Consider the following 57,671-nt stretch of genomic DNA (forward strand, 5'->3'; position numbering starts at 1 on the left):
TGCCCTTGAGTACACCTCCGAGTTTTTCAAACCTGCCACCAGCATCTTCGGCACTTTTACCGGAATCATCCAATTCATCGCCGAGATTATCTGCCTCCACTGCTGACTGCTCAAGTTCACGTTCCATGCCATTAAGTTCCGCTTGTGCCTTGTTCAGCTGAATCTGCCAGTTTTGAGTGCGGCGGTCATTTTCACCAAAAGAGGAGGAGGCATTGTCAAGAGCAGCCTTGAGTGTGGAAATCTTCTCTTTCTGTGCGTCGATTTCTTTATTCAGAACTGCATTTCGAGCGGTAACTGATTGTATGGATTTATCGTTTTTATCAAACTGACTGGTTACAAGGGTCATTTCACTGCCCAGTACCTTAAAGGACTGATTGATTTCGGAAAGAGCTTTCTTAAATTCACGCTCGCCCTCAACACCTATTTTTAAACCAAAATTGTCTGCCATGCCTTCACCTCCTCCTAAATACCTGGCGGGATAATATCGTCAATAGTCCGGGTTTTCTTCGGCTTTTCAATTCCATGCCATTGTTTATGGCAGGCCCATAAATCAAAAAACAGTCCGATAGGCATAAGCCAGAAATCCTCTGCATCCATGCCCATCTGAACTGTTCCATAGTAAAAAAGCCGGGTAAAGACTTCTGAGTCCGTTACCCGACTTCCACGTTTTTTGGAGTTTCTTCCTCACTTTCAACGTCGCGCTTTGTACCTTTAAACATTGCTTCGGTAATTGCATTTTTATATGCAGCCAAGTCAAGAGGTGAAGTGAGAAGTTCTACCTCTTCCTCGGTAAGCAATTCCTCAGGTGCGTTCTTATTCTTAAGGTTGCGAATCAAAATGGATTGATTTGCAAGTAGCGTGATTAGCCAAACAATCTCGTCCAGTGCCATCTCGAAGTTCTCTGACTTCATCAGTTTTTCTCCAAGGTTTTCAAGACCACCATATCGACCGGCAATCGCTTTTGTCGCACGTGTGGTTAGAACAAGTTCATACTCTTTGCCGCCAATGTTGATAGCGGAGCTTCTCTCATTATCCATCTTTATTCCTCCTATGGTTCCGGTGTGTAAACCGGTTCGTAAACTTCAGTAAACCAACCGGTGATGGTGGTCGATGAAACACCGGGATCGCCTTCTGTGACCTCTGCTTTCCAAGGGTGTTTACCCATGCCATCCAGCTTATTTCTGCGCATAACGGTTCCTTCAATAGTAGGTGTTGAAAAGGTAATAGAATCAGCTTTTGTCTGTAGGTTCGTTGCGGGTAGTCCGAATTTTACGCGGTACAGCCAAAAATATCGGTATGTCCCGTTTGCCTTCTGCGCACGAAAGCCTACCGCTACAGGTGTACCCACATTCTCGCTTGCAGAGATCAGCACACCGTTGTCATCGGTTGATGCACCTGTTAAATCTGCAGCGACTGTTGGGCCAATGTCATCCACACCGAGGGTTAGTGTGCCGCTGTTAAAATCCTTCACAACTTCTGCAGCACCGTCATCCGCGTACAGAATTGCTTCCACCAGCTCTACTGAGAGCTCGGCGGTGATGGCTTTTGCGAGCACCGAAGGCACGGCGTATGTTTCTTCACCGTTAACATCTTCAGTTATTTTTGAGTAGTACAGTCTATCTAGACCAATAGTTGCCATGTGTTATTCCTCCAATCTATAGTTTTTCGCCACATCAATGGCGTAATGATGATATCCGGTATCGTCCTCGTGACCGATATACCTACGCTCAGTCACTGTAAAATCTGCATTCAATAAAGTCTGTGTGAGCTGCCTTTTCCGCTCCAAGTAATTATTCTTTGAAAACAGCGATATCCGTGCCTCTTGTACTTCAAACCCAGGGCGATTATCTGCATGGACTTCAAAGATATCTGAAAGTGGGATTATCACGGCATACTCATCCGGTGCCAAATCGGAAAAAACTCCGGTTTCCACGGGGAGCGATATAGCGGTTATGAGGGTATTCAGTTCTTCTAAAATATTCATATCTTACTGATCTCCTCCTCCAGCTTGGCTATCATTGCATTGGTACAAGATTTCCTAGATGCAGTTCTCGCCGGTTTCAAGAAAGGTTTTGCAGGCTGGCCATGCTTTCCATATTCAATGATGCCGGCAATTTTAGCATTGCTCTCTCCATCAGACCGTGGCTCCGCAAAGCCGACTTTCACATTGAAGTTACCGTCTCTATCCTGCTTTGCGTCTGAGAGTCCTAATGAAGATATAAGCTCACCAGTACTTCTGGATGGGTATTTCGTATCCTTACCGACCACATCGTTCAGGTTTCCTTTGACTTTATCCAACACAACCTCACCACCGGCTTCCAATACCTTAGGAAGAATTACATCCGTCTGGTCAGCTAATCGGGATACCTTTAAAAGAAATTCCTCTGGCATCTTTATATTAACTTTTGCCACATCCATCACCTCACAGTTGATGATTCCAGTTTTTCTGCCAAAACCTCAATATACATTCCACGGCCTCTTACATCTTCAACACTTAAAATCTGGTATCTTCCATCTTCGCATACTATGACCATTTCGGTTGTAACCTTAAGTCCGGAGATTTTCCTAAACCGAAACAGTGATGTTGCAGTGGAAAATGAGGCCATATTCGTCCATCGTTCACTGCCGTGTCTATCTTCCTTGTAGGCTCTTAAGCTTGCGAGTATGTTATCACCTTTTTTAGCAAACCCTTCCGCATCCTTGACAGGTACTGTGCTGATGATATCGATGAAAGTATTCATTTTTCCAAAACTCATGTCACACCTTCCAATCCCGGTCAAGCCGTAGAAGTAGGTTCACCGTGTTCCATACCTGCTGACCAGCCTGAACACTATCAGCAAAGAAACCAGCCGTCGAGCCATCTCTAGACTCAAAGAAATGACTCGACAGCATGATTACTGCCTGTTCCGTGGTGGGTGGCATAGTGTTTTCAGTATAATATCCCTCAGTGACGTGTTGGTAACTCTCCGCATAGGAGACAGCCGCTTTGATGTAATGTAACAGAAGGCCGTCATCTGCATCATGCGACATAATTAAGTTTGCTTTTACTTTAGGCAGAAGATTATCCGTTGTCATACTGACTGCCTCCTTCCGATGATTATTCGTCGGCCGCCATCAAACCAGCCGCTTTTAGCTTGGTAAGCAGATCATTGAAATCTGTGACAAGACCTGCTACATCTGTAGCAGTGCTATCTGCTTGATTCTCTGCAATAGGAAGCCCCGTTACCGAGGCCTCCTGTTTAATTTCTAAAATACCGCCGATGACGGTTTTATCGCCGCCCTGTTCGGTGTAATTCTTTGTGTTATAGCTCATAATGCACCTCCGTTATGCTTTCTGCTGAAGTACCTTAATGGCTTCAGGCAGAATCAGTTTTCCGTCTACACGCTGAGTAGCAACAAAGCCTACCTGGCCAGTAACAGCAAAGAGTTCATTTAGTCTTTTAAATACTCTACCTTGACGGTCGGCTACCCAGTAATAACTGAAATCACCGAATGCTATTGTCTTCGCTCCAGCTGCAATAGCAGGCACATAGGAAGATGTAAAAAGCGGACGGTTAAGAATAGTATCCGGAGTTCCAGCCTGGATAGATGGCTGCCATAGGTACTGACCTTGACCGTCTTTTAGCTTACGAATTGCCTTTACTGTAGAATCGTTCATGATAAATACAGACTTATTACGATAAGGTGCTTTTAGTGAATAGAAAAGGTCAAGCACTTCATCGAGAGTGATAGCTGTTGCACCCGCAGTAGTTACACCGAGTTGTGCACCTCCTGTGGCTGCCAGGATACCGGTCGGTTTACCAGAGCCATCGCCAATGAAGAAAGCTTCCTCTTCCTTGTTACCGATACGTCTTGCAAATTCCCTTGAAATATAAGGTTCAAGCTGAAATACACTATCGTTTAGAAGTTCCTCAGAAACCTTAATCATCGTACCCAGCTTATAGGCTCCAATAGATACTTGACCAAAACTGTCATCACTTTCTGGGATTACACCTTCTTCATCAATCCATGAGGCTGTGCCCTTAGATGCAACCACCGGAATTTTTCTATCGCCGGAAGCGGTAGTAATAACATTAGCCAATCTACGGAAGATGTTCTCTTCCTCCAAAGCCTCTACGAGGGTTCTCTCAAACTCATCTGGGACTAAGTATCCACCTTCTGAATCAGTTCCGACCTGAAGAGCATTCTTTATTATAGGATCGAGGCCTTCACCAGCACGTGTACGCATAGCATTCCAAAATGCTTTTCTATATTCGTCAGTTGCTCTTCCAGTCTTGCCTTCCAGTTTTGAAGTGGCAGGCTTTCCTGTCAAAGGGTTAGCCATAGGAGCGTTAAGTTCCGCGTCCAATATGGCCTGTTTTTCCAAACGGTCAATTTCCTTACCAAGGGCAATGACATCGGCTTCCATTTTGTTGTAAGTTGCCTCATCCTCAGCAGAAATTAAACCATCTGTGCCACGCTTGGTATCCAAGAACGCTTTGGTAGCGTCCCATGCTTTGGCGCGTTTCTCGCGCAGTTCTAAAATCTTGTTCATAATCTTTTCCTCCTATTAATGAATGATGTTGTTGAGCCGCTTTTCCAGTGAATCAGCGGGTGTACCTTTTGGGGCAGGTGTTTTCTTGGGGCATACTTTATCAAGTAACGAATTTGTGACTGCTCTTCGGCTAAACGCATAGGTGAAGTCATCTTGTTGAATGTGCTTTTTCTCATCCTCCAAAATTTCATCTGCAAAGCCGAGTTCAATTGCCTTATTAGCGTTTAGCCAGGTTTCCGCATCCATGAGATGAGAAAGCTTGGTTCTTGATAAGCCGGTCTTAATTTCATAAGCATTGATGATACTTTCCTTTACCTCTGAAAGCATGGCTATGGCTTTTTGCATTTCTTCGCTGTCACCGATTGCTACGGTCAAGGGGTTATGCACCATCATCAGTGCAGTAGGTGCCATAAAAACAGTTGTTCCTGCCATAGCGATTACAGAGGCGGCAGATGCTGCGATGCCGTCAATTTTGATGGTCACTTTTCCTTTATAGTCCATGAGCATGGTGTAAATCTGGCTGGCTGCGATGCAATCACCGCCCGGTGAATTCAGCCAAATAACAATGTCACCCTCACCGGCAAACAAATCTGCTTTGAAAGCCTTAGGGGTGACATCATCATCAAACCATGATTCCTCGGCAATCACGCCGTCGAGGTAGAGCGTTCGAGTGTCGGATTTTTCATCCTTGACCCAGTTCCAAAATTTCTTCATTGGGTTTCCTCCAATCTTCTTGTATTTGCGAACGCACCAGCGTCCTGTAATTTGGTCATAGCTCCATTAATGAGGTAAAGATCACCTCCAAGTTCCACTGGTATACGGTCAAGGTTCTCAAGCTCTCTGATGTCATTCGCACTCATCCAGCCATTTTGTCTAGCTGTTGCGTAGCCACTCATACGGCTTACATAATCTCCTCGAAGCAGACCGTCCACATTAAATTTGATGAAGACCGTAGGTTTTTCACTTGCCATGAGAAGAGAGCGGTACATATTTTGTTCCCAACGAACTACCCATGGGTCAAGTGTATATTTCACAAACTCTAAAGACTGCTGCTCAATATTTGAAAAGCTACTTTTCTCAAGGTCAGCCAACATATGTGGTGGCACTCTAAAAATACGGGCAATTTCATTAATTTGAAATTTCCGTGTTTCAAGAAACTGCGCTTGCTCGGGAGGTATACCTATTTGCTGATATTTCATGCCCTCTTCCAGCACTGCCACCCTATGGGAGTTTGTTGAACCTTGATAGGCAGCATTCCAGCTGTCTTTTACCTTTTGTGGGTCCTTGATTGTACCAGGATGTTCCAACACACCACCGGGTGCCGCACCATTAGCGAAGAACTTAGCACCGTATTCTTCAGTAGCCATCGCAAGTCCAATAGCATTTTTGGCCATTGCAATCGGTGAATATCCCACCAATCCATCAAAACCCAAGCCGGGGATATGGAGCACATCAGATGGATCGAGATAGACCAGGCTGTCTTTGCCAAGGGTGGGTGCGTCCTCTACACTTCGCTGATATAAATAAAAAAGCCGTCCGCTTTTGTCACGGTCGACTGTCATTTTATTTGGCATGAGCGGATAAAGAGCAATAACCTCACCACGTGCATTTCTTATAATCTGTGCGTAAGCATTGCCCCATAATAAAAGATGACTCATCAGCGTTTCTCGGAACGTGAAGGAAGTCATCTCTGGATTTGGCTCATCGTGGAGCAATCTATATAACGGATGTTGTAAATGTTTCTCTTTGCCACCACTATCGTTGTATTTATAAACATGAAGCGGTAGTCCGGCTAATGTTTCAGCCAGTATTCTCACGCATGAGTAGACCGCCGTCATCTGCATTGCCGTATTTTCATTGACAGGTTTTCCAGCAGTAGTTCCTCCGAAAAAGAAACTGTACCGACTACCGCTCAGACTATCCTTAGGCTTATCACGAGCCTTAAATATTCCTTGTAATATTCCCATTGACATCACTCTCCTTAAAAATGGGCATGAAAAAAGCACCTATTCAGCAATAGATGCTCTTATGTGTCTTATTAATTAAGATTAGGCAGCTTTAGTTCTCCCGTCTTAATTTTTGCTACTGTTTCTTTTGCTTTAGCAACTGCTTCCGGTAGAACTCTTGGGTCCGACCCGTCTATTTGCTCCAAAGCGTATAATACTTTTTCTGATTTTATAATTCGGATAGCTGAATTCACCCTTGTTCTTGTGCCACCTGTGTCTTTATCGTAATACCCGTGTTGGTTTGAATGGTATTCATCTATTAACTTGCTTTTTAGTATCTTATCATCAAGTTCTTTAATCCTTGCTAACAAATCAGCCATGTTTAATCCTAAAAAGGACTGACCCGCAGATTTTATATCATCATTAATTTTTTCAATGCTCCTATGTTCTTTTTCCATCTTTTACACCTCCACCTTTCCTTAATTATAGCATGGAAAAGTGCAGCCGGCGTATGATTTTAAAGAATCAAAGGATGGCTGCAAATCAAAATATTAATAAACCCCTTTCATCATAAACAGAAGAACTCGTACCTCCGCCACAACGAATTGCACGGTCGAGTGCCATAATAGTTGCTACGGCACCGTCAATTTTCTCAGTTGACTTTTCCTTGTCTGCCTTGATATTTCCAGCAGGATCAGTCCGTATATAGATGTTATCCATCATCCAACGAAGAATTGGATGGCCACCATGGGCAATCTTTTGTTCCAAGGTCAGTTTCATCAGTTCTTTGGTCGGTGGAGACATATCTTTAAAGCCTTGACCGAACGGAACAACCGTAAATCCAAGGTTTTCAAGGTTCTGCGTCATTTGCACAGCACCCCATCGGTCGAATGCTATTTCTCTAATGTTATATTTTGTTCCCAGCTCCTCAATAAAAGCTTCAATGAAGCCGTAATGCACCACATTGCCTTCCGTGGTTTTAAGAAACTCTTGCTTTTCCCATACATCATAATTTACATGGTCACGCCGTACACGCAAATCTATGTTGTCCTCCGGTATCCAAAAAAACGGCATAACAGAGTATTTATCATCCTCATCCAATGGGGGAAAGACCAGCACGAAAGCCGTGATATCCGTACTGCTCGATAGGTCAAGACCTCCATAGCAGACTCGCCCATGCAGTGATTCCGGGTTAACAGCAAATGCACAGGCATCCCATTTTTCCATAGGCATCCACCGCACTGCCTGTTTAACCCATTGATTGAGCCTAAGTTGTCTAAAACTATTCTCTTCAGCAGGATTCTGTCTTGCTGATTCAAAGGCCGCTTTAACTTTATCCATGCTGACCGTGATTCCCAGTGAGGGATTCGCCTTCTTCCACACCTTTGGATCAGTCCAATCATCTTCTAATGCAGCACCATATATGACAGGGTAGAAGGTCGGGTCGTTTTTTCTTCCATCTATGATATCCAAAGCCTTCTGATGTACTTCCCAGCAGATACTATTCTGATTGTCCCCAGCAGTGGTTATAAGAAAATACAGCGGCTGCATTCTGGCATCACCGCTACCTTTAGTCATAACATCGAAGAGCTTTCTATTCGGTTGGGTGTGAAGTTCGTCAAACACCACACCGTGTGTATTGAAACCATGCTTGTTGCTGACATCGGCTGACAGCACTTGATAAATACTGCCCGTCGGCTGATAGATGAGTCGCTTTGTTGAGTCAAGGATTTTCACTCGTTTTGCTAAAGCAGGACACATCCGCACCATATCTGCCGCAACATTAAAAACGATAGATGCCTGGTTTCGGTCGGCAGCACAGCCATAAACCTCCGCACGTTCCTCGTTATCTCCGCAAGTGAGCAACAGGGCAACAGCCGCCGCAAGCTCACTTTTTCCCATCTTTTTGGGTATTTCCACATAGGCAGTATTGAACTGCCGATAGCCGTTCGGCTTTAAAATTCCAAACACATCACGTATAATCCGCTCTTGCCAGTCGATAAGTTCAAATGGCTTACCTGCCCATGTGCCTTTGGTATGGGAGAGAGCCTCTATAAAGGCTACTGCATAATCAGCGGTGGACTTATCATAGACAGAATCAGCCGCTTTAAATATTGTTGGTGTGTATTTCTTAAGTTTTCGTATATCCGCCGCCTCCTTTGCACATAAAAATAGACCTTCATCATGCAAGCCTTCAAATCTTTCTGTACGAGAAACAGAGCCATTTTGAGCACTGTTCTCTGGTTGGTATTTAGTTATTTATTCTTCTTTTCCGGTCAGAATGAAACGGGCATAGGCACCGGTGTTATCCGAAAGGTAAGCAAGCAACTCGTCATACCCTTCTCGCAGAGCAATTTCCTGCACTTTCCGTACATCAAACATATTCGTTTCACCTGTATCACGTATGGCAAGTATCTGTTCCTTTATCCTCTTATCCATTTTCGACCTCCTTTGAATCCTCTACAGCTTGCTTTAGAATGCCGATATCGAAATCCGCACTCTTGTAACCCTCTAAGATGACGCTGTAATAATAGCAACTGGGAGTGCCAAGTGGTCTGCCATCGTTCATGATGTACACCATTGTTTCCACGTTCTTTTTCCCAAGTCTCACTTTGACTGTTTCCTTTCGGTAAAGGAATGGGAAACCCTCGTAGCGGTCAAGTGCCACTTCGTCTGCCGGGGTAATCTCCCACAAAAGGCATGGTACCGTCTTGCCCTTAAAAGGCTCCACCGTTGCCACAGAGCCGCCGTGTCCGCCTCGAAACAATAACTGGTAGTCCTTTAAAACAACCGGCCCAATCGGCTTTGCTGTGGGGCAACGGTGCGCCATTTGCTCAAGGTTAAGGTTCGAGCCATAGGCGAGATAAAATGTTTTATTCATAGTCTTTGCCCTCCTTATTTTTGCAAGACAACCGTTCAGGCTGCCCGAAATCGCCACGCTGCCGAGCCTTCCAAGTGGGTAGTCAAGTGTTCACGGCAGTTTGCGAATTCCTCGCCGATAAAACCGATGCGGTTGAGGTAGGTCCGCATTGCGAACTTTTCATTCTCGACCTGCGGTTTCTTTGCCGAAGCACATTTCTGTGTCAGTGCTTGGCGGTTTAATGCGAGGGAGAGAACAATATAGCTTCTTATCTTACCTGCGTGAAGTTCGCTGTTAAATCCTCTGAGTTCAACCGTATGGTTTCCGTTGAAAAAGCTATGCAGGTTAAGAAAATGGTATCGGCTTGAATGGTAATGCCTGGTTGTGCTTTCACTGTAACCCTCATACCAAAGACTCTCTATCTGTGCCAGCGTTTTTGGTTTCTTGCGGTTGATTTTTTCAACAAGAATCTCATCCATCTTTTTGCAGTAACCCATTCGTGTAGGTTCTATTTGCAATGCCTTGTAGAAAAGGTCGTTCTTGCTTGCAATGATGTTTACAAAGTTTCGTATACTCCTTGCTGTGTGGTCTGCACCGTCCAAGTGGATGTGTATTCCGCAGGAGTTGTTGGTGAAAGCTCCTGCCTTGCGTAAATTGCGTACCAGTTCCTGCAATGTTTCAATATCTCCTTCGTAGGTTAAGATAGGACTTACCAGTTCTACGCTGTATTCTTTGGTTGCTGCAACCTTCTGCCGTCCTTGCTTTTTCTGGCAGGAGATGCTACCGTCGCTCATAATCTTCCAAACCCGTCCGTCAGCGGTTATAATCTTCTTGGTATCGTAATAGTCGCCTGTACTCACAACCGTTCCATTTAGATATTCGGCTGCAACCTTGGCAGCTTCGTTTCTTGTTATTCCTGTGAACTCAATTTCAATTCCAAAATTCTTGTTTAGCATTGTTTCTTGCTCCTTTTAAAGTGTATTTGTCCTTTCGGCATATACATATATCACTCAAAAAGGCTTATATATCAAGACAATTATTCAATATAAACACACAAATTTTCTCCCATTAATGGCTTAGAATGTGTGTGCATATTACTCTTCGATTCTCCTGCACAAATCCTCTCCATAAACCACATTTAAAGAGGAACCTCCCAGCGAACCATGATACTGCCTGTGTCATCTACTCCGATGACGATGCCTTTTGTTCCCATGGGAGGTGCTTGGATATCGTCCATGCGAACAAGTTCTACCCGGCATCCCACCGGATATTGCTTGCGGATACGTTCCACAGTTTCTCTTGAAGGAAAGTTATTCATCAGCCATTACCTCCTCAGCTTTAGTCGGAGCACCATTTTTAAAGGCACTGTTGCCGGATAAGTTTTTCAGTAGGATTTTGCGGTCTGCTTTGTATTCTGAACCAACGAAACCGAGACGGATTAGGAAACAGCGAAAAGCGTACTTTTCATTTTCTACTTGTTTTTCGGTAGCATTGACTCTCTGCTGAGTTTTTGCAGCCTCACATAATGCTGTTACAAAATGAGTGTAGGCTTTGACCTCATCCGAAGTAAGCTCTCCTTGAAACCAAGGGAAACTGATAGTTTCTTCGGTTGTCATTATAGGGATGCAATCAGTTCCTATAGCCTTTTTTATTAAAGACGCTTTGCTTTCTACCAACCGCTTGAGGTTTTCGAGAGCCACATCGTTAAAATCTGTCTTTGGCAGTTCGATGGTCAATCGGTTAGTTTCAACCTCGTCACTTTGCTCAGATTCTGCATATGCTGGTGGCTCCTCATAATCGCAGTAAGGGCTGACCTCACCCCCAAGAGCCGCCTCATAAGGAATTTGAGCATCCTCTGGGATAGGCTCGACTCCGGGGATTGGGGTGTCATATTCTTCTGTAATTGCTTTGAAATCATGTAATCCCTGAAGGTCAGCAACCAAACCGTGATTGTCCTCACCCTCGAGCATTCCATTCTTGTCGATGTGGTAGCCACCTACCTCATATGCAAAGGTAGGCGCACCGAGGTATACTGTCGGAGCATTTAGTTCCAGGCTGATTGCTCCGACCAGTGCTTTTCGTTTTGGACCGGTAACATTGTAATTTATCTTCATCTTTTATACCGCCTTTCATTTTTCGGTACTACATATATCACTCTGAACGCTGTAAATAGCAAGTCATTTCGAGCGTTTATGTAGAAAAAATAATGTTCTTTATTCGGCGGTATCTTGTATGGAAAACACAATGCCCGATAAAACAAAATATACACATGGAAGTGCCACTCCGTTGCCCCACATCTTATATTCCGCAGAATCGGAATGTGGATTTTTAAGCCACTTGGATATCTGTTTTAAAGTTTTAGACTTAGTTGACCTTCCCGTAACCTTGCGATGCGTTTCGAATATTTCATACCATGTGCGTAAGTCATCCATGGTTGGATTTCCTGTTGCAAGATCACTGCACCACCAGTCCGGGAAACCTTGAAGCCTTGCACATTCGGTCGGAGTTAATCTTCTGACCGTGTATAGGGTGCCGTCTGTATCATTTATAAGCGGAGGGTCTTTGTAGTCAGTAGCAACCAGTGTATTGGCAAGTTCTTCTTCAGCGGCAGTGAAAAAGGATGCCTTACTTGAAGAGTAGGTAGGAGTTGCCACAGCACTTGGCCCCTGTGCATTTAGTGTCGATGATATTCCATCATCTGTAATTCCAAGATTTCTGGCATAATTTTGACCGCAGTTGAAAGATTCTCTATCAATAGCGAAAACAACAGCGTGCTTATCTACAGTATTTAATGTAAAACTTATATTTTCATTAACCCCGTCACCCTGTGGCCCGTTCTTATCCTTTCTTCCAATCATGGAGCCTTGCAGAGCATAACTTTCTACAATAGCAATACCACCTTGATTGCAGGTAGGGTTTCCTCCATTTCCATCAATGGTTCGTGAAGTATCTGCCTCGTATACACCGCTATGAGGATTGGATGATTTCATAGCATTGCTTTCTTTAGAACAAATACCATAGGCCTTCGGGACAAATAGCGTCTGGTCATTATTGCAAGATAGCGTTGCTGATTTATTATTCTGGATAAGAGCACCTTTGCCACCGCCTTCACAGCCAGATCGGATTTTGAGAGTTTTCGGTGTATCACCGACTACAAAAGGCTGATTATTACCGCCTGTTCCATAAGTGGCTGATATTGTTGGTGCAACATCAATCGGCCCCGTAAAGCGAGTATCTCTCCCGTGATTATCAAAAACGGCTGCATCCATAACACAAGGTGGATGATGTGCCTCAGCTCGAAGTGTACAGGTGACATCTTCTGTGATATCCATCCGATTGCCACCCTGGTCATTTAGAATCAAACTGCTTGTGCCTGTTTCTCTAATGCCGTTTTCAAAACAATCGGCAGTTCCTTGCCACGCGCGGAAGCTCTCCTTAGAATACCCAGACAAGCCTTCTGACTTAAATAGTACTTCTCCGGCACTCCCACCTGCAAAATCTGCGACAAGGAAGATGCGTTTTCTTCGTTGGGGTACTCCCCAGTATTGAGCGTCAAGCACTCGCCAGGCAATGGAGAAATTATCTCCCATGACAGTTCCTGCTTGCCTCCATTTATCAGCTTTAGGAACTGATAAGGTTTCATCTTTGATGTGACAGATGCTTTCAAGGACACATCTGAAGTCCTCTCCTTTGTTTGAGGAGAAAGCACCCGGCACGTTTTCCCAGACGATGTATCTTGGATATTTGCCATCTGTAGCACACCTCATTTCTTTTACAATTCGAATGGCATCATAAAAAAGACTTGAACGTTCTCCGTCCAAGCCATCACGCTTACCCGCCACTGACATATCCTGACAAGGTGAGCCAAATGTAATTATATCAACCGGTTCAATCTTGCCACCATCCAAGCAAGAGACATCACCGTAGTGTTTCATAAAAGGCAGCCTTTTTGTTGTAACCCGTAAAGGAAACGGCTCAATTTCGGATGCCCATAACGGCTTGATACCACAGAGCAGACCACCCAAAGGAAAACCACCGCTGCCGTCAAACAGTGAGCCGAGGGTAAGTTTATGCATCATCGGCACTCACCTCCAGCAGATCACTATATCGGATTTCAGAGCCTTCTCTCAAAAGAAATACACCATCTGCGCTTCCGACTTGCTCAATATATCTCTTTACAATGACATCACAGTATTTTTCATCCAGTTCGATGGTATAGCATATCCTGTCCGTTTGCTCACAGGCGATAAGGGTAGAACCACTTCCGCCAAAGGGATCGAGTACAATACAATTTGACAAACTGCTATTTAAAATTGGATAGGCTACCAATGCTACCGGTTTCATTGTCGGATGGTCAGCATTTTTCTTTGGCTTTTCAAATTCCCATATAGTAGTTTGTTTTCTATCGGCATACCAGTTGTGCTTGCCGGACTTCTTCCAACCAAAAAGAACAGGCTCATGCTGCCATTGATAAGGGGAGCGACCGAGAACAAGGGACTGCTTTTTCCAAATGCAAGTGCCTGAGAGATAGAAGCCGGCATCTGAAAATGCCTTTCTGAAATTCAAACCTTCAGTATCTGCATGGAACACATAAATAGAAGCATCCTTCGCCATTGCTACTTCAGTGTTTTGAAAAGCCGAGAGCAAGAATGTATAAAACGCTTCATTGTCCATGTTATCGTTTTTGATTTTGCCCGCTGATCCTTCATAGTTGACGTTGTACGGAGGGTCGGTTACCACAAGGTTTGCGAGTTTCCCGTCCATCAGTAGTGTGAAAGTGTCAGCCTTGGTGGAATCACCGCAGACAAGCCTGTGCTGTCCAAGCTTCCATACATCTCCTTGCTTGGTGAGTGCAGGCTTTTGCAGTTCTGCATCTACATCGAAGTCATCTTCATGAATACCATCCTTAAGTGAATCCTTAAACAATGCATCCAGTTCAGCAGGCTCAAATCCGGTGAGGGATACGTCAAAGTCAGCTCCTTGCAGATCAGCAATTAAAAGCATCAATTTGTCTTTATCCCAGTCACCGCTTATTTTATTAAGGGCGATATTGAGTGCCTTTTCTTTTTCCTCGTTCATTTCAATAACCACACACTCAACTTCCGTGATACCCATATCAAGTAGCACCTTCAAACGCTGATGTCCACCAACAACATGAGCTGTGGTTTTATTCCATATAACGGGTTCAACATAACCGAACTGCTCGATGGAGCGTTTTAGCTTTTCGTATTCCGGGTCACCTGGTTTCAAGTCTTTACGAGGATTATAGTCGGCTGGAATCAATAACTCAGTTTTCAATTTTTCTATCTGCATATAATTCAGCCGCCTTTCTCAAATTTGTGTACATATTGACATTCTCCCATGGAAACAAACTTGAATTAAAATGCCCGTAAACTGCCGTATCGGAATAGATGGCATTTCTTAAGTGTAGTTTTTCAATGATTGCGGCAGGTCTGAGGTTAAACACTTCCTGCACAATATTGGAAAGCTGATCGTCGGTGATCTTACCTGTACCAAAGGAGGTCACATCAACAGCCACAGGATTTGCCTTTCCTATGGCATAAGAAAGAGCGACCTCACATTTTTCTGCAAGACCGCTCCAAACAATATTCTTCGCAATATACCGTGCCATGTAGGCACCACTTCGATCAACCTTAGTCGGGTCCTTGCCACAAAGGGCACCTCCGCCGTGGGATGCAAGGCCACCATAGGTATCGACCATGATTTTTCTGCCAGTCAATCCTGTGTCGGCAGCAGGACCACCCTCGACAAATCTTCCAGAGGGGTTAATAAGAATTTCGGTACCATCATCAAATGGAAAATCCTCAAAGCACTGCCAAAGTACATTATTTCGAATATCCGAACTCAGTTCTTCCTGGGTTTTGTCTTTATCATGCTGGACTGAAACTACAATCGTTTTTACACGTCTTGGTTTACCGTCCTCATATTCCACTGTTACCTGTGCTTTACCATCTGGTAAAATTCCTTTGATAAGTTTTCCTTTACGGCAATCATCAATACGCTTTACAATACGATGAGAAAGCACAAGTGGGAGGGGAAGGTTCTTACTGGTTTCGTTTGTTGCATAACCGTAAACCGTACCTTGATCACCTGCTCCTATTGAAGCATATGGGTCAGTAATACCATTTCGCACTTCAAGTGCGGTATCTACACCTGCCGCAATGTCCGCACTTTGCTGATGTACGAATACAAATACTACGAACTTCCAGGGATTATATCCGACCTCTCGAAGTACATTTTTTACGATGAAACGGATATCCACTTTACCGCTGCAGGTGATTTCGCCCGCCACGATAATTTTTCCTTTAGTAGCCATAACCTCACAGGCCACACGAGAAGCTTTATCCTTACGCATGCAAGCATCCAGAATATTATCAGCAATGAGATCACAAAGCTTATCCGGATGCCCAGCACAAACACTTTCTGCTGTTTTATAAGTAATCATATTTTTCTCCTATCTTATTTATTTTCCCCGCCTTGCTGTGAGCAGACGTTCCATTGCATCGTCCTGCGGGTTAGCACCACTGTACTCGCCAGTGCAGTTTTCTTTGACGATCTGGAATATCTCCATCCACAACCGGTTGGTTTGATTCATGTAATTCTGACCCATTGCCACATATGGACTTTGAATGGCATTACCCGTAGTTGGGTGTTTTGCTAAAAAGCCATATTCAGTTACCGCTTCCTCACATTGAATCCAACGAGCCACGCTCATGGCATATCGCTCCAATAGCTGTGGTGATACGAGAACGGCACACCCGCGTTCATTCAGCCACTGCCATGTGTTTCTGTAGATTTCCCCTGCAACCAGTGCTTTGCCGTCTTTTTGTATAGCCTCGAGCATTTTATTTGGTTCGGGCATCTCAAGGCCTTTAAGGTCTGCAGTATCATTAAATTCCATCACGGTCAGTTTCCTGCCTCCCGGATTGCCTTCGGCGATTTTGTCAGCCAGTGGTTTCTTTTTTGCACCTGCACCAACACGAGCGCCACCTCGATTTGTACCGTCTTTTGCCATATAATCACCTCACTTTGCATGCCCAGGCTATTCCCTCGTTTGAAACCGCATTTTTTCACACGAAGCCCCACGCCGCTGTCCACTTTAAAAAGTTTTAGAGATTTTACCGCCCCCACCGGTCACCGCTCTCGGCAGTGATTCTGGAGTGACAGGATTTACAAAGAGCCATGAGATTGCTCTTCTCGTTGCCTCCGCCTTTGGAGAGCGGGAGGATGTGGTGTACCTCTTCAGCTGGAGTGAGACTGCCTTGTTTCTCGCACTCCTCACAAAGAGGATGCGACTTGATGTAGCGGTCACGAATGCGTTTCCAAGCACGGCCGTATCGTTTGTTGGAGAAAGGGTCACGTTCATACTGGTTGTAATGTTTGTCCATTGCCTTTTGATGCTCAGCACAGTATTGCTCACGTTCAGCAAGCCGACCGCAGCCGGGATAAGCACAGGGACGCTTTGGTTTGTAAGGCATCGTTTCACCTCGCTTTTGGGCATAGAAAAAGCCCTGCAGGGCGAACCCACAAGGCTTGGAATCTATTTTGCTGATTATATAATAACATAACTGCGATAGTGGTATCTTGTTGCAAAGTGTTGCAGAATGTGCAAACTATATTTTAATAGGATTTTCGGGAAGAGTCACATGATTAAGTGCTGCATTATGCCACCTATAAACTGTTGTCCTGTCGGCATTAAGTTCATCACCGATTTGTTCCCAAGTGAAGTTATGAACGTACCGATAGCGTAAGACCATGCGTTCGTCCGTGTCTTCAACCTCGTTTATGACACACCTTATCTGTTCTTTGAGTGCTACAAGATTATCGACTTCGGCATTTATCTTTCTTTCCAAATCCATAATTCGCTCTAAACACCTTACAAACTTGGCATCAGTACTTCGTGATGTTTGCACCTTCTCATCCCAGCTTGGCGATGATACACTCGCCGCCATTTCTCTGAGGCACTCCATTTCCTCGATGTCAGATTGTATTCTTTTATCAAGCCGATACGCTTGGTGTAAGTATTCCTTTACTTTCATTTTTCTCTTACCTCCAATCTTAAATTTTTGATTAGGAAATTCCCATCAACAGAGGTAAGTTCTCTATACCAATCAGAATGGAAGAACCTCTCCACCTCGGATATCATGTCCTTCGCAGGATCATAGCGGGGACGTTTTTTCAGTTTCTTTAGTGCATCCCTATAATCCTTGACAGCTTGCAGGATAATGGCATTTGCAAGTTGCTCATAAGGGTCGGTCATCGCACCACCTCCAATTTTGCTTTTACAGCATCAATTAAAGAGGTTTGTGTTTTTTCTTTTCTTGTAAGTGCAGTCATCACATCATCATCTATGGTATCTTTAGCAATAATGTGGTGTATCACAACCGTTTCATTTTGACCTTGCCTGTAAAGGCGGGCATTGGTTTGCTGATACAACTCCAAAGACCAGGTAAGCCCAAACCATATTAGTGTTGAACCACCACTTTGAAGATTAAGGCCGTGCCCTGCACTTGCTGGATGAATAGCGGCGATTGGAATACTGCCCTCATTCCAATCTTCTATATCTTTCGATGACTTTATCTGCCTAACGGGAAACCTCTTCTGGATACGCTCCAGGTCATGCTTATACCAGTAGGCAACAAGCACCGGTTTTCCGTTTGCTCCTTCAATTAGGTCCTCCAGTGCATCAAGTTTTCTGTCATGAATAAGATGAGCTTTATTTTTATCATCATAAACAGCACCATTGGCCATCTGCAGGAGTTTGCCGGAAAGAACTGCCGCATTTACTGCATCAATTTCCTCATCACCTAAATTTGCTACCATCTCATCTCGAAAATCTGAATAAATGATCCATTCCTTTTCACTCAGATACACAGGTACTTCATTTGTGATGCATTTAGGCATTTTGAGATAATCTGCAGACTTCATAGAAATCGTAATATCAGATATTTGGTTGTATATCTTTTCTTCAGCACCTGGCAACGGCTTATATGAAAAGATAATCTCAGCATTTCGCTTATCTGGTACAAAGTAGGCGCTACGATAGTGGGTTATGTACCTTCCAAGCCTCTGACCTAAATCAAGGACACGAAACTCTGCCCATAAATCCATAAGTCCGTTACTTGAAGGTGTTCCCGTCAAACCTACAATCCTTCTTACAGATGGTCTTACTTTCAGAAGGCTTTTGAATCGCTTTGCACCATAGGACTTAAAAGAAGATAATTCATCGATGACAACCATATCGAAGTCAAAGGGGATGCCGCTCTTGTTTACAAGCCAGTCTACATTTTCACGGTTAATAATATAAATGGTGGCTCTTTTCATAAGGGCATTGATTCTATCTTTCTCCGTTCCTACAGCCACAGAGTAGGATAAGTCTTTGAGGTGATCCCACTTTTTTATTTCTGCAGGCCATGTTTGAGATGCAACTCTTAATGGCGCAATCACAAGAACCTTTCTTATTTCAAATTTATCAAGACATAAGTCAAACAATGAAGTAAGAGTGATAACCGTTTTTCCTAACCTAAGCCCATATCAAGGAATATTGCAGATATTGGCTTGCTCTTGATAAAATCAATCGCATACTGCTGATAATCATGTGGTATGAACTTCATTCGGCATCACCTCCCATCGTTCGTAACACTTCGTCAATCTGTTCTACGTCATCAATGCAGTAAACCGAAAACCCTAACTCTTCCAGTTGTCTTTTTCGCCTTACTTGTAGGGGACGCATCATTTTGCCCGGTGCTTTTAATTCAACAAATGCGATTCTACCCATAGGAAGTAGTACAAGGCGGTCCGGCATACCATTAAATCCTGGACTTACAAACTTCGGAGCAATGCCTCCCATGTTTTTAACTGCTGCTACCAGTTTTTGCTCTATATATTTTTCACTCACTTTTAACCTCCCATCTGACACAAGGACACAAAGTACACAACCTTTCCCTATATATACTTACGCGGGTGTGCGCTCACAGGATTTAACTCCCTTATTTATAAAAAACCATTTTGAATATAAGGGAAAAAGTTGTGTTGTGTGTGTCACGCTTAAGTAGTTTTCTGGTACAAACGCTGCCTGCCGTAAATCGGCAAACGCTTGATATTAGTGGTTCGCTCCCATCCGCTAATCTGAGCCATGAGTGCTGCAATCTGATAGCTATCCGTAGTTTTTAAGTCAGGGAGACTATGATTTAGGCATTCACACCATATCTCTGCATTGCTTACTGACGTACGTGCAATAGTTCCTATATGCTGGGTACCTCCAAACTCACTGCCGTTCAAGTAGTTACGGCGGGCAAACAAATCCATATCATCCCAGTCCGCAGGTAAAGGCGTATTAAGGTACTCTTCCACCATGCCGACACGCTCATCAGTTTCCATCGCACCCTTTTGCGCCTTTTCAGCTTCTTCTAAAATGTCACCTTCGAGATACAACTTTTCGCCGCACTTCCATATTTCTTTTGCTTCAGCCCAAAACTGCTGTCTATATTCCTCTGTAAAACTCCAAGTCTTTTTCTGTTTTTTCTGATGCACCTTAATAATCCAAAAACGGCGGTTACCTGTGATGTCGCGCAGATATCCACGCTCACCGTTAACCGTTGCAATGACGATGCACTGTCTTGGATGGCTTTCCACAACTTTGCCATAGGATGGTCGGTATTTATCATCTGAGGTTGAGAGGAATGCTTTAACCTTTTCTATATCCGCTTTTCTCATTCCGGCAAGTTCTCCGATTTCAACCACCCAGAACCCTTGTAATTTTTCAGCCCCAGACTTGTCATCCATATCGGTAAGGGATAGGGTTTCAGAATAGTAATCTGCGGTTACAAGATCTTTAACTATAGTACTTTTTCCTATGCCTTGATCACCATCAAGTACGGGAACACAGTCAAACTTAATACCGGGAACATAGATGCGTGCAACAGCCGCTGCAAATGTCTTTCTGGTGACTGTGCGTATATACTCGGTATCATCAGCCTTTAGATATTTGATAAAAACATCCTCTACACGTTTTGTTCCATCCCATGCAGGAAGGGAATCAAGGTAATCCCGTATAGGATGGAAACGTCTATCATCAGCAATTTTGGTAAATGCCACATCATGGTTACGGCTTGAAAAAGGAAGGTAGCGTATATCAATAATGGACTTAATCTGTGCTGTATCAGCATCTCGCCAGAACTTGTTGCCCTCCGGTCTTTCCCAGGGAAGTGGACCTGTGACCTGAATACGGTTTGCCAGTTCGTTATATGCAAAATTCGCAAAATCCGAATCATTATTTAGGATAAGGTTTAAGTTGTACACGCTGTTTTCAAGTAAGCTTGTCTTGGGTTGATATTTAAGCCTAGTTTTCCAGTCATCACCGTCTGCAGAAAAATCCACCTCAGCTAACGCAAGTCGCTCGTTTGCAGCAAGGACTTTTACTTTATCAACCTGCATGGCAAACTCACACATATCCCTAAAGGACTTCTTATCATCATCGTCACCGAACTTATGGATACGCACGATGTCAAACGCATTGCAGAGTTTAAGGTATGCCGAGTCCTTGGCATGATGGCTGTATACGAATTTGCCATCTTCTTTAATTTCAACACCTGCAATACTGCTTGATTCGATAAGGTGATACCTATTCTCGTTTTCTGTCGGCTCATATACATCAGACAGAAACGCTTCGATTGCTTTTGATATAGGGAAATAAACCCTGTTAAAAAGTCCGACAATGCCGTCCTTCTCAAGAGGGTCTTGCACCTTCTGATTTGCTACTGTATTTGCCTTGCTCTCCCTGGATGAAGTCGGCAGCCTCGTAGGATCTGTCCATTCAGGGTGAGCATTTAATATTTCATCCGGGTTGAGCCAATTCTTATCTACTTCCTTATATACAAAACTCCCGTTTGACGGAGTGGACGGCCAGTACATCAGCTGATTCGGCTGATAGGAACATTCATCGAAATAATCAATGCCGAGCATCTGTGCCAAGTATCTTGAAACCGCTACAAACTCTTCCGGAGTCACATCCCTTGTAAGAGGAAAGATAAGACGGACTCTTGGGTTTTCATCAGTACTGCTATGTGTTGTATAAAGAACAGAGGTATAAGGTGTGCTGGTTTCATAGTTTTCAAGAAAAGTTTTATCTATCCTATCTCCATCCAGGGCAACCATAGAACGTAGCTCCACAGTGTCAATTTTTCTACGACCGCCTTTTAACGCACCTGCAACGAAACCTCCATGGTCTTTCGCATTATCCTTTTGTGCCTTGCTGAACTTGGCATATTCTTCGGCAGATTCCGTTGTTCGGATAGTAACTTTCAACCTTTCTTTCAACTCATCAAAAGAGGTGGTCTTATTGACCCATTTCTTTGCCTGCCGATTGTTCCCATAGGCAATCGCTAATTCTCGCATTTAGAACCCTCCTTTCAAATGAGGTCTTTCCCCATGCTCAAACCTTGCCTGCCTGGCAATACGGTAAGCTTTCTCTGTTGCCGCATCATCCATATCGCAGAGGTAGTTAGAATCATCACCAAAGAGTTCGAACTTACCGTTCTTGTTGATTCCCGGATATGCAGCAAAGTGGTCACCGTCAATGGTCTCAAAATTGTAGCTATTAGGCCAATCTCCGTTGTTTGCATAAGCTTCACCTTCAATGCACCAAAGGATATCGTCAATATCCCCACCACTTGGAATATTGCCAACCACAAGGATTGCGGTCTTGGACTTTCCGTAAGCATCAGGATCTTCTTTCCCTAACTCGTAGAAACGGTTAATCTTCTTCGCATCGTCCTCGGTCATCTGACCCTTAACCTCAACATAAAGGTCACCGCCATCTCTACCATCTACACCATGAAGAAGAAAATCCGGAAGATACATCAAACCGTTTCCTAGGTCATAGCCTTCGGGTTCATACTCATATTCAACACCACAGCAATCGAAGAATACCGCCCAGCGAGCCTCAAGTCTTGAACGGAAGAGGTAACCTTTATATTTGGTCTGTATTGCTTTTATTTCACTCATAGAGCATCTACCTCCTCAAAATCTTTATTGAAATACCTAACCGGCTGTCTGCGTTTCTTTGCTTTTTCAATTTCAATACTCATACCCCTTGAAATAACATCACCTAAAACCCAGACCTCTTGGCATTTTCCCATTAAGATAATGTCCATGAAAATAGCGAGGTCACGCTCTTTCTCATTGCTGTCATCCATAAACTGAGGAAACATAAGATGGGGAGCGAGAGGGATATTTCCTTTTTCTAATGCGAAACGGCAGAACTCCCGTGTCCGCTTATTATTGTTTTCAATATCTCCGCTAAAGGGAGAGCAGATATAGACAAGAGGCTTGAAGGCAGCTTTTACTGCTGCCTTTTCCTCACGGGTTACATTGGTAAGTGCTTCATGGGGAGTCGGATCATGATATCCTTCTGAATTGAATTTATTTATGCTCATAACGTCTACCTCCAGCTCTAACCTTCTTGCCACATTCATCACAAAATACTGCCGTGCCAAATAGATCGCTCTCTCCGTCACTTAAAATTTCTGCAATGTCTACTGACACCTCAGTGCCACACATAGGGCAATGACAAAATACATTCTCATCTGTTATTTCAATGGATACCTCCATGGTATCGTTCAATTTTTCTTTCACATAAAACATAATAATTACCCTCCTTAATTTGCGTTTTCTTCCATCTTCAACTTGTACCATTCCAAATGACGCTTACGCTGCTGATAGTCCGGAACAGCTACTAACAAACCCACATCCACTTTCTGCAAAGTTTCAAGCATCGTAATCTGCTCATCGGATAGGTAGGGACGGATGCTTTTACCCTTTTCGATACCGTTGGCTATTCTAAATTGCTTTGCAGACATCCCGGTAACAATGCGGTTAATCATGTCGCATTCATTACTGAAGTGATATGGCTTGGGATTTTCGTGAAGTAGCTTAATGTTGTCTGTCAGCAAAGGGAACTCTTTACGGGCTGAAACAAGCGTCTTAATAAACTGCTCCATTTCATTAAAGCGTTTAATGTATAACTCTTTAAACTTCATTGCTTTTTGTCCCGTATATCCCATGACTAACATAGTGAAACCATCACGGGTCATGGCATAAGCCTTTTGCTTTCTGTTCCAACCATCCGTGTATGAGGTCGGCTCAAAATTGAGCTGAGCAAATTCTTTACTTAAACCAGAATTAGGGTCAGTGATTTTTGCAATGTCACGCAGCACATTCTTATGCTCCTTCTCAAAGAACTCAGCAACAAACAAGCTATCTACTCTTGCCGTATCCTTGGTGTCGGCAAATACACCATATTTGTCTTTAGGTATTAATTCTCTCATCAGAATTACCTCCTCATAATTTTTTGGAGATCTTGACCTCCTAACTGGTAGCCTTGAGAAAAGGTCAAATCTGATGGTTTTCTAAAAACTCTTTAATTTTTTTCTCTGCACGTTTTAGCTTTTGGCTGATATTGTTTTCATCAGCGCCGATAGAGCGGGCATAATCACGGATTGGCATGCCATCGATCCGTACTGCAATAAACATATCTATCCAATCTTGCTTTTTACCGAGAGCCTTATGTACCAATTGGCAAACAGCCTCGTGTTCGTAATGGAGATTACGCTCAACCTCCTGTGAATCATCTGCAATAGTATCCATTACATCCGTTTCATCCTCAGCTTCATCATCTTTGCGATATGGGGTATTTGGTTTACCGAGATGCCTATGAAATCTGCGCCAGTTGTTATATTCCTTACTGTTCATAAGGTCGAACATTTCCTGTACAGTCTCACAACGCTTTACTTCAGCCTTCTTTTCTGGCTTTGCTTCTGCAAGACGCTGCTCATAGTCGATATCCAGCATGATGCTGTAATCATCATCCGGAATATCAATTGTGGTGTAGAACTTGTGGCCGTTTTTGATGTTTTCTTCATACAAAATTCGAATCTTCATTAAGTATTCCTTTCCGTCCCGGCATTGGGCGGCGGAATACAAAAAGAGCCTGTGGTGAAGATGGCCACAGACTCCGCTTGTCCTAAAAATGGGCGCACGAAATCACGGTGGGTGCATCTTCATTCCAAACACAGTCTTTATCACTGTGTTCTGAACTCTTTATGCATCCCGCCGTCCTAATGCGCATCTCGGACATTGAGATTTTATTTCAGGAGGTTTGTCCTCCTGTTATGGTAATGATAATACTTTTACTTTTTTTGCCCGTTGAATAAACTTCAACAGCAAAAAGCGTTATTTGCTGCTTTTATCCGTATAAAATTTTAAATTACTTGAAAATTGCCCATTATACCGTTAATATCCGTTGAATAAAGTTCAACAAAAATATTTTTGAGCAAAAAAAAAGACCAGACTTCTCTAAAGTCTGATCTGTTTTTCAATATATCTAATTTTTAACTGGGGGTTGGTGAATCAAGTAATCATAGCGTTGTTCCTTCAATTCTTCATAGACATCATCATAATCAGTTGCCCATTTCAAATGTAGAAGAGCATCATATATGCTATTTTCCTCACCTTTTTTTCCAGGTACGTCGAAGTTCAAAGATAACTCAGCAAGTTGTAACATCTTATCACTAACGCGGAACGGAATATGTATACCTAAACAAGTTGAAATAACATTAAGCTTAGTAAGGTTTGTTCCTCTTTTCATATTACTAATAGTTCTATTATCTAAGCCTGTAGTATCCCTCAGCAACCTAACTGAATAGTTGCAAACATTTTTGCTCATCAGCTTTGTTAATGCATCGCCAAAGTCAAGTCCATTTATAGCTATCAACATTTCATGTGATATTTCGTTTACAAGTCCATATTTGGTGAGTAGTTCTTCACTTATTTCATCATAATAATTGAAAGATTTACTTGCCATAGCTGCAGGTAATGTTACATAATGTAATTCTCCAGTTTCATGGTCAATTACAAATTGAAGGAAACATTCTTCCTCATGTGCTTTTGCATAATTTGTAAGGCGCATTCTTCCGTTATCGTCACACTGAATATATTTGTTATCGTAGATACACAGCTTGTTTTCTACATAAGCGAAACAGTCAGTTTCTATCATACAAGCTAATGCCTTACTCTCCGAATACCAATTATTCAATGTTGCACTTTTTACAGAAGATACCTTAGATTTTCCTTTCATTTTTTCTTCTGTTAAAACAACCCCAACACTAGCACAATATTCGCTTTCATTTTTTTCTCTTATAACTTCGTTATGTTCAACATTAGGATAAAGATAAGCATAAGGATCTTCACCACCACTCAAAAGAAAATGTCTCAAATATCGTTCAATATACATTACAAGCCTGGATTCTTGATAGTTATTTTGTTCTACAATAATAAAGAATGACCTTGCTTTTTGGCTATCTACAGTAGCCTTTAATTCTTCAAATTTACCATGAGCCTCTATTGTTTCTTTTGTTACTTTTCTTTCTAGCAATTCACGAAGGAGTCTTTCATTGCAACCAAGTCTTTTAATAACATGCTTAATTCTAAGATCTTCCGCATTTTTCATCATTTCAGAGATGTAATCTCTAAACGATTTACCCGGACTGATGTGAATATTTCCTGCTTGAATATCGTGAATGAAAATGTTGGCATACTTTTGTTCTTCTTGAGATAGCATAGAGAATGACTTATGCAGTTCTTTTAGTGTCTTCTCCAAAGATTCCGCATCATATTCACTTTGTATCAACTTCATGAATTTTTCAAATCGAGAGTTCATATAGTCTGCATCAATCTTTTCAGTATCGTATTCCGTAATATGTGTGTCAATTTCGTATGGAACATCTCCACCACGTCCACCTCCTCCACCTTTAGCTAGTTCTTTATATCTAGCAAGAAGAATGAGGTATGTCATTTCATCTAAATGCATTACAATGCTTGAACCGTTTTCATCCGTATATGTATTTTGACTCCAAGTAAAGCCTTGTATTGTTGCTGCCTCTAAATGTGTAGAAAACTGTTTAAATTGTTTTGCAAATTTAGCTTTTACAGAGGATTCATCTGGTAGTCTTTCAAAATCGATAATCCCTGCGTTTTTAAATAAAGCCTCTATTTCATCAAATAAAGAATTCATCTGTCTCAGGTTGTTTGGCAATTTATCTACAAATAGACCTGTTGGGATGTCTCCTGAATATGCTTTTACTGCTGCCTCTATATTTTTCTCCATAGTATTAGGGCGTCTGTAATACTTGATAATGCCAAAAGGCTTTTCTGCAATATTAAATAATCGATTGGTTCTTGAAAATGCCTGAATAAGATTTTCGTATTCCATTACCTTATCTAAATATAAGGTGTTAACCCATTTAGAATCGAATCCCGTAAGCATCTGATTCACAACAATAAGAATATCAATTTGTTCGTCCTGCGTAATACGTTCATAAGGCTTTTTGTGAGCCAATCTTAAGCTAACATCTTTTCTGAATTTATCATATGACGGGATAGTAAAAGTCTGTGAAAACCTATTGTTGTAGTCTTCAAGCATTTCTACAATCCCGTCCTCTTTTTCTAAAGAGCCACCACCTTCATTATCAATGCTTGGATCAAACATGGCCGCAATAGATAAATTAGGCATTTCTGCTTTCATTAATCGATAATACGCAACAGCCTCTGGAATACTGCTTGTGGCAAAAATCGCATGGAACTTTCTGCCTCGGCTATAAATAGTCCATTTTTTCTTAATATCTGATATTACGCCATTCCTGTATTCAGCAGTTTGATATTGCTCATTTGGTATGAAATCTTCAATCCCTGCAACCCATTTTCCATCAACTTGTTCTCCATACATTTTGACTTGTGATGAATCCATGTACTTGTAGAACATCTTTTCTTTTTGAGGGTCACCCATTACTTCTTCCACTGTAGCTGCCTTAGCCTTATGAAGAGCAACAGCTTGTCTCAAATCTGAGTCATCAAAGATTTTTACCATGTATGGATCAAAACCTAAAACATTCTTATCTCTAATGCCATCTGCTAATGTATAACGATGTATTTCATCACCAAATATTGTCGGAGTTGTACTATCCTTCTTTATATTTACATCCTGTATAGGTGTACCTGTAAATCCAAAAATTATTGAATGTTTAAATGTATTTTTAATAGTAGTTAACATTTCGCCAAAAGTGGAACGATGACATTCGTCTATAATAATTGCAATTCGCTTTGTTTTGATTATTTTCAAATCAGCTTCATTTAATCCCTGAGCATCTTCAGAGATGTTACTTAGTTTTTGAATGGAAGTTACTATTAGAGTATTATCCAAATCATCACTCTTAAGCTTTGAAATAAGGATATCGGTATTTTCTGTAGCTTGCACCGCTTCGCTTTCATTTGCAAAGGACCTATATTCCTTTAATGATTGTATACCTAATTCCTTTCTATCTACCAAAAATATGACCTTATCTGCATCGTGTGAACTTGCAATTAACTGTGCAGATTTAAAACTAGTCATTGTTTTTCCTGAGCCAGTCGTATGCCACACATGACCGCCTAATTGGTTGTTATCCTTCCAATTCTTTTTCGCCACCTTATCAGCTATACCAATTGCTGCGTAATACTGATAACTTCTCATTACTTTTAATACGCCTTCGTCAGTATCTGCAATAGTATAAAAACCAATAAGCATATGAGCCATAGGAATGTTTAGTAATTTCGCAACCACTTCATCCCATTTATTGATAGGCTGATTATTAAAATTAGCCCAATGAAAATAAAACACCTTGTTAAACTTCATTCCTTCGCCCGGATTTGCAAAGTACACGGTTTCTTCTGGTTGCATAGCAACAAATACCTGTATTAACGAAAACAAGCCTCGAAAAACACCCTCATGAGAATATTTCTCAATCTGATTATAAGCTTCACTAACGGGTATCCCACTTTTCTTTAATTCAATATGAATAACTGGCATACCGTTTATCAAAAGCATTAAATCTCCACGCCTATTATTTAGAATCGGGGATTTGGTAGGGAAATGAGGCTGCTGCACTATTTGATATCGACTTTCACCATATGCTATTTCTTGCCGGTCATATATTTTTAAGCTAACCTCTTTACCAAAATGCTCTTTATCATCTGGGTTGTCTCGTTTAATAGATACACTTTTTCCGTTTATAAAGCTGTTTAATTTGATAGGAGATTGCAGTAGTTTAACCTGCTCCATAATCTGCTGCATTTCTCCATCTGTCAATGGGCATTCATTCAAACGATCCCTTTGACGGTTGTTGTTAAACAAAATATCAGCCCAGTTCTTTATTAAATCTTTTTCTGAAGGATGTCGAATTACTTCTGACTCCCAACCACATTCTATCAAGGCTTTTATGACAGCCTCTTCAAAATCCGTTTCTTTATCAAAATACAATTTCCCCACCTCCTAAACAAACATCTTATCCATACAAGAAGATTTAATATTTCTTAATTTTTCAAGCCTGCACTGATGAAAGGTGATAAGGTTATCTAAGCTATCAAGAAAATTTCCGATTTTTCTCTGCTCTTCTATCTTAGGAACAAAGACATTAATTTTTAGAAAATCTGATTCGTGGATACGCCACTGACCATAAACAACACCTTGTCTCCATTTAACCATTTCATTTATAAATTCTTTTCTAATAAGCATTCTACCGATGAAATCCGAATCTGTGTTTTCTGTTGGTTCAAAAATGCTATAAACCGGTGAAAGCGAGGCTTTTCCATACTTGTTAAGCCCAATAGATCCTGTTTCGAGATTATTTGAACTATAAATAAAATCTCCAAATTCTGTTCTCTTGTACGCTTTATTTTCATTGTCATTTACAAGAAAACTTCTATCGTATCTATCACCTTTCGGGGCAACCCCTTCATTTGCTACAAAAGCCATAAGTGGGTATTCATTGCTTTTTGGTAATTGTTCATTACGCTCTACAAGAATCTCTCCAACCGTACATTGTTTCCAAGGGTTTGCAAATCCATTAAACCTAACCTCTGGCACATTGCTACCATTCTTGGGAAACATTTTATCCATCAAGGACATTTTTACAATTATGAGCTTTTTATACTTAGACACCTCTGAAGCTATCATATCATCTAAAGAGGATAAAAATTCTCCTATTTTTGCTTGCTCTTCAAATTCGTCTGAAAGAATAACATCGGTCTCTTTTATTCCTGTTTTTGAAATTGAGGTAACTTTAACGCCCTGCATTAGAGGTAATAACCTATCGTGATAAGCATTTGAATTCAAATAATACCCCATATACTTTGGTGCATATTTTTGTTTTGGGCGGCAAGGGATTGTATGCAATCCTGAAATAATCGGAGTACCACCAACACCAACTACTTCCGTACATTTTCCTACCGACTCGTCTTCAGCAGTATCTGCAATAACAATATCTCCATCTTTCAAGTACGATTTAAAGAACTTCTGTGCAACCGTAGCATCATTGATATAAGGGAGCTGCTCACGATTAACATCAAGATACTCTCCAAACTTGACTAATACATCACCGTAATGAACGTTTTTTGCCACACCACCATCATAGTTTAAAGCATCTCTAGATAATGTATTATTAGAAAGCATATCGAATGTGTCATCAAACTTTTTCTCAATCCACTCAGTTTCATGTCCAGCGAATCTGATTTCAGGTCTTTTTCTTTTTTTATGCATCACTGTACCCCCAAAATCTTCTTTAATTCTGTTAATCCTTCGATGTCAGAATCACTACCAACAAGTTCATCAATCATACTTGATAATAGTTTACTTGTGTTTTCAATTTGATTTTCAATATCAGAAAACGTAGTGCAATATTTATCGTGTAGATGAATTACTTTGTTAATCAGTTCCCCAATGATTTCATCTGGAATATCGAAAAGAGAATCTACTAATGGCTTTATCCATTTTAATTCCAATAAACGCAAGGATTCGTCCTCATCCAGATTTTCAATAGTTTCTTTGGTCTTAATATGGAGTGCTTCTGATTTCTGTTTTAGATCTTTTTTAGCCTGGCTTTCTTCTTCCATAAGAGATAATACGGTCATCACTTTCTGTTCAAAAGAACCTTCCGGGAATTCATACATTCTTTGTAATTCGCTTATTCTACTAGTAACAGAGACTTTCTTATATGTTCCATCAGTACCTTGCTCCATTAAATCCCACGAAACTTTATCACATTTATTTATATAATCTATCTTTTCTTTTTTCTTTGAAAGCCTTAGATATTCTCTTAATGCTTTGATTTCATCATTTTCCACATCGCTAAGAGCGTCTGCAACAAAACTCTTAACTTCTTTTGCTACAAAAGCATCATTAGTGTCATTCAACACACTGCTTTCTCTTTCTTCAGCGTCAAGTGAATCAATGATTTCAGCATACAAAGAAGTGATTTCAGTTAATCTTTTCTCTATTGCCTGAATTTCTTCTAAGTCTTCTGTAAGAATCTCTCTCTGAACTAAATCAAAGGGTAGTATATGACCCTTCCACCCATCTTGTATCTCTGGAACCTCGTCATCGTTGGCTTCTTTCTTTTTTATAACCATGTTGGGATCCACTTGATTGATAACCTCAAAGCCTTCTGACTGAATCATTTCCAAATCTGTAGAAATCACATCCCAATTATCCGAAAGTATCTGATATGCTTTATACTTGTCAGCAAGTTTTACATTTTCTATTCTTGTGAAAATATCCTTGCTTACCTTTTCTTTCTCATTCTCAGCAGATACATCAAGAATTCCTTCAATCAAATCATTTTTTAGTTTTTCATAAAAATCACTAAATACATTAGCAAAAACAGTCTTGTAATTTTCCAATGATTCATGGGAGGCGATAGCAGCTTTAATATCCTCACATTTTACAGCCAAATATTCAGTAGAAATCTTCTCAAAAACAGCATCTTGAAGGCCGGGGAAAGCATTCCAATACTCATGTAATTGTGCCACTTCCTTTACAGGAATTCCACCAAACATTGTCGCATGAATATCCCAACTTTCTGCAGGTTCTAAAGAATTAACATAGCGAGGAATATTAAGGTTATAATCATTTTCTCTGATAGTTTTCTTTGTAACAAGAGCAGAATACTTTTCTATGGATTCTCTGCTCTTAATAGTGTCAGCAATTTTTTTAATGTCGCAGGCTCTCAGTTTGTTATTCTTTCCGGCTTTCTCAAACCCTTTTGATGCATCTATAATCAATACTTCTGAAGTAGGGCGATTTCTTTTAAGAACCATGACGATAGTAGGAATACTCGTACCAAAGAAAATATTTGATGGTAAACCGATAATGGTATCTATGTTATTCTTTTCTATGAGATTCTCTCTAATTTTACCTTCTTCTCCACCCCTAAAAAGCACACCATGCGGAAGAACAATTGTCATTATTCCATCATCTTCAAGGTGATATAGATCATGCAATAAAAATGCATAATCTGCTTTGCTCTTTGGTGCTACACCATAGTTCTTATATCTTGGGTCAAATTCTTTATCAGATGGATCCCATTTTTGTGAGTAAGGTGGATTAGAAACCACGGCATCTACTCTTATCAATTTGTATGTTTTATCCTTGTCGGTATCCTCAAAGAATGGCCAATCGTCCTCTAATGTATCGCCATTTCTTACATTAATATTTGCAGGACTGATGCCGCGCATAACCAAGTTCATTCTTGTAAGGTTATATGTATTTTCTTTGAGTTCCTGTGCGTAATAATCTATCTTGTTTTCTCCTTCAATAAATTTTGCAACAGAGTCACCAATATTGATTAACAACGAACCCGACCCAGATGTAGGATCATATATCTTAATTTGCTTTCTATTTTTCAAATGTTCCGCAATAATTTCTGACATGAGAACAGAAACTTCATGTGGAGTATAGAATTCTCCTGCCTTTTTACCTGCATTAGCAGCAAACATACTAATTAAATATTCGTAAATAAAACCCAGAACATCATAATCTTGCTTTCCATCCATAGGAATTTTCTTTATCAGTTTAAGAAGGCTTTTTACAGCTTTTGTTTGTGCCTGAGCTGTTTCTCCAAGCTTAGATAAACCTGTCTGCAATGTGTTGAAAATTTTCTCAAACACTTTTTTATATACATCATCAATGTTACGATCAAAAGCAGATAATGCATCCCTTACATTCGATATATCAAAATCATTACCTTTTTTAAGCCAGGTTGAAAAAAGATTTTCATATGCAATAAAATACCCCAACTTCTCTCTTACATGAGTTGCATACTTAACATCCTCTTCATTTACTTTTTCAATATCAGCATCAGTTAAATTTTCTTTTCTAAATAATGCAACCTCTTTTTCTGATAAAAATTTATAAAATATAAAGCCAAGAATAAAATCCTTATATTCATTAGCCTCAATTTTTGACCTCATTTGATTTGCGGATTCCCATATTGTAGCTGCAAGTTGCTGCTTATTCATTGTCATTTTCCTCCCTTTTTTCGTAGATAAGTCTAATGTCATAACCTAATCCTTCCATCATTTGAATAAAAGTTTTATTTACAACACCATCATCTTTCTTTACGATACGATTTACATACTGTACGGTTTTTCCTATTTTTTCAGCCAAAGCAGCTTGTGTTGTATCAGCTTCAACACATTTTATTTTAATATCTTTTTCAATATTGTTTTTTATCATATAACCGTCCTCCGTTCTGTAAATTAACAAATCTATTTAATATTATGGCATAAATAAGATGATTTTGTCAACATATTTGGTTTATAATTACTGAGTGAGTTTTTCAATAAAAACTCATTAAACTTCAATAAAGGATTTCTGATTTATCATATTGAAATATATTTCAACATTTCAGACAACTCAACCCCATTTTTGCAGTAATTCTATCCACTCGCCACCTTTTTGACAGTAATTTCGTCAACTCAGTTGCCAAAAAGTAATAATGTCCACACAACCTTGTGTTTTTTTGTTTTTAGATATGTTCTTACAATAAAAAATCCGTGACCTTGAACCCAGCTTGAATATGGTTCAAAATCACGGAAATCTCTTTATATCAAGCACTTTTATACTCTTATTTCTCAACCCTTGACATCAATACGACCGTCTCAACGTGCCCCGTCCACGGAAACATATCCACCGGCTGCACTTCCTTCACTTCAAACCCATGTTCTGTCAGGTATTTAAGGTCCCTTGCCAGCGTGGACGGATTACAGCTTACGTAAACAATTCGCTGTGGCTGCATTTCCACCAAAGTATTAAGCAGCACCTCGTCACAGCCTTTCCTTGGTGGGTCTACAACCACCACATCCGCTTTTACTCCCTGTGCATACAGCTCAGGTATAACCTTCTCTGCCTCTCCCACCAGGAATTCTACATTAGAGACATCATTGATTTCAGCATTTCTTTTAGCATCACTAATAGCATCAGCAACAACCTCTACCCCTACAACACGCTTTGCCTTTTGAGAAAGGAAAAGCGAAATAGTTCCTATACCACAGTAAAGGTCAAAAACCGTTTCATTCCCGGAAAGGCCTGCATATTCAAGAGCCTTTTCATACAAAACTTCCGTCTGAATAGGATTCACCTGAAAAAAAGACAAAGGAGAAATCTCAAATCTGAAACTTCCAATAAAGTCAGTTATGTACTTCTGCCCGTAAATACATATATTTTTATCCCCAAGAATAATATTGGTATTTCTGGTATTTACATTTAAAATAATACTCTTAATATCTGGAAATCCTTTAAGCAGCTTTTTAACCAGTTCATCCGATTTTACCAGTATATCACCGTTGACGACCAGCACCACCATAATTTCACCGGTTTTAAAGCCCTTTCTAACCATTACGTGGCGAAGTAGTCCCTTGCCGGTTTTCTCATCATAAATTGCTATACCTGCATCCTTGCAAAAATTTCTTACAACATCCCTTATTTCATTACTCTCATCAGGCTGGATATCACACAAATTGCCGTCAATAATATTATGAGACCTTGTCTCATAGAACCCGATTCTGATTTCACCATTATTAGAACCAACCGGGTATTGGACCTTATTCCTGTACTTATATGGATTTTCCATTCCAATTGTGTTATTTACTGTAACATCCTGAAGGCCGCCAATTCTTCTGATATTTTGCAGAACAGTATCCTTTTTAAAATCCAGCTGTGCCTGATAAGACATATGCTGAACCGCACAACCTCCGCATTTGTCATAGACTGGACAAAATGGTTTTACTCTGTCCTCTGAAGAATTGTTTATTTTAACAAGCCTTCCCACTGCATAGCTCTTGGTCTGTTTTACTATTTTAACGTCAACATTTTCTCCGGGAAGAACCCCGTCAACAAAAACTACAAATCCCTCAATTTTACCTACACCCTGTCCTTCATGAGTTAAACCCGTTATATCAATTTTATATGTTTTATTCTGTGATAATATCTTTTGAGAAGGCTGTTTCATTGGTCAACCACCGTTTCCTTAATTTATAACCAATATAATACCATATTTGGCCGGATTGATAAACATGGGTAGAACCTGCAAAAAAACAAAATCTTTGGCATGGCAAATATTAGTATCCATTAACCACGCCAAAGTTTCAGATAATTTTGGAATAAACTCGTTATTACTGTCTTTTGTAATCCAACAGGATATTACGAAGCTTACTGGCATGCATTCCTTCGTCTTCTGCAAAATCCTTGAACACCTGCTTAATCTTTTCATCTTCAATCCTTTTTGAGTACATTTCGTAGTCCCTTACCAACTCCATGGAATTTTCCCATGCTCTCAAAAGCCTGTCATACGTGGTAAGTTCAATTTCATTTTCGTTCATAAAATCTCCTCCGTTACCCAATAGAATCCAAAAGTTTTTTCAAATCAGCAAAGCACTTGCATTGTTCGGCAAAAGGAACTGTATTCAGCCCGCTTGTACTGTAGCAAACAAAATCCAAGGTAGCTTCCAGTATACTTGCGGATTGAAGGCCGGGCTTTACATTAATTCCGGATGCAGGTACCTTCAAAATGCTTGAAGCATATGCACGGTACACTCCAATTCCCACATAGCAGGCAATTCGAGGTTTTAAAGTATCCAAAAGCCTGTAAAGGTTTGCTGAACCTTCAACAACTTCATCAGTGCCAATTTCGTTGGCAGCTTTAGTCTGCCTGTCAACAATGTTTGTGGAGCCATATCCAAGTTCAAGTATTTTCCTGTCATTCTCCGGTTCGAATCTGGAAGGTGTAAGACCTGATTCAAACAAAAATCTCCAGAATCTGTTGCTTTTATGTGAATAATGGTGCCTGTTTCTAGCAGAAAGCAAGCCTGGATTATAACCTATAAAAACAACTTTAAGTCCCGGTGCAAGGATGTCCGGCAGCGGCTTTTCATTAATAAAATTATCCATAGTATTCCTCCAAAAGGTAAAAACTACGGAGTGCTTTTCTTTATATTTAGCATTTTGTAGTTTTTTTATGTAAATATTGATAGAATAAAACTTTTTATCAAGGCAAATCTATAAAATTGTAATCAAACTTTATATGGAGGTCATTTTAATTGGTATTAATTATAGTTTCTCTAATAGTTTCAGCAATTATTGCAGTATTGGCAATTTTAATTATACTACTGTTTATTATACCGTTAAAGACTGATTTCGTATTGGATACGGATAATTCAATATTACAAGCAACAGCTTTGTGGCTTCACCCGTTCATAATGGCCCGGGTTACATTAGAAAATAGCAAGCCGATTTTAAATATTCATATTTTTGGAAAGCATTTATTAAAAAGGACATTAAAGAAAAAAGTGGGTAAAGGCCACAGTATGGATTATTTGAGAGCTATAGAACCTGAAGATATACAGGTCACTACACACTATGGTTTTAGTAATCCCTTTGATACAGGTATTACTTGCGGAGCTGTAAACATGGTTTCGCAATTAATCAATATAAGTACTTTTGAAAACCAACCGGACTTTCTTGCAGATAAAGATTACGTATATTTAAATGCTTCTGCCAAAATATACATGGGCCCGGCTATTATGAAAATAATAAAAATACGAAGACTTTACAGGAGGGAATTACAATGGATACAAACATGAATCAGAATGTAACCACATTATTTTCAAACCTTGAAGACTTTACTCAGAATGAAGGTTTAATAGGAAAGCCGGTTACACATGGGGATAAAACCTTTATTCCTGTAGTCTCAGTAACTCTTGGCTATGGAACAGGTAATACGGCTAGCAAAAACCATGGCACCAGTACAAAAGAACAAGCAGGAGGCACTACCTCCGGTATGGCCAACAACATGGCAGGAGGCGCTTTAGGTCTTGGAGCAAAGCTTTGTACAGATGCAGTGATAATCGTAGACAAGGACAACGTTTCAATGCTTCAGGTTGGCCCTACAGCTACAAGCCAACTTATGGACAAAATACCTCAAATAATCTCAGGTATGGGTTCTATGGGAAAGCAACAGCAACAAGGTCAGCAACAACAGGGACAGCAATCACAAAGCAGTCAAAGTCAGCAATAATTAATGACCATTATTTTACTGAATATGTACCGAATAAACGTGTAACACTATTATAGCAAGTAATATCTTTTAACATGAAAGGACAATATACCATGGATAAAGTAGAAAACAGACAAGGTTTTGGCCTAGGACATCTCATATTACGTGTAGTAATCGGAGCTGTCATTCTGGCAATCACAGCATTTTTAACACCAGGTTTTTCGATTTCATCATGGTTTTCATTATTGCTTGCAGCAGTAGTACTGGCAGTACTGGACTGGGCAGTAAACAAGATAACAGGTGTAAATGCGACGCCATTCGGACGTGGAATTTCCGGCTTCATAATTGCAGCCGTTATCATCTATGTTATCAAGTTTATAGTACCGGGATATAATATCTCTCTCCTTGCTGCTGTTATTGCTGCACTGGTATATGGTGTAGTCGATGCAATTATTCCAGGACGTGGTATGTAAATACCATAGAGGAATACCTGCAAAACTGACGTTTAGGAGCGGCTTTTATAAAAGGCCGCTCCTAATAAAAAAAAATCCCTCTCACAAGGGAAAGATAAGATTATTATTGAATCAGTATGCCGTTATATAAATTATTCCATATTATATACTATTTATACCTTTATTTTCCACACATTTCCTATACCTTAACACTTTCAGAAATCTTGAAAAGGTCGGAAGATGCATCTTGTAGCAGCATAGAGATTTCATCCAGATCACTAAGAGTTTTTGCTTGTATCTGAATAATAGAATCAAAATCTTTATATTCCGTAGAATTGTCAGAAACTCCACATGCAATTTTGTCCACAGCGTCAACAAACTCTCTGGCTGTCTGATAATGAGTATATGCTTTGTCAGCAGAAGCCTTAACGGTTTCTGAAACATTGCTTATAGATTGAATTATTTCTCCAATGCCTTTCTTGACTTCATTTATTCTGGCTGCTCCATCTTCAACTCCCAGCAAACCTGAATTCATTTTGTTAACAGCAGTGTTAATACTTGACTGTATTTCTTTGATCTGCTCCTTTATTTCAGAGGCTGAATTATTACTTAGATTAGAAAGCTTCCTTATTTCATCAGCAACAACCGCAAAACCCTTACCCTGCTCTCCTGCCCTATTGGCTTCAATTGCAGCATTCAACGCCAGCAGATTTGTCTGTGAAGCAATTTGAGTAATGGTATTGGTAATCTCTCCAATTCTTCCTGATGAGGATTCAAGATTCCCAATGGATGTTGCAATAGACCGAACAGTTTCATTAACAGAGCTTATAAATATTTCTGCCTCTTCAACCGTCTTTTCTTTCAACTTGGCTGTTTCCACCGCCCTGACACTATCCCCTACTGCCTTTTGTGTCTGTTCGGTTACGGTTTTTACACCGGAAATTATACTTTCGGTATCCAGTACAAACCCTTCCCTGTCAACAGCCTTTGTTGCAGAAATTTTTTCCATAGTTGTTCTGTTTTGATCAACAAGAGACTTAACTCTCTGCTTTAAAGTGCTTATTTCACTGCCTGTATCCTTAAACTGTTCAACCATTTTCTGTTGTCCGTCAATCACATTATTGACTTGCTTACCCAATTTGCCTATATCATTGGAAGCAGCAATTTCAGCCCTGACTGTCAAGTCACCCTTTTCAACCTTTGAAAGGATATTTGACAGATAATGAATAGGCTTAACAATTCTGTTGGATAAAAGCAATGCAATCAACATACCGATAATAATGGAAAACAACGTAATAACAATAAATATCCAGAATATAGCGTGCTTGATTTTCTCAGAAGACTTTACATCATCAGAGAAATAGTTGTTAAAAGAAACTCTGAGCTTATCTGAATTATCAAGAAAAGATTTATTGAGTTCAGACATCCTTTTATATCCCTCTGAGATACCTCCATTGTCACGAATTGCAGCTCTTTTAAATATCTCTTGAGCAATACCGTCTATGGAATTATTCAAAGAATTAAGCCTATTAATTTTTTCTGAAGAAAGTCCTTTTTTCAAAAGGTCTGCCAATTTTATTTCAATATCCGTTTTATTCTTTTTGAACTCTGAGGATGAATTTCCACCGCCCGATGCAGAATACAACAAAATTGCATTGTTTCTGTTTATTAATACAGCTGTTTCCGAAATCTCATTATAGATACGCAAATCACCCGCAACTTTTTTCATATTCCAGACCCTGTCATAACCTTGGGTTGACCTTGCATTGTCCAGAACATTCCGGCTGGCGGCGGCTGCCGCTGAAATTCTTTGTTCAAAGTCTTCTATTTTTGCATTAAAATCATTATCCTGAAGGGCTGGAACATCACTTCCTGCTGTGTTAAAATAAGTCAGAATATCAGCCAACAGCTTTTTTATCTCCGTAAATTGATTGTCAATATAGCTGGAATCCGAATCAACCAGCCCAATTATTCTGTTCAACTCTGTAATATCCTCCATAAGCCTTGCCGACCTGTCCTCAATAGGCTTTGCCGTTGTGTTTTTGAGCTCATTTACAACGTTTTGCATTTCATTAAAATTGTCCTGAACGCCCTTTAAGAAAGCATCAATACCTTTGTTTTCAAAAGCTTTGATATTAGGACTAATTTTATCGTTATATAAACTTACATATTCTTTGTTAATACTATCCAGTTTCTCAACAGTCTTTTTGTCTTCCGAGCTAATTTTAGCCCCCTTCAAAGTCTTTAACTCTGCATCCATCTTGTTGCCTATGTCTGCAAAAGCTTGACTGTCCTCACTAAATGAATTTACAATATCGGTTAAAACCTGATGTCTTTGAGCAGACAACCTATTGAGTTCCTGTACAGAATCCTGATTTAACTTATTAACTTCTATATTATTAACAGAATTAATTACTTTTCTATATCCGAAAAAAGAAATTGCAGATGAAATTAACGAGATTGCAATAACAATGCAAAATGCTCCGATAATTGTACTTTTAATATTTTTCATATATGACAACCTCCTACTTTTCAATGCAAAATAGCCGAATACAAAATAGTTCTACATTTTAGCAATAAAATCCTTTAATTGAACTACCTTTTTCGCCATTTTTTTCTTGACTTAGAGATAAATATAATAGGAAAGCGTATCTTCACCCTATATAAGTAGTACCGATAGGTTATTTTCATAACAAATTTGGAAATAATCCTAATACATATATTTGTAGAATGGTGGTTCAAATGAGAAAATTTTTTAAACCTACATGGTGTTTGGTAATTATACTACTTATTTTATTGCCGGTAATTTACTTACTGAATGCCAAATCCGCCCGTTTGGAGAAATCCAACAATGTTTTGGGTGAGCAAGTCAGGAATATGTCCAGAACACTGTCACAGCAAAATAAAGTACAAGAAGCGAACATGGAATTGATAAGGATTCTCCAATCCGACCAGACTAACTTTAAAACAAGACTTGAAGAATTTGCAAAAACGTATACCAAAATATCAGGGAGCTATGTAAAAAAATCCAGCAGAGGTACATCCGTTAAAAGTGCAAATCACACAATAGAAGATATAATAAAGCTCAACAACCTTGTAAAAAATATTAATATTGCTTTTAACAGCAATAACGACCTGACCTTAGAACTTGAAAAATCAAACAATGAGCTGGAGGAATTTGTTGATGCATTGCCTACTTTTATTCCTGCAAAGGGCAAAATTACCTCCCCTTTCGGGATAAGAAACCATCCAATTACACACATCAGAACAATTCATAAGGGCGTAGATATTGATGCGGAAACAGGTGACCCGATAATGGCAGCAGCTTCAGGAAAGGTAATGTATTCCGGTCTCTCCGGCGGCTACGGGAAACATGTTATAATTGACCACGGTAACGGTTTTAAAACAATATACGGTCACTCATCAAAACTACTTGTCAAAGCAGGTCAAAATGTCAAAAAGGGCCAAAAAATAGCACTGGTAGGCAGTACAGGCAGAAGTACCGGGCCTCATCTGCATTTTGAAATAAGAATAGCCGATACTGCAGTAGATCCGGTCAAATATGTTGAATTCAAACCCTCAACTCAATAACATTGCAAGACTAATTCGGGAAATATTGTTATTATTACTTTAAAATTTACCAATATCCTTATAAAAGGAAAATTTCTATTAAACCGGGGACGTCTATATTCATGGGAAAGCCAAGCCATTAGTATAGTTTCGTCCCTTTGTTTTGGGCATTTTCTTAACATTTAAATAATATGTACTAAAAATCGTTTTATGATATAATATTGTGAGCAAAACGTATTAATTTAAGGAGGATATTATGAAAGCTAATGAAAAGGCTGCATCAGGGACGGATAAGCAAAAAAAGAAGAAGAAAAAGACCCCTTCGTCTCCAGCTTCTAAATTTACCCTTGCAGTTATAAAAACAGTGTTTGTTATCCTCATATCTTTAGGGTGTGTTGTTGGTGGTGTATTAGGCGGGGCCGTTCTCGGATACATAAAGACTGCAGCGCCGATTACACCAGATCAGCTTGAAATGACGAAAGTAACTTTCATATATGACAAGGATGGCAAGGAGATCGCACAGGTCAAAGGCGGGGAAAACCGAATACTTGCCGAACATTCTGAAATACCCGATAATATGAGAAATGCATTTATTGCAATAGAAGATTCCAGATTCAAAAGTCATGATGGTGTTGACAAAAAACGTTTTGTAGGTGCTGCACTAAGTTATATCGTTAAGTTCGGTAATGCTGACTACGGCGGAAGTACCATTACTCAGCAGCTGGTAAAGAATATAACCGGAAACACTGATTCTACAGTTAAAAGAAAAGTCCAGGAAGCCTGGCAGGCAATGGATTTGGAAAAAAAGATGTCCAAGGATCAGATTCTTGACAATTATATGAACAGAATAAACACCGGGCTAGGCTGCTGGGGTGTACAGGCAGCCGCAAAGAAATTCTTCAACAAGGATGTAAAAGATCTTTCTCTTGCAGAATGTGCCAGCATTGCAGGTGTTACAAAATCTCCGGGAACATATGATCCCACATTAAGTGAAAAAACAAAGGCAGCGAACAAGGAACGTCAGAAAATCATCCTTGATGAAATGCTGAGGCAAAAATATATTACTCAGAATGAGCATGACGAAGCAGTTGCAGAGCCATTAAAAATCTATAAGGGCGCAAGTGAAGGCGACAAAAAGGATAATAACATACAGAGCTATTTTGAGGACTATGTACTGACCCAAGTTAAAAACGACTTGATGAAGAAATACAATTTATCCAGCAATAACGCTACTATAAAGCTCTATAACGGTGGTTTGAAGATTTACACAACTCAGGACAGCAACATTCAGAAAATAATGAACGAGGAATTTACAAACCCTAAAAACTTTACTGCCAATGAAAAAATCAGCAATCCTGATATGCAGGCACAGGCTGCAATGCTTATTATGGATCCTGCTACAGGGCAAATCCGTGGTATGTACGGTGCATATGGCGAGAAAAAAGCTAATTTCACCCTAAACAGGGCTACGGATATGAAGAGACAGCCGGGTTCAAGTTTCAAGCCTATAGCCGTTTACGGGCCTGCAATAGACCTTGGTATAATAACACCTGCTACTGTAATAGATGACGTACCTGTATATCTTGATAAAGAGCATCCTAATACACCGTATCCTAAGAATGCTGAGACGGGTGTATATGAGGGACTTCTCACTATCAGGAGAGCTATTCAAAAATCACAGAACGTTGTAGCGGCTCAGGTATGGATGAATTTATTGGGAGCTCAGAATTCCATAAACTACCTCAAAAAGGTTAATATAGACAGGCCGAAAGAAGGCTATGTATCAATGGCCCTCGGTGGTTTGAACGAGGGGGTTAACCCTTTGGCTATGGCTGCTGCATATGTCCCCTTCGACAACAAGGGAGTTTATCTGGAACCAATATCCTACACTAAAGTAACCGATGATAAAGGTAACGTTATTTTGGATAAGAAAGCAGATCAGAAGAGAAACATAGCATATAAGGAAACAACCGCATTCCTTATGACAAGCATGATGAGAGACGTTGTAACAAACGGTACTGCTGCTATAGGCGGTGGCCTTGGAACTGTTAAGAATTCTACAGGTAAAGTTATTCCTACCGCAGGTAAAACCGGTACCACAAACGATACCTACGACAAATGGTTCGTGGGATATTCACCATACTACGTAGGGGCTACCTGGTACGGATACAATTACAATAAGACTCTGAAAGGTCAAGAAGTTTATCAGGCATTGCGCCTTTGGAACAAGGTCATGAACAGGGCACATGCAAAGCTTGAGCCAAAAGACTTCCCGCAACCTCAGGGATTGGTAAAGAAGAGTATATGTATTTATTCCGGCAAGCTTGTTGGTCCAAATTGCAGTGGTGATCCTCGTGGCAATGCCATAAGGACGGAGTATTTTGCAAAAGGTACTGAGCCAACTGATACATGTGATGTTCACATTCTTGCGAAAGTGGATACAAGCTCAAAAGATATTTATGGGCGTCCGTTGTTGGCAAATCCATTCTGTCCGCCAAATTTGGTAAAGGAAAGAGTATTTATAAAGAGACCTGTACCGTATTTACCGAAAAGCCCACTAAAAGGCTCCTTGTCGGCAACAATCAAGGACTGGATTTATCAGTTATCAGAGGAGGAATATTGTACCAAGCATGGAGGAGGAACCTCTAACGTAACTCCACCGAATAACTCGGAAACTCCTTCCCCGAATACAGGCAACGGTGGTTCCGGTAATACGCAAACTGGAAATAACGGATCACCAAGCAAACCAACTAACAGTGTCGGAGGTAATCCTTCGGACAACTCAAATAACACGGATAACATTGATGATATAATTCCATAAATATGAAAAAGGCTTTTGCATGTATAATGCAAAAGCCTTTTTTTATTGATTAAAAGTCTATTTTGATCCAATAAACAGTGTACCAACCTGTTCTCCGCTTAATATGTCAAGAATTGCTTCGGGGTGACTACCGTTTGTCAGTACCACATCTACCCCTGCACCTGTAGCTATTTTTGCAGCACTAAGCTTTGTTACCATTCCTCCTGTGCCTCGTTTGGTTCCCGCACCTTCGGCACACTCCTCAATCTCAGGAGTAATTTTATCTATAACGGATAACATCTTTGAATCGGGATTCTTCCTAGGATCAGAATCGTAAAAACCGTCTATATCCGATAAAATTATGAGTAAATCAGCCTCTATAATCTTTGCTACAATAGCAGACAGTGTATCGTTTTCGCTAAAGGTATCCTTTTGTCCTACTTTAAGTTCCACGGTAGAAACAGAGTCATTCTCATTTACTATAGGAACAATACCCTTTTCTAAAAGAGTTTCAAATGTATTAACAACATTTTTACGGCATTTATCGTCACCCATTATGTCCCTTGTTAATAGGATTTGAGCAACAATATGTCCGTATTCTGAAAAGAATTTGCTGTACATATGCATAAGTTCACATTGTCCTACTGCTGCAACAGCCTGCTTTTCTCTAATGGTTTTAGGTCTTTCAGGCAATTTGAGTTTATCAACGCCTACCCCGATAGCTCCTGAAGTTACCAGTACTACCTCTTTGCCTTGATTTGATAAATCTGAAATAATTCTTGCCAGCTTATCTATACAAGTAAAATTAATTTTCCCGGTCTCATATGTCAAAGTAGAAGTACCTACTTTAATGACAATCCTTTGTGCATCCTGAAGTTTCTGTCTTTTGAAACACATCTTTATCAATACCCCTTATACCAAAAATCGAAACACCTTTTAGATTATATAATAAATCCTTGAGATTTTCCACTATGCTTCTTCCTGATAAGATGCACTTTTGTTTCTGATCAAATAAGAGTTTACAAAGTGTTCAATCTTACCGTACACATACCGGTTTTCAAAGACCAAAAACAATGCTATCCCTAGAACCGTAGATGCAATTGCATCAAGAATACTATGCTGCTTGGTGAACCACGTAGACATATATATGGTTATACATATTGCTACTGATGAAAATCTCATAAGCAACCCTTTACCATATTTTAATGTAAACATTGTTATCAAAATAGTATCCAGCATATGGATGCTTGGGAAACAATTATACGGCCTGTCATTCCCGTAGATAATCAGGACTGCCTTTTTTAGCAGGTTATCAGGTGTTACCTCCGGGCGTGGAACCGTTGTCGGGTAGATATAGTATATTGCAAAACAAACGAACATACCAATCAATATACTGAACAAAAGCTTGTAATAGGTTTTCTCGTCATAGTATGCCATAATCAGCAGAATCCCAAAGGTATACAAATACCAGAATATATATGGTATGATAAACCATTCGTTGAATGGTATCAATTTATCAAGAAATATAGTTACATCATGTGCGTTCTTAGTAGTAACATTAAGTAAAAAATATATGCCCTGTGCCATTGGTATTAATAACATCAGCAGAATCCTGCGAAAATACACCCGCAGATTGTCTCGATTTAAAGAATTATTAGTCATAAATTTTTCTCCATCAGAATATTCTATATAACAAATAATTATACTCAGATTTTGAAAAATTGTTTACTTTTTTAGCAGGAAATATAAAGAAACTCGTATTCCCTTGACCATGTTTGTTTTTCACCCGGCTCAATATTGATATTAACAAATGACTCAGGGCTTGCAACATGTTTTGCTCCCCATAAGGCAAATTTCTGCGGAATAAAATTGTTTGTTTCCCTAACACCAGCTCCTGACTTGCTGTCATATAACTCCCATGTACTGCTTCCGCCGCATTCAAAATCCTTAAACTGACTGTAGAATTCCCCACTGAAGCTGTCAGGCCATGAGATTTCATTATCTTTAACAATAATCTCGCCACTGACATTATCCAGATGTATATCACAAGGAAGTTTTAATGAATAACTGCTTCCGATATTATTATTGTCTATTCCTATAAAATTGTGGCAGTACTCGGTAGTACTTATTTTTTTCTCACCGGTGTTCTCCAATAGATAGGTTATTTTTAACCTATTTTGGCACAAACTTATACTTTTTTTATATATGTAGCCATAACCATTGTGTATGGGCATCACAGCTGACAAATCAACGGAAGTCTTATTGATAACGGCATTAAAATCAACGGGCTTTACCTCATATTTTCTGAAAAAGTCATAAGGTTCCATATCAGGCCTCTTCAAAAGACCGACGCCAATCTTTGGGAAGTATTCTCCCACGGGAGTTTCATCAAAGCCTACAGGCTCACGTATTCCGAATTCCCCGCAGAGTCCGCAGCCTCCTGAACCCTTTCCTGCTTCCAAAGATTCCTTTACGCAAAAAGTATGTTTTCCGTCCAAAGTAACCTGAGTAATAAAACCACACCAGTCAAATCTGGAGCCATTGTATTTTTCTCCGGGGTATGATATTTCAACGGAAAGCCTCTCATTACTTAAAACAATATTCTTACACATAGTATCCTCCTTATAAATTGGCTTTAGCCAACATAATTACCTTATATTACAAGCAGGTGGGAGTCAATAGTTTTCAAAGCAAAAGGGCTGATGTTATGGGAACTCCCCCATAACAATCAGCCCTACAAAAATTCAGTTACATAAATTTAACTACTCATCATCATCCTCAACCATGTGCTTTCTGGCCTCTTCAATGACTTTGTTTGCAACGATAGCTGGAGCTTCCTCATATCTTTCAAACCATAGCTTGAAGTAACCCCTGCCATGGGTCATGGATCTCAAATCTGTAGCATATTTGAACATTTCAGACTGAGGAACCTCGGCTTCAACCTGCTGCTGTCCGTTATCCATGGGATTCATACCAAGAATTCTTCCACGTCTTTTATTCAGGTCACCGATTATATCTCCCATATATTTTTCAGGTACATAAATCTCTACATGTACAATTGGTTCCAGTAATACGGGTGAAGCCATGGGCAAGCCTTTTTTATAAGCAAGTCTTGCAGCTATTTTAAAGGCCATTTCTGAAGAATCTACGTCATGATATGAACCGTCAACCAACGTCGCTTTAAGGTTTACAACCGGATACCCTGCAAGAACACCGTGTACGATGGCTTCCCGTAAACCCTTTTCTACGGCAGGATGATACGATTTTGGTACAGAACCTCCGAATATCTTTTCCTGGAACACAAGGTCCTCTGTATCACCACGCTCAAACTCAATCCATACATGGCCGTACTGACCATGCCCTCCAGATTGTTTCTTATGTTTTCCTTCGACCTTGACTTTTTTCTTTATTGTTTCTCTGTAGGGTATTTTAGGGTTAACGAGATTTACTGATACCCCGAACTTAGCTTTAAGTTTGCTGACAATAACATCCAGATGTTGTTCTCCTACACCTGAAATAAGGGTTTGATGGGTTTCTGTATTAATTGAGACTTTGAATGTAGGATCTTCGTCTTGCAGTTTATGCAAACCAGAACTGATTTTTTCCTCGTCTCCTTTGGCTTTTGGTTCTACTGCCATTGAAATAGCCGGGTCTGGAAAAGCTATCTTATCCAGTATGACTTTGTTTGCCTGATCACAAAGAGTGTCGTTGGTATTTGTTCCGGCCAGTTTTGCAACTCCACCTATGTCACCTGCTATAAGCTTATCTGTCGGAATCTGCTTTTTACCTCTCATAATGAATATCTGACCGATTTTTTCCGACCTCTCTGTTGTAGAATTAAAAACAGAAGAATCTGCCTTTAAAGTTCCTGAATAAACTCTGAACATGGAGATTTTACCTACAAACGGGTCGGCGATAGTCTTGAATACCAGTGCAGCAAGAGGTGCAGATGCATCAGGCTTTATTTCAATATATTCATCCTTCCCTGCTTTTTGAGCTTTGACTTTTACGACTTCGGGAGATGGCATAAAAGAAACAATGGCATCCATCAACTCCTTAACCCCCAGGTTTTGGTACGCAGACCCACAAAATACAGGTGTTATTGTCCCATCAGCTATACCTGCCTTTATACCCTTTTGCAGTTCCTCAGCCGTGAACTCTTCTCCACTGAAAAACTTTTCCATAAGAGCTTCATCCGTTTCAGCTATTAATTCATTAAGTGAGTTTTTTATTTGAGAAATTCTATCTGTTAAATCCGAAGGAATATCTGATTCTGTTACTTTATCCTTCTGGAATTTTTTCGCAGTCATATTGATTATGTCTACATAACCAACATATTTATCAGCCTCATAGATTGGAAGCTGGAATGGTATAACGCTGTTGCCGAAAGTATCCAGCATTTTATCACAGGCAGCATTGAAATTGGCGTTTTCTTCGTCCATTTTATTAATAAAGAACATTCTGGCTGCACCATACTCTTTGGCGTAAGCCCATGATTTTTCTGTTCCAACGGAAACGCCACTTTTTGCAGAAACTACTATTACCGCACCCTCTGCCGCACGGATGCCCTGCATTACTTCTCCTACAAAGTCAAAATATCCGGGAGTGTCAATTACATTGATTTTATGATCCACCCATTCACAAGGTACCATAGAAGTGCTTATAGATATTTTTCTTTTAATTTCTTCGGGATCATAGTCAGACGTTGTAGTCCCGTCAGCAACTTTCCCAAATCTGTCCAATACACCGGTATTGAACATCATAGCCTCTGCCAGAGTAGTTTTTCCTCCCCCACCATGTGCCAAGAGGCATATGTTCCGTAATTTTTGCACGGAATAGTCCTTCATAATCATTCCCCCTTATTTTTACAATTATTTCACACCTGTATAATAAACCGAGTCTCCATGTGGAAACCGTTATCCGGGTCATACATACCGGCTTTATAGCCCGTTCTCATTTGTATAGAACCTAATACAAAAAGTAAAGTGAAACAGAATAAAAGGGTTAAAAATATCTAATGCATTTTGTATATTAAATTTTAAGAATAACAAATATAAATTATATTTATTATTATCTATTCTATATCAGTACAAATTTACCTTTTTTATATAATAAAAATTTTTAAATCTTGTAGCTTATAGCTGTTTATAATTTTTTAATGATGCTATATAATATAGATTAATATAGCAATCAAGATATATGATTGGCTATATACAAAGGGCTTAGGGCCCTTGTGTAATATGGTAGAATGGTGTATTTCAGATTTTAAAAAATGTAAAACGGTAGAAAGGTGTTGAATTTTAATGATTATTGTAATGAATCCAAAATCAAATCAAATGCAGATTGATGATGTCATCAATGTCCTGAAAAATTCGGGGTTGGGGGTACATGTATCACAAGGTACCGAAAGAACTATTATCGGTATAATCGGTGATAAGACTGTCCTCCGTGATATTCCTCTTGAAATTATGCCGGGGGTTGAAAAACTTGTTCCAATCGTAGAATCCTTCAAGCTGGCAGGAAAAACATTTCAGCCTGAGCCCAGTGTTGTCGATGTAAACGGTGTGAAAATAGGCGGTAAGGAATTGGTTCTCATGGCTGGTCCATGTGCGGTAGAAAGCCGTGAACAGATAATAGAAGCAGCACAGGCAGTCAAAAGGTCCGGTGCCCAGTTTCTAAGAGGAGGAGCTTTTAAGCCAAGAACTTCTCCATATGCTTTTCAGGGTCTTGAAGAAGAAGGATTGAAGCTGCTCAAAGAAGCAAAGGATGCAACTGGCTTGCAAATAATCACAGAAGTAACCAGCGATAAGGCAGTAGAGTTGTCTATACCATATGTGGATATGTTTCAGGTGGGGGCGCGTAATGTACAAAACTTCCAGCTTCTGAAAGAAATAGGAAAATCCATGAAGCCGGTACTTCTGAAAAGAGGATCTGCAACCACTATTGACGAATGGCTTAACGCTGCTGAATATATAATGAGTGAAGGCAATTACAATGTTGTCCTTTGTGAAAGAGGTATCAGAACCTTTGAAACAGCTACAAGGAACACACTTGATTTAAGTGCTGTCCCTGTAGTTAAAAATATGAGTCATCTGCCTGTAATCGTTGACCCCAGCCATGCTGCCGGAAAGTCAAAATATGTAATTCCGCTATCCAGAGCTGCTATAGCAGCAGGTGCCGACGGCCTTATAGTTGAAGTACACCCGAACCCAATGTGTGCTTTATCTGATGCAGCACAGCAGTTAAAGCCATCCGAATTTGATTCACTTTGCAAAGACATAAGTAAGCTTGCACCAATCCTGGAGAGAGAGTTTAACTATGGATGTTAAAAGTATATCTATTATTGGCCTCGGACTTATTGGTGGTTCATTAGCCAAGGCGTTCAGGCACGAGTTTACGGATTTAAAAATATATGCAGTTGACAACTGTACTGAGTCCCTTAGAGTGGCTGAAAAAGAAGGAGTTTTAAACAAGGGTTTTAATAATTGCTGTGAAGAGATTTGGAATTCTGATATCATTTTCATTTGTACTCCGGTCAGCAAAACCATAGAATATGTAAATGAATTATCCTCTAAAATAAAAAAAGGCAGCATTTTGACGGATGTAGCCAGTACCAAGGGAGAATTGTTCAATTACATTGATGGACTTGCAAACCCTCCCCTATTTGTAGGAGGACACCCTATGGCCGGAACAGAAAAATCAGGCTATATAAATTCAATTGCTCATATGTTTGAAAATGCCTACTATGTTCTGACACCGACAAAGAGTTCCAGTGAAGATGCCATAAGCACATTGGAAAAATTTCTTAGGATGATAGGAGCCCTACCTATAGTGGTTTCCTCCCGAGAGCACGATACAGTCACAGGATGCATAAGCCATGTACCTCATATCATAGCTTCCGCATTGGTGTCTCTTGCTAAAAATAATGAAAATAGTCAAGGCCTAGTAAAGCTTCTTGCGGCAGGAGGGTTCAAGGATATTACCAGAATTGCATCTTCAAATCCTTCCATGTGGGAGGACGTGGTTATAAGCAATGGGCCTGTTGTTGTAAAGCTTTTAGAGGATTTTAAACTTATAGTTAACGATATGATAGACAATATCAAATCAAGTGAAAATAAAGAAATATATAGTTTTTTTGATAATGCTAAAGCCTTCAGGGATGGTTTTTCCAATACTGCTACTGGGTTGCTCCCAAAAAACTTCGAGCTGATTGTAGATGTTACAGATGAGCCCGGAATTATTGGTAAAATAGCAACTCTGCTGGGCAATAGCGGAATAAACATTAAAAATATAAATGTATCCAACAGCCGTGAGTATGAGCAGGGATGCCTTAAAATCACCCTATCTGATCAGGCAAACACGGATAAAGCTTTTGAAATCCTAAAAGCTTCTTCATACATGGTATTCAGAAAAGATTAGATGTTTTAGGACACACAAAAGCCGGCATATTAAAAATGCCGGCTTTCTTATTATTCTCTTTCAAACTTGTCATTGAGTTTATATCCAAGCACCATAAGGCTGTCACTCAGATGTACGTTTTCCACTATTACATCGTATGGAATTTTTAAATCCATAGGTGAGAAGTTCCACAATCCCTTTACCCCCAACCGAGCAACTCTGTCAGCAACGGTGGCTGTCTCCCTGTACGGAACACAAAGCATTGCAATATCAACAGGGTTATGTAGTATAAACTCCTCAAGTAAATCAAGATTCATAACCTCAAGATTTTTGAGTTTTTTCCCTATTACTTCAGGATTAACATCGAAAATTCCGATTACTTTGAATCCTCTTTTTATAAAGTTTTCATAATTGGATAATGCCTGTCCCATATTTCCGGCACCAATTATAATACAATAAAATGTCTTGTTAATACCCAGTATATTACCTATCTCATTATATAAAGACTCTACATTGTATCCATATCCCTGCTGTCCGAAACCGCCAAAGCAATTTAAGTCCTGTCTTATCTGGGAAGCAGTTATTCCCATACGGCTACTTAGCTCTTTAGAAGACACTCTCTTAATACCAAGTTCAAGTAAATAATTCAAGTATCTATGATAACGGGGAAGTCTTTTTATTACAGCCATGGAAATTTTCTTTGAAGCCATTAAAATCTTCACCTCATAATTATTAGTGTTCGTATTATATCATCTTTGTTATTTTATTGTCAATATCAAGGCTCTACCCTCTGTTGCTACATTTCTCCTTAGTTATTTTACCATATTATTCAGGCTTTATACTTATTTATATACTTGTTGATTATAGAAAATAGGTTAGTGTCATACTGTTAATTGTGATAAAATAGTACTTGTGTCATTTACAAAAGATTTTTAAAGGAGAAATTTTAATGAAGGTTTTGCACTTAATTGGCGGAGGGGATGTTGGAGGCGCTAAAGTACATGTCCTGTCACTTGTAAAGGAACTTACTTCCCATATAGATGTTACTCTTCTTAGTCTAAGACCTGGAGCCTTTGCAGATGAAGCCCGTGCAATGGGAATAAACGTAAAAGTTATAAAGTCCTCAAATATAATTACAGATATACGTAACGCAATACAGTTTGTAAAAAAGAATAACTTTGATATTATTCATTCACATGGTGCCAAGGCAAATATTTTTGCCTACGCTATTAAAAAAGCCTGCCATATACCGGTAATAACAACAATGCACAGCGACTATAAACTTGATTATCTCCAAAGTCTGCCTAAAAGGCTTTCTATAGGGTTATTCAATTCATGGGTACTTCACAGTCTGGATTATTATATTGTAGTTACCTCTGCTTTCAGAAAAATGCTTATAGACAGAGGATTTGACACAAATTCAATATATACAATTCTTAACGGAATAGATTTTGATAAAAAGCTCAATGACTATTCAAGGGAAGAATTTGCTTTAAAATTCGGAATTCAATTAAATAAAAACGATATACTTGTAGGAATAGCTGCTAGATTGACCCCTGTTAAGGGCATAAGTACTCTTTTGGAGGCAGCAAAGCTGGTTGTTGAGAAGAATCCTAACGTAAAATTCCTTATAGGGGGAGACGGAGAAGATTATAAGTCTCTTACCACCCGATGTCATCAACTGGGTCTGGAAAACAATGTATTTTTTCTCGGTTGGCTCAATGACCCCTACGAATTAATGAGTATCATTGACATAAGTGTATTAACCTCTATAAGTGAGGGTTTTCCATATTCTATTTTAGAGGGCGCTCGCTTTTCCAAGGCTACTGTAAGCAGCAGGGTTGGAGGAATTCCTGACCTTATAGATTCCTCAGTGAATGGTTACCTTTTTGAACCACTTGATTATAATACTCTTGCCGAATATCTTCTGGAGCTGTCATTAGACCATGAAAGACGAATAGAATTCGGAAAAAGGATTTATGAAAAGGCATATAAGAACTTCTCTCTGGATGCCATGTGCAAAACTCAGCTTGAAATCTATACAGAGATACAAAATGACGTTTTAAATAAGTCCAAGGGAAAAAAATATGACGTAATCGTGTCAGGTTACTATGGTTTTGGCAATATTGGGGATGATGCAATGCTCAGGTCAATTGTTGACAATCTCAAAGAACAAAAGCCCGGCATATCTATCCTTGCCCTCTCCAGGAATCCTGTAGAAACTGCCCGCAATTATGGGGTAAGCGCCATAAACAGGAAGAATATGTTCAAGGTCTATTCATCAATGAAAAAGGCTAAACTTTTTGTATACGGCGGAGGTAATATAATTCAGGATAGTACAAGCTCACGCTCCCTGATGTTTTATCTCGGAACAGCATGGCTTGCAAAAAAGCTAAAGCTAAAAATAATGTTTTACGCAAATGGGATTGGCCCAATAAATAAATCAGGTAATACAGAACATTCTCGTAAAATATTGAATATGGCTGATGTAATTACTGTAAGAGAAAGATTTTCATTGAATGAACTTAAAAAAATGGGTATTACGGGGCCTAAAATTGCTTTGACGGCTGATGCGGCTTTTGCCGTCAATATTAACCCTGATGAACTTAATGACAGCCGCAATTTTTCGGGGTTGTCCCCTGATAAAAAATATGCAGGGTTCTCAGTACGAAGATGTCCCGGTTTGGAAGAACAACAGCATGTTAAATATGAGCAGGCTATTGCAGAAGCTGCAGATTACGTTTTTAACAAATATGGCCTTGAACCTGTATTTATCCCAATGGAATACAATGTTGACATATTGACTATTAAAAACATAATCGCAAAAATGAAAACTAAAAATTATATTATAAGCAATAATCACACTGTTCCTGAAACATTCTCCGTAATACATAAAATGGACATCATGGTGTCCATGAGGCTTCATGCTTTAATTTTTGCGGCTTATTTGAAAGTCCCCTTTATGGGAATCAGTTATCAGCCAAAGGTTGACGGCTTTTTGGAATATATTAATCAACCATCTGCCGGAAATGTCAAGGAAATCACTTTTGAACGTTTGCGCTCAAAAATTGATAATGTCCTGCAGAATCGTGAACCGATTAAGGCTGTTTTGGAAAGCTCCGTGGAAGGCCTTATAAGTAAAGCCCGTGAGAACTCACACTACGCAATTGAATTAATTTCTGATTAAAAAGATACTTAAAAACACGCAGATCAAATTGGCTGCGTGTTTTTTTAATGGTTTTTATGCTTCCAGCTGCTCTGTAACCTCAGACCACACTTCATACAACTCTTCAAGCTTATGCTGTGCCTGCTGCTGTTCCTCATTCAAATCCAGAAGCTTCTCATGGTCGGTGGCAAACCTGACCATCTCTTCTTCTAACTCTTTCAAACGGGTTTCAGTTTTCTCTATTGCCTTTTCAGTGTCGGAAAGCTGTTTCTCAAGCTTACGTATCCTGCTACGTTCTTCTTTTGTAGCAATATGGCTCTGTTTTGCCTCTGAAATTACAGGCTGCTCTTTTCGTACCGAAGCAACATTCTTTTTGTAATGTTCGGTAAAATAAGTATAGTTTCCAAAACAGTCTATTGCAGGAGTTGTCCCTATATCAATAATTCTTGTGGCCAGTTTGTCTATAAAATATCTGTCATGGGAAACAACCAAAAGAGTTCCCTCATAGCTACTTAGGGCATCCTCTAAGATTTCCCTTGAATTTATATCCAGATGGTTTGTAGGCTCATCAAGGATTATAAAGTTGGAATCCGAGAAAATCAACTTGAGCATTGCAACCCTGCTCTTTTCACCGCCACTTAGAACGGATATCTTCTTGAACACATCTTCACCTGTGAACAGAAACGCACCCAGTGCCGTTCTGACTTCTGACTGTATTAGCTTCTGGTCTACACTCCACACCTCATCGAGAACCGTATTGTTTTCGTTCAAATCAGACATTTCCTGATCGTAGTAGCCAAGGTTGACCTTTGCCCCATAGCTGTATCTGCCGGAGGATGCCTGAAGCCTTCCTGCAAGTATTTTTAAAAGTGTTGATTTTCCGCAACCGTTAGGCCCAAGCAGAAATACCCTTTCAGCTTTTTTAACTTTAAAGCTGACATTTTTAAAAAGCTCCTTATTGTCAAATGACTTTGAAACACCCTCTACGTCCAGAACATCATTACCGCTTGCAATTGTCTGTCTGAATTTTATCCTGATAGTAGATGGCAAGTCGCTTGGCTTTTCTACCTTTTCCATCCTGTCCAGTGCCTTCTGACGGCTTTCGGCAGCAATTATATTTCTTTCCCTGTTCCACCTTCTCTGCTGCTCTATATAGGCTTCCTGACGGGCTATTTCCTTTTGCTGCTGTATATAGTGTTTTTCTTGAATCTCACGGTTTACTGCCTTTTGTTTTACGTAGTTTGAGTAATTGCAATTGTAAACTGTGCTTGTGCAGTTTTCTATCTCAATTGTACGGCCGGTTACAGAATCCAGAAAATAACGGTCATGAGATATTATAAAAAGACACTTTTTATAACTTTTAAGATAATCCTCCAGCCACTCTACCGCCGCTATATCCAAATGGTTGGTAGGCTCATCCAGCATAAGTATGTCCGGTTCCTCCAAAAGTACCTTTGCCAGAGCAAGCCTTGTTTTCTGACCTCCGCTTAAAATGCTTATCTTACAGTCAAACTCATGTTCTTCAAAGCCAAGGCCTCGCAGCACACCCCTTATACGGCTGTTGTACTCAAAGCCTCCCAGATATGAAAAACGTTCAGTCAGGCGACTGTATTCCTTCATAAGTGATTCCAATTTTACCTGCTCCGTGGTAGCGCTTATTTCCTTTTCCACCCTGTTGATTGACTTTTCCATTTCAACCAACTCCCTGAAAACATCACGAAGTTCATCCCATAATGTATTATCTGAGTTTAAAGCAGAGTTCTGCTTTAAATAGCTTACATTAAGATCTTTTGAAATAAATATTTCTCCGTTTTCCTGCTGCAGTTCACCGATTATAAGCTTGAACAAAGTAGACTTTCCAGCACCGTTGACACCCACCAGCCCTACCTTGTCATTTTCCTGTAGACTAAAGGAAACATTATTTAAAATGGTTTCTGTACCATATGAAAAATCAACATTATTACAGTTTAGTACTATCACCGTAGTTCTCCATTTGCATATATTTTGTATTACTGAGTTTTTATTTATTATAACAAACTATACCCCTATAAGCATAGTCTTTTTAGTCTGTCCATTTACAGCAAAAAAGCCGGGTTATGTTATAACAACACAATCCCGGCATATATCGGGGTAAATATTTAGAATTTATAAAGAAGAGCACCCATTGTATATCCGGAACCCACGGAACAGAGTATGGCATATGAGCCTTCAACTATTTTATTGGTCTTTTTTGCCTCGTTAAGCGCAAGTATTGGGCTTGTCGGGCCAGTGTAGCCATATTTATTCCCTACATAAATTATTCTCTCTTCCATTACATTAAGTTTTTCTATAGTAGCCATAATATCGGCCTTGGAAAACTGAGAGAATAAATAAAGTGATACGTCCTCCGGTGTGAGACTATTCTTATCCAACAGATTATAAATTAATTTACACCAGTTATCGGACAAGAAGCTAAAATCAAACTGATTCCATTCCATCATTTTCATTCTTGTATCCACAGAATTGTCAGTAATTCTTGAAAAGCCACAAGCCGGATTTTTTATAGTCCAGTTATAGCTACAGTCGGTGTAAAACCCTGAATCAATTACTCCACTCCTGTTCCTCTCTGGAATTTTCTGTAGTACGACGGCTGCTGATGCATCTGCCGTTGAAGGATATACAACTATATCGTCTTCTCTTGCAAACGGGGTAATCATGCAGCTGGAAACCAATAAAACATTATTTATATCTTTATTCTTAATATATGAGTCTATTATATCTAATGCTGAAATCATACTTATGCAGTTTGAATTCATATCAAATACAATATTTGCCCGTGAGTTAAGTTTACTACTTATCATCAGCGCATTGGACGGTGATACATACTCCGGAAAATCCGATGCAAATACTATCATATCTATATCATCGATATCAATATTTGCATCAGCAATTGCTTTTTTAGACGCTTCTAACGCCATTGTTACCGAATTCTCACTTCCGAATTTTTTTGCCTTAAACCTCCTTTCCCTACCTAGGTGTTTCAGTAAGGGCCTTGGGTCCTTATTCATTTTTTTAAAGTGTTCGACAAAATATTTGTTGTCGATTTCGTTTTTTGGGTGATATGTTCCCACACCCACAATTTTAAGATTGCAAAACATCAGAAATCCTCCTAATTTTTATATTTTTTTATATTTTTTCGTATTTTGCGCCATTTATTTACTTAATTATATAATAATAGACATTTTTCCAAAAATCAATACGTTTTAACAAATTTTACAGAAAATGTAACAATTATGTTGAACAATGTTAACTTAAAGGATATAATATTAACTATAAATTTTTTTTTAGCCTTACCGCACTAAATCTTTCTGCTTTTTGTTTTTCAACTTTGTAAACATTGGTTTGGGGGTAGATTAATGAACATGCTTAGTCGTTTGGTAGAAGAACAGCTGCATCAGAAAAATAAGATTGTGTTGCTGTGTTTGCTTGCTTCAATTTCATTAAGAGTGACAGTGGATTCCATTTT

Annotated in this window: 56 protein-coding genes and 2 pseudogenes (2 of these 58 running past the window's edge); 9 read left to right on the plus strand and 49 right to left on the minus strand. The window is 39.7% G+C overall.

The annotated features are described in order from the left end of the window. The 41 genes and pseudogenes from CLO1100_RS17270 to CLO1100_RS17465 all read right to left on the minus strand — a co-directional run. Window positions 1-448 carry the 5' end (the start) of a hypothetical protein gene (locus tag CLO1100_RS17270; RefSeq protein WP_014315059.1) on the minus strand. The gene continues 1,973 nt to the left of window position 1, outside the view, so only the first 448 of its 2,421 coding nucleotides appear in the window; its start codon is at window positions 446-448; the stop codon falls past the left edge of the window. Between the two features lie 14 nt (window positions 449-462). Continuing rightward, window positions 463-603 carry a hypothetical protein gene (locus CLO1100_RS20880; protein ID WP_014315060.1) on the minus strand — a complete coding sequence of 47 codons (141 nt, stop codon included), beginning with the start codon at window positions 601-603 and terminating at the stop codon, window positions 463-465. 47 nt (window positions 604-650) lie between these two features. Next, the gene (locus tag CLO1100_RS17275) at window positions 651-1,037 is read right to left on the minus strand and encodes a hypothetical protein (protein ID WP_014315061.1); all 387 of its coding nucleotides are present in this window, start codon (window positions 1,035-1,037) and stop codon (window positions 651-653) included. 11 nt (window positions 1,038-1,048) lie between these two features. Further along, complete coding sequence (locus tag CLO1100_RS17280; RefSeq protein WP_014315062.1) at window positions 1,049-1,639, minus strand: major tail protein; 591 nt, start codon at window positions 1,637-1,639, stop codon at window positions 1,049-1,051. 3 nt (window positions 1,640-1,642) lie between these two features. After that, window positions 1,643-1,984, minus strand: a complete 342-nt coding sequence (locus tag CLO1100_RS17285; RefSeq protein WP_014315063.1) for a hypothetical protein — start codon at window positions 1,982-1,984, stop codon at window positions 1,643-1,645. Beyond that, a complete protein-coding gene (locus CLO1100_RS17290) occupies window positions 1,981-2,412 on the minus strand; it encodes an HK97 gp10 family phage protein (protein ID WP_041700509.1) in 432 nt (143 codons plus the stop codon). The genes CLO1100_RS17285 and CLO1100_RS17290 overlap by 4 nt, the downstream gene beginning before the upstream one ends. 5 nt (window positions 2,413-2,417) lie before the next feature. After that, complete coding sequence (locus tag CLO1100_RS17295) at window positions 2,418-2,756, minus strand: head-tail adaptor protein (protein ID WP_014315065.1); 339 nt, start codon at window positions 2,754-2,756, stop codon at window positions 2,418-2,420. A gap of 1 nt (window position 2,757) precedes the next feature. Further along, entirely contained in the window at window positions 2,758-3,075 is a 318-nt protein-coding gene (locus tag CLO1100_RS17300; RefSeq protein WP_014315066.1) for a head-tail connector protein, read from the minus strand. A gap of 22 nt (window positions 3,076-3,097) precedes the next feature. Continuing rightward, on the minus strand, window positions 3,098-3,313 hold the full coding sequence (locus tag CLO1100_RS17305) for a head fiber protein (RefSeq protein WP_014315067.1): 216 nt from the start codon (window positions 3,311-3,313) through the stop codon (window positions 3,098-3,100). 12 nt (window positions 3,314-3,325) lie between these two features. Continuing rightward, entirely contained in the window at window positions 3,326-4,534 is a 1,209-nt protein-coding gene (locus tag CLO1100_RS17310; protein WP_014315068.1) for a phage major capsid protein, read from the minus strand. A 15-nt stretch (window positions 4,535-4,549) separates the two neighbouring features. Then, a complete protein-coding gene (locus CLO1100_RS17315; RefSeq protein ID WP_014315069.1) occupies window positions 4,550-5,248 on the minus strand; it encodes a head maturation protease, ClpP-related in 699 nt (232 codons plus the stop codon). Beyond that, complete coding sequence (locus CLO1100_RS17320; RefSeq protein ID WP_014315070.1) at window positions 5,245-6,501, minus strand: phage portal protein; 1,257 nt, start codon at window positions 6,499-6,501, stop codon at window positions 5,245-5,247. Before CLO1100_RS17320 ends, CLO1100_RS17315 begins: the two co-directional genes overlap by 4 nt. Window positions 6,502-6,572: 71 nt before the next feature. After that, window positions 6,573-6,938, minus strand: a complete 366-nt coding sequence (locus CLO1100_RS17325; protein WP_014315071.1) for a hypothetical protein — start codon at window positions 6,936-6,938, stop codon at window positions 6,573-6,575. A gap of 85 nt (window positions 6,939-7,023) precedes the next feature. Beyond that, entirely contained in the window at window positions 7,024-8,625 is a 1,602-nt protein-coding gene (locus CLO1100_RS17330; protein WP_041700510.1) for a terminase TerL endonuclease subunit, read from the minus strand. Window positions 8,626-8,739: 114 nt separating this feature from the next. Further along, a complete protein-coding gene (locus CLO1100_RS17335; RefSeq protein ID WP_014315073.1) occupies window positions 8,740-8,919 on the minus strand; it encodes a DUF5049 domain-containing protein in 180 nt (59 codons plus the stop codon). Beyond that, window positions 8,912-9,361: a gamma-glutamylcyclotransferase family protein gene (locus CLO1100_RS17340; protein ID WP_014315074.1), complete on the minus strand. Its 450-nt coding sequence runs from the start codon at window positions 9,359-9,361 to the stop codon at window positions 8,912-8,914. Before CLO1100_RS17340 ends, CLO1100_RS17335 begins: the two co-directional genes overlap by 8 nt. A gap of 35 nt (window positions 9,362-9,396) precedes the next feature. Further along, window positions 9,397-10,296, minus strand: a complete 900-nt coding sequence (locus tag CLO1100_RS17345; protein ID WP_014315075.1) for an amidoligase family protein — start codon at window positions 10,294-10,296, stop codon at window positions 9,397-9,399. Window positions 10,297-10,434: 138 nt separating this feature from the next. Further along, window positions 10,435-10,658 (minus strand): annotated as a pseudogene (locus CLO1100_RS17350) (DUF4314 domain-containing protein). Then, the gene (locus CLO1100_RS17355; protein WP_014315077.1) at window positions 10,651-11,454 is read right to left on the minus strand and encodes a hypothetical protein; all 804 of its coding nucleotides are present in this window, start codon (window positions 11,452-11,454) and stop codon (window positions 10,651-10,653) included. The pseudogene CLO1100_RS17350 and the gene CLO1100_RS17355 overlap by 8 nt, the downstream one beginning before the upstream one ends. A 99-nt stretch (window positions 11,455-11,553) precedes the next feature. Continuing rightward, window positions 11,554-13,419 carry a DNA cytosine methyltransferase gene (locus tag CLO1100_RS17360; protein WP_014315078.1) on the minus strand — a complete coding sequence of 622 codons (1,866 nt, stop codon included), beginning with the start codon at window positions 13,417-13,419 and terminating at the stop codon, window positions 11,554-11,556. Further along, window positions 13,409-14,653, minus strand: coding sequence for a site-specific DNA-methyltransferase (locus CLO1100_RS17365; protein WP_014315079.1), 1,245 nt, complete (start codon window positions 14,651-14,653; stop codon window positions 13,409-13,411). Before CLO1100_RS17365 ends, CLO1100_RS17360 begins: the two co-directional genes overlap by 11 nt. Further along, the gene (metK, locus tag CLO1100_RS17370) at window positions 14,628-15,806 is read right to left on the minus strand and encodes a methionine adenosyltransferase (protein ID WP_014315080.1); all 1,179 of its coding nucleotides are present in this window, start codon (window positions 15,804-15,806) and stop codon (window positions 14,628-14,630) included. The genes CLO1100_RS17365 and metK overlap by 26 nt, the downstream gene beginning before the upstream one ends. 18 nt (window positions 15,807-15,824) lie before the next feature. Next, window positions 15,825-16,376, minus strand: coding sequence for a P27 family phage terminase small subunit (locus CLO1100_RS17375; protein WP_014315081.1), 552 nt, complete (start codon window positions 16,374-16,376; stop codon window positions 15,825-15,827). Window positions 16,377-16,479: 103 nt separating this feature from the next. Continuing rightward, window positions 16,480-16,839 (minus strand): HNH endonuclease, encoded by a 360-nt coding sequence (locus CLO1100_RS20360; protein ID WP_014315082.1) that lies wholly within the window; start codon window positions 16,837-16,839, stop codon window positions 16,480-16,482. A 135-nt stretch (window positions 16,840-16,974) separates the two neighbouring features. Further along, window positions 16,975-17,313 carry a DUF1492 domain-containing protein gene (locus tag CLO1100_RS17385; protein ID WP_242836609.1) on the minus strand — a complete coding sequence of 113 codons (339 nt, stop codon included), beginning with the start codon at window positions 17,311-17,313 and terminating at the stop codon, window positions 16,975-16,977. A gap of 83 nt (window positions 17,314-17,396) precedes the next feature. After that, window positions 17,397-17,621, minus strand: a complete 225-nt coding sequence (locus CLO1100_RS17390; RefSeq protein WP_014315084.1) for a hypothetical protein — start codon at window positions 17,619-17,621, stop codon at window positions 17,397-17,399. Beyond that, window positions 17,618-18,975, minus strand: a pseudogene (locus CLO1100_RS17395) (DEAD/DEAH box helicase). The gene CLO1100_RS17390 and the pseudogene CLO1100_RS17395 overlap by 4 nt, the downstream one beginning before the upstream one ends. After that, window positions 18,972-19,259, minus strand: coding sequence for a VRR-NUC domain-containing protein (locus CLO1100_RS17400; protein ID WP_014315085.1), 288 nt, complete (start codon window positions 19,257-19,259; stop codon window positions 18,972-18,974). The pseudogene CLO1100_RS17395 and the gene CLO1100_RS17400 overlap by 4 nt, the downstream one beginning before the upstream one ends. Window positions 19,260-19,408: 149 nt before the next feature. Then, window positions 19,409-21,757 carry a virulence-associated E family protein gene (locus CLO1100_RS17405; protein ID WP_014315086.1) on the minus strand — a complete coding sequence of 783 codons (2,349 nt, stop codon included), beginning with the start codon at window positions 21,755-21,757 and terminating at the stop codon, window positions 19,409-19,411. Next, a complete protein-coding gene (locus tag CLO1100_RS17410; RefSeq protein ID WP_014315087.1) occupies window positions 21,758-22,366 on the minus strand; it encodes a hypothetical protein in 609 nt (202 codons plus the stop codon). Beyond that, complete coding sequence (locus CLO1100_RS17415; RefSeq protein WP_014315088.1) at window positions 22,363-22,797, minus strand: DUF4406 domain-containing protein; 435 nt, start codon at window positions 22,795-22,797, stop codon at window positions 22,363-22,365. Before CLO1100_RS17415 ends, CLO1100_RS17410 begins: the two co-directional genes overlap by 4 nt. Beyond that, window positions 22,784-23,005 carry a hypothetical protein gene (locus tag CLO1100_RS17420; protein WP_014315089.1) on the minus strand — a complete coding sequence of 74 codons (222 nt, stop codon included), beginning with the start codon at window positions 23,003-23,005 and terminating at the stop codon, window positions 22,784-22,786. Before CLO1100_RS17420 ends, CLO1100_RS17415 begins: the two co-directional genes overlap by 14 nt. A gap of 14 nt (window positions 23,006-23,019) precedes the next feature. After that, a complete protein-coding gene (locus CLO1100_RS17425) occupies window positions 23,020-23,688 on the minus strand; it encodes a Rha family transcriptional regulator (protein ID WP_014315090.1) in 669 nt (222 codons plus the stop codon). 64 nt (window positions 23,689-23,752) lie between these two features. Beyond that, entirely contained in the window at window positions 23,753-24,301 is a 549-nt protein-coding gene (locus CLO1100_RS17430; RefSeq protein WP_014315091.1) for a sigma-70 family RNA polymerase sigma factor, read from the minus strand. A 442-nt stretch (window positions 24,302-24,743) separates the two neighbouring features. Further along, entirely contained in the window at window positions 24,744-28,712 is a 3,969-nt protein-coding gene (locus tag CLO1100_RS17435; protein WP_014315092.1) for an HsdR family type I site-specific deoxyribonuclease, read from the minus strand. Window positions 28,713-28,724: 12 nt separating this feature from the next. Next, window positions 28,725-29,990, minus strand: a complete 1,266-nt coding sequence (locus tag CLO1100_RS20095) for a restriction endonuclease subunit S (RefSeq protein WP_014315093.1) — start codon at window positions 29,988-29,990, stop codon at window positions 28,725-28,727. After that, on the minus strand, window positions 29,990-32,746 hold the full coding sequence (locus CLO1100_RS17445; RefSeq protein ID WP_014315094.1) for a type I restriction-modification system subunit M: 2,757 nt from the start codon (window positions 32,744-32,746) through the stop codon (window positions 29,990-29,992). Before CLO1100_RS17445 ends, CLO1100_RS20095 begins: the two co-directional genes overlap by 1 nt. Beyond that, the gene (locus CLO1100_RS17450; protein ID WP_014315095.1) at window positions 32,739-32,963 is read right to left on the minus strand and encodes a helix-turn-helix transcriptional regulator; all 225 of its coding nucleotides are present in this window, start codon (window positions 32,961-32,963) and stop codon (window positions 32,739-32,741) included. The genes CLO1100_RS17445 and CLO1100_RS17450 overlap by 8 nt, the downstream gene beginning before the upstream one ends. A gap of 391 nt (window positions 32,964-33,354) precedes the next feature. Next, window positions 33,355-34,737: a 23S rRNA (uracil(1939)-C(5))-methyltransferase RlmD gene (gene rlmD / locus CLO1100_RS17455; protein ID WP_014315096.1), complete on the minus strand. Its 1,383-nt coding sequence runs from the start codon at window positions 34,735-34,737 to the stop codon at window positions 33,355-33,357. Window positions 34,738-34,900: 163 nt separating this feature from the next. Beyond that, window positions 34,901-35,107 carry a ferritin family protein gene (locus CLO1100_RS17460; protein ID WP_014315097.1) on the minus strand — a complete coding sequence of 69 codons (207 nt, stop codon included), beginning with the start codon at window positions 35,105-35,107 and terminating at the stop codon, window positions 34,901-34,903. 13 nt (window positions 35,108-35,120) lie between these two features. After that, window positions 35,121-35,675 (minus strand): mismatch-specific DNA-glycosylase, encoded by a 555-nt coding sequence (locus CLO1100_RS17465; RefSeq protein WP_014315098.1) that lies wholly within the window; start codon window positions 35,673-35,675, stop codon window positions 35,121-35,123. Window positions 35,676-35,824: 149 nt separating this feature from the next. Here CLO1100_RS17465 and CLO1100_RS17470 point away from each other — a divergent pair, with 149 nt between their 5' ends. The 3 genes from CLO1100_RS17470 (at window position 35,825) to CLO1100_RS17480 (ending at window position 37,253) form a co-directional block, all read left to right on the plus strand. Further along, a complete protein-coding gene (locus CLO1100_RS17470; RefSeq protein ID WP_014315099.1) occupies window positions 35,825-36,367 on the plus strand; it encodes a hypothetical protein in 543 nt (180 codons plus the stop codon). Then, window positions 36,352-36,801, plus strand: a complete 450-nt coding sequence (locus CLO1100_RS17475) for a spore germination protein GerW family protein (RefSeq protein ID WP_014315100.1) — start codon at window positions 36,352-36,354, stop codon at window positions 36,799-36,801. Before CLO1100_RS17470 ends, CLO1100_RS17475 begins: the two co-directional genes overlap by 16 nt. 92 nt (window positions 36,802-36,893) lie before the next feature. After that, window positions 36,894-37,253, plus strand: coding sequence for a phage holin family protein (locus CLO1100_RS17480; protein ID WP_014315101.1), 360 nt, complete (start codon window positions 36,894-36,896; stop codon window positions 37,251-37,253). A gap of 178 nt (window positions 37,254-37,431) precedes the next feature. Here the strand turns inward: CLO1100_RS17480 and CLO1100_RS17485 are convergent, their stop codons facing one another. Next, entirely contained in the window at window positions 37,432-39,744 is a 2,313-nt protein-coding gene (locus CLO1100_RS17485) for a methyl-accepting chemotaxis protein (protein WP_014315102.1), read from the minus strand. A gap of 230 nt (window positions 39,745-39,974) precedes the next feature. Here CLO1100_RS17485 and CLO1100_RS17490 point away from each other — a divergent pair, with 230 nt between their 5' ends. Together CLO1100_RS17490 and CLO1100_RS17495 are read left to right on the plus strand one after the other, a co-directional pair. Further along, window positions 39,975-40,823, plus strand: coding sequence for a M23 family metallopeptidase (locus CLO1100_RS17490; protein ID WP_014315103.1), 849 nt, complete (start codon window positions 39,975-39,977; stop codon window positions 40,821-40,823). A gap of 235 nt (window positions 40,824-41,058) precedes the next feature. Continuing rightward, entirely contained in the window at window positions 41,059-43,623 is a 2,565-nt protein-coding gene (locus CLO1100_RS17495; RefSeq protein ID WP_014315104.1) for a transglycosylase domain-containing protein, read from the plus strand. A 57-nt stretch (window positions 43,624-43,680) separates the two neighbouring features. Here CLO1100_RS17495 and proB read toward each other — a convergent pair whose 3' ends face one another. The 4 genes from proB to fusA all read right to left on the minus strand — a co-directional run bounded on the left by proB (window position 43,681) and on the right by fusA (window position 48,449). Continuing rightward, the gene (proB, locus tag CLO1100_RS17500; RefSeq protein ID WP_014315105.1) at window positions 43,681-44,499 is read right to left on the minus strand and encodes a glutamate 5-kinase; all 819 of its coding nucleotides are present in this window, start codon (window positions 44,497-44,499) and stop codon (window positions 43,681-43,683) included. Between the two features lie 72 nt (window positions 44,500-44,571). Then, window positions 44,572-45,264 (minus strand): phosphatase PAP2 family protein, encoded by a 693-nt coding sequence (locus tag CLO1100_RS17505; protein ID WP_014315106.1) that lies wholly within the window; start codon window positions 45,262-45,264, stop codon window positions 44,572-44,574. Window positions 45,265-45,335: 71 nt separating this feature from the next. Then, window positions 45,336-46,214, minus strand: coding sequence for a hypothetical protein (locus CLO1100_RS17510; RefSeq protein ID WP_014315107.1), 879 nt, complete (start codon window positions 46,212-46,214; stop codon window positions 45,336-45,338). A gap of 150 nt (window positions 46,215-46,364) precedes the next feature. Beyond that, window positions 46,365-48,449 (minus strand): elongation factor G, encoded by a 2,085-nt coding sequence (fusA, locus tag CLO1100_RS17515; protein ID WP_014315108.1) that lies wholly within the window; start codon window positions 48,447-48,449, stop codon window positions 46,365-46,367. Window positions 48,450-48,905: 456 nt separating this feature from the next. Between fusA and aroF the strand changes: the two genes are divergently transcribed. Together aroF and CLO1100_RS17525 are read left to right on the plus strand one after the other, a co-directional pair. Further along, window positions 48,906-49,931: a 3-deoxy-7-phosphoheptulonate synthase gene (gene aroF, locus CLO1100_RS17520; RefSeq protein WP_014315109.1), complete on the plus strand. Its 1,026-nt coding sequence runs from the start codon at window positions 48,906-48,908 to the stop codon at window positions 49,929-49,931. Next, window positions 49,921-51,021 carry a prephenate dehydrogenase gene (locus tag CLO1100_RS17525; RefSeq protein WP_014315110.1) on the plus strand — a complete coding sequence of 367 codons (1,101 nt, stop codon included), beginning with the start codon at window positions 49,921-49,923 and terminating at the stop codon, window positions 51,019-51,021. The genes aroF and CLO1100_RS17525 overlap by 11 nt, the downstream gene beginning before the upstream one ends. A gap of 50 nt (window positions 51,022-51,071) precedes the next feature. Here CLO1100_RS17525 and CLO1100_RS17530 read toward each other — a convergent pair whose 3' ends face one another. Beyond that, window positions 51,072-51,710 carry a redox-sensing transcriptional repressor Rex gene (locus tag CLO1100_RS17530; protein ID WP_014315111.1) on the minus strand — a complete coding sequence of 213 codons (639 nt, stop codon included), beginning with the start codon at window positions 51,708-51,710 and terminating at the stop codon, window positions 51,072-51,074. Window positions 51,711-51,949: 239 nt separating this feature from the next. On the opposite strand from CLO1100_RS17530, the gene csaB reads away from it, so the two are divergent. Continuing rightward, on the plus strand, window positions 51,950-54,187 hold the full coding sequence (csaB, locus tag CLO1100_RS17535) for a polysaccharide pyruvyl transferase CsaB (RefSeq protein ID WP_014315112.1): 2,238 nt from the start codon (window positions 51,950-51,952) through the stop codon (window positions 54,185-54,187). A 54-nt stretch (window positions 54,188-54,241) separates the two neighbouring features. Here the strand turns inward: csaB and CLO1100_RS17540 are convergent, their stop codons facing one another. Together CLO1100_RS17540 and CLO1100_RS17545 are read right to left on the minus strand one after the other, a co-directional pair. Continuing rightward, the gene (locus tag CLO1100_RS17540) at window positions 54,242-56,146 is read right to left on the minus strand and encodes an ABC-F family ATP-binding cassette domain-containing protein (RefSeq protein ID WP_014315113.1); all 1,905 of its coding nucleotides are present in this window, start codon (window positions 56,144-56,146) and stop codon (window positions 54,242-54,244) included. A gap of 158 nt (window positions 56,147-56,304) precedes the next feature. Continuing rightward, entirely contained in the window at window positions 56,305-57,303 is a 999-nt protein-coding gene (locus CLO1100_RS17545; RefSeq protein WP_014315114.1) for a 3-oxoacyl-[acyl-carrier-protein] synthase III C-terminal domain-containing protein, read from the minus strand. Window positions 57,304-57,561: 258 nt separating this feature from the next. On the opposite strand from CLO1100_RS17545, the gene CLO1100_RS17550 reads away from it, so the two are divergent. Continuing rightward, window positions 57,562-57,671 carry the start of a methyl-accepting chemotaxis protein gene (locus CLO1100_RS17550; protein ID WP_014315115.1) on the plus strand. 1,375 nt of this gene lie beyond the right edge of the window, so the window shows 110 of its 1,485 coding nt (coding positions 1-110); the start codon lies at window positions 57,562-57,564; its stop codon lies beyond the right edge, outside the window.

This window comes from Clostridium sp. BNL1100 (assembly GCF_000244875.1).
In the GTDB taxonomy this organism is placed as follows: Bacteria; Bacillota; Clostridia; order Acetivibrionales; family DSM-1351; genus Ruminiclostridium.

Excerpts from the sequence above, each read along its gene's own strand:
- CLO1100_RS20880 (WP_014315060.1), bottom strand. The coding sequence starts at position 603 with ATGGGCATGGATGCAGAGGATTTCTGGCTTATGCCTATCGGACTGTTT.
- CLO1100_RS17275 (WP_014315061.1), bottom strand. The coding sequence starts at position 1,037 with ATGGATAATGAGAGAAGCTCCGCTATCAACATTGGCGGCAAAGAGTAT.
- CLO1100_RS17280 (WP_014315062.1), bottom strand. The coding sequence starts at position 1,639 with ATGGCAACTATTGGTCTAGATAGACTGTACTACTCAAAAATAACTGAA.
- CLO1100_RS17285 (WP_014315063.1), bottom strand. The coding sequence starts at position 1,984 with ATGAATATTTTAGAAGAACTGAATACCCTCATAACCGCTATATCGCTC.
- CLO1100_RS17295 (WP_014315065.1), bottom strand. The coding sequence starts at position 2,756 with ATGAGTTTTGGAAAAATGAATACTTTCATCGATATCATCAGCACAGTA.
- CLO1100_RS17300 (WP_014315066.1), bottom strand. The coding sequence starts at position 3,075 with ATGACAACGGATAATCTTCTGCCTAAAGTAAAAGCAAACTTAATTATG.
- CLO1100_RS17305 (WP_014315067.1), bottom strand. The coding sequence starts at position 3,313 with ATGAGCTATAACACAAAGAATTACACCGAACAGGGCGGCGATAAAACC.
- CLO1100_RS17310 (WP_014315068.1), bottom strand. The coding sequence starts at position 4,534 with ATGAACAAGATTTTAGAACTGCGCGAGAAACGCGCCAAAGCATGGGAC.
- CLO1100_RS17315 (WP_014315069.1), bottom strand. The coding sequence starts at position 5,248 with ATGAAGAAATTTTGGAACTGGGTCAAGGATGAAAAATCCGACACTCGA.
- CLO1100_RS17320 (WP_014315070.1), bottom strand. The coding sequence starts at position 6,501 with ATGGGAATATTACAAGGAATATTTAAGGCTCGTGATAAGCCTAAGGAT.
- CLO1100_RS17325 (WP_014315071.1), bottom strand. The coding sequence starts at position 6,938 with ATGGAAAAAGAACATAGGAGCATTGAAAAAATTAATGATGATATAAAA.
- CLO1100_RS17335 (WP_014315073.1), bottom strand. The coding sequence starts at position 8,919 with ATGGATAAGAGGATAAAGGAACAGATACTTGCCATACGTGATACAGGT.
- CLO1100_RS17340 (WP_014315074.1), bottom strand. The coding sequence starts at position 9,361 with ATGAATAAAACATTTTATCTCGCCTATGGCTCGAACCTTAACCTTGAG.
- CLO1100_RS17345 (WP_014315075.1), bottom strand. The coding sequence starts at position 10,296 with ATGCTAAACAAGAATTTTGGAATTGAAATTGAGTTCACAGGAATAACA.
- CLO1100_RS17355 (WP_014315077.1), bottom strand. The coding sequence starts at position 11,454 with ATGAAGATAAATTACAATGTTACCGGTCCAAAACGAAAAGCACTGGTC.
- CLO1100_RS17360 (WP_014315078.1), bottom strand. The coding sequence starts at position 13,419 with ATGATGCATAAACTTACCCTCGGCTCACTGTTTGACGGCAGCGGTGGT.
- CLO1100_RS17365 (WP_014315079.1), bottom strand. The coding sequence starts at position 14,653 with ATGCAGATAGAAAAATTGAAAACTGAGTTATTGATTCCAGCCGACTAT.
- metK (WP_014315080.1), bottom strand. The coding sequence starts at position 15,806 with ATGATTACTTATAAAACAGCAGAAAGTGTTTGTGCTGGGCATCCGGAT.
- CLO1100_RS17375 (WP_014315081.1), bottom strand. The coding sequence starts at position 16,376 with ATGGCAAAAGACGGTACAAATCGAGGTGGCGCTCGTGTTGGTGCAGGT.
- CLO1100_RS20360 (WP_014315082.1), bottom strand. The coding sequence starts at position 16,839 with ATGCCTTACAAACCAAAGCGTCCCTGTGCTTATCCCGGCTGCGGTCGG.
- CLO1100_RS17385 (WP_242836609.1), bottom strand. The coding sequence starts at position 17,313 with ATGGCGGCGAGTGTATCATCGCCAAGCTGGGATGAGAAGGTGCAAACA.
- CLO1100_RS17390 (WP_014315084.1), bottom strand. The coding sequence starts at position 17,621 with ATGACCGACCCTTATGAGCAACTTGCAAATGCCATTATCCTGCAAGCT.
- CLO1100_RS17405 (WP_014315086.1), bottom strand. The coding sequence starts at position 21,757 with ATGCGAGAATTAGCGATTGCCTATGGGAACAATCGGCAGGCAAAGAAA.
- CLO1100_RS17410 (WP_014315087.1), bottom strand. The coding sequence starts at position 22,366 with ATGAGTGAAATAAAAGCAATACAGACCAAATATAAAGGTTACCTCTTC.
- CLO1100_RS17415 (WP_014315088.1), bottom strand. The coding sequence starts at position 22,797 with ATGAGCATAAATAAATTCAATTCAGAAGGATATCATGATCCGACTCCC.
- CLO1100_RS17420 (WP_014315089.1), bottom strand. The coding sequence starts at position 23,005 with ATGTTTTATGTGAAAGAAAAATTGAACGATACCATGGAGGTATCCATT.
- CLO1100_RS17425 (WP_014315090.1), bottom strand. The coding sequence starts at position 23,688 with ATGAGAGAATTAATACCTAAAGACAAATATGGTGTATTTGCCGACACC.
- CLO1100_RS17430 (WP_014315091.1), bottom strand. The coding sequence starts at position 24,301 with ATGAAGATTCGAATTTTGTATGAAGAAAACATCAAAAACGGCCACAAG.
- CLO1100_RS20095 (WP_014315093.1), bottom strand. The coding sequence starts at position 29,990 with ATGCATAAAAAAAGAAAAAGACCTGAAATCAGATTCGCTGGACATGAA.
- CLO1100_RS17445 (WP_014315094.1), bottom strand. The coding sequence starts at position 32,746 with ATGAATAAGCAGCAACTTGCAGCTACAATATGGGAATCCGCAAATCAA.
- CLO1100_RS17450 (WP_014315095.1), bottom strand. The coding sequence starts at position 32,963 with ATGATAAAAAACAATATTGAAAAAGATATTAAAATAAAATGTGTTGAA.
- rlmD (WP_014315096.1), bottom strand. The coding sequence starts at position 34,737 with ATGAAACAGCCTTCTCAAAAGATATTATCACAGAATAAAACATATAAA.
- CLO1100_RS17460 (WP_014315097.1), bottom strand. The coding sequence starts at position 35,107 with ATGAACGAAAATGAAATTGAACTTACCACGTATGACAGGCTTTTGAGA.
- CLO1100_RS17465 (WP_014315098.1), bottom strand. The coding sequence starts at position 35,675 with ATGGATAATTTTATTAATGAAAAGCCGCTGCCGGACATCCTTGCACCG.
- CLO1100_RS17475 (WP_014315100.1), top strand. The coding sequence starts at position 36,352 with ATGGATACAAACATGAATCAGAATGTAACCACATTATTTTCAAACCTT.
- CLO1100_RS17480 (WP_014315101.1), top strand. The coding sequence starts at position 36,894 with ATGGATAAAGTAGAAAACAGACAAGGTTTTGGCCTAGGACATCTCATA.
- CLO1100_RS17485 (WP_014315102.1), bottom strand. The coding sequence starts at position 39,744 with ATGAAAAATATTAAAAGTACAATTATCGGAGCATTTTGCATTGTTATT.
- CLO1100_RS17490 (WP_014315103.1), top strand. The coding sequence starts at position 39,975 with ATGAGAAAATTTTTTAAACCTACATGGTGTTTGGTAATTATACTACTT.
- CLO1100_RS17495 (WP_014315104.1), top strand. The coding sequence starts at position 41,059 with ATGAAAGCTAATGAAAAGGCTGCATCAGGGACGGATAAGCAAAAAAAG.
- proB (WP_014315105.1), bottom strand. The coding sequence starts at position 44,499 with ATGTGTTTCAAAAGACAGAAACTTCAGGATGCACAAAGGATTGTCATT.
- CLO1100_RS17505 (WP_014315106.1), bottom strand. The coding sequence starts at position 45,264 with ATGACTAATAATTCTTTAAATCGAGACAATCTGCGGGTGTATTTTCGC.
- CLO1100_RS17510 (WP_014315107.1), bottom strand. The coding sequence starts at position 46,214 with ATGTGTAAGAATATTGTTTTAAGTAATGAGAGGCTTTCCGTTGAAATA.
- fusA (WP_014315108.1), bottom strand. The coding sequence starts at position 48,449 with ATGAAGGACTATTCCGTGCAAAAATTACGGAACATATGCCTCTTGGCA.
- aroF (WP_014315109.1), top strand. The coding sequence starts at position 48,906 with ATGATTATTGTAATGAATCCAAAATCAAATCAAATGCAGATTGATGAT.
- CLO1100_RS17525 (WP_014315110.1), top strand. The coding sequence starts at position 49,921 with ATGGATGTTAAAAGTATATCTATTATTGGCCTCGGACTTATTGGTGGT.
- CLO1100_RS17530 (WP_014315111.1), bottom strand. The coding sequence starts at position 51,710 with ATGGCTTCAAAGAAAATTTCCATGGCTGTAATAAAAAGACTTCCCCGT.
- csaB (WP_014315112.1), top strand. The coding sequence starts at position 51,950 with ATGAAGGTTTTGCACTTAATTGGCGGAGGGGATGTTGGAGGCGCTAAA.
- CLO1100_RS17545 (WP_014315114.1), bottom strand. The coding sequence starts at position 57,303 with ATGTTTTGCAATCTTAAAATTGTGGGTGTGGGAACATATCACCCAAAA.